45 protein-coding genes, 2 tRNA genes and 1 other RNA gene are annotated in these 48,538 nt (G+C 67.5%); 27 read left to right on the forward strand and 21 right to left on the reverse strand.

Annotated elements, in window-relative coordinates:
* Positions 1 to 604: 604 nt before the first annotated feature.
* The 13 genes from AAF604_18805 to AAF604_18865 all read right to left on the reverse strand — a co-directional run bounded on the left by AAF604_18805 (position 605) and on the right by AAF604_18865 (position 15,438).
* Positions 605 to 1,459, reverse strand: coding sequence for a hypothetical protein (locus AAF604_18805; GenBank protein MEM7051725.1), 855 nt, complete (start codon positions 1,457 to 1,459; stop codon positions 605 to 607).
* Between the two features lie 406 nt (positions 1,460 to 1,865).
* Entirely contained in the window at positions 1,866 to 2,723 is an 858-nt protein-coding gene (locus AAF604_18810) for a hypothetical protein (GenBank protein ID MEM7051726.1), read from the reverse strand.
* Between the two features lie 44 nt (positions 2,724 to 2,767).
* Positions 2,768 to 3,625 carry a hypothetical protein gene (locus AAF604_18815; GenBank protein MEM7051727.1) on the reverse strand — a complete coding sequence of 286 codons (858 nt, stop codon included), beginning with the start codon at positions 3,623 to 3,625 and terminating at the stop codon, positions 2,768 to 2,770.
* A 123-nt stretch (positions 3,626 to 3,748) separates the two neighbouring features.
* The gene (locus AAF604_18820; GenBank protein ID MEM7051728.1) at positions 3,749 to 4,552 is read right to left on the reverse strand and encodes a hypothetical protein; all 804 of its coding nucleotides are present in this window, start codon (positions 4,550 to 4,552) and stop codon (positions 3,749 to 3,751) included.
* A 90-nt stretch (positions 4,553 to 4,642) separates the two neighbouring features.
* Positions 4,643 to 5,488: a hypothetical protein gene (locus AAF604_18825; GenBank protein ID MEM7051729.1), complete on the reverse strand. Its 846-nt coding sequence runs from the start codon at positions 5,486 to 5,488 to the stop codon at positions 4,643 to 4,645.
* Positions 5,489 to 5,507: 19 nt separating this feature from the next.
* Positions 5,508 to 6,347, reverse strand: coding sequence for a hypothetical protein (locus AAF604_18830; protein MEM7051730.1), 840 nt, complete (start codon positions 6,345 to 6,347; stop codon positions 5,508 to 5,510).
* Between the two features lie 376 nt (positions 6,348 to 6,723).
* Positions 6,724 to 7,539: a hypothetical protein gene (locus AAF604_18835; GenBank protein MEM7051731.1), complete on the reverse strand. Its 816-nt coding sequence runs from the start codon at positions 7,537 to 7,539 to the stop codon at positions 6,724 to 6,726.
* A gap of 389 nt (positions 7,540 to 7,928) precedes the next feature.
* Positions 7,929 to 8,450, reverse strand: a complete 522-nt coding sequence (locus tag AAF604_18840; protein MEM7051732.1) for a TlpA disulfide reductase family protein — start codon at positions 8,448 to 8,450, stop codon at positions 7,929 to 7,931.
* The gene (locus AAF604_18845; protein MEM7051733.1) at positions 8,447 to 10,189 is read right to left on the reverse strand and encodes a 1-acyl-sn-glycerol-3-phosphate acyltransferase; all 1,743 of its coding nucleotides are present in this window, start codon (positions 10,187 to 10,189) and stop codon (positions 8,447 to 8,449) included. Before AAF604_18845 ends, AAF604_18840 begins: the two co-directional genes overlap by 4 nt.
* Positions 10,186 to 10,743 (reverse strand): ASPIC/UnbV domain-containing protein, encoded by a 558-nt coding sequence (locus tag AAF604_18850; GenBank protein ID MEM7051734.1) that lies wholly within the window; start codon positions 10,741 to 10,743, stop codon positions 10,186 to 10,188. Before AAF604_18850 ends, AAF604_18845 begins: the two co-directional genes overlap by 4 nt.
* A gap of 81 nt (positions 10,744 to 10,824) precedes the next feature.
* Positions 10,825 to 12,624, reverse strand: a complete 1,800-nt coding sequence (locus tag AAF604_18855; GenBank protein ID MEM7051735.1) for a VCBS repeat-containing protein — start codon at positions 12,622 to 12,624, stop codon at positions 10,825 to 10,827.
* A gap of 37 nt (positions 12,625 to 12,661) precedes the next feature.
* Entirely contained in the window at positions 12,662 to 14,188 is a 1,527-nt protein-coding gene (locus AAF604_18860; protein ID MEM7051736.1) for an NAD(P)/FAD-dependent oxidoreductase, read from the reverse strand.
* Positions 14,185 to 15,438, reverse strand: a complete 1,254-nt coding sequence (locus AAF604_18865) for a hydroxymethylglutaryl-CoA reductase (protein ID MEM7051737.1) — start codon at positions 15,436 to 15,438, stop codon at positions 14,185 to 14,187. The genes AAF604_18860 and AAF604_18865 overlap by 4 nt, the downstream gene beginning before the upstream one ends.
* 157 nt (positions 15,439 to 15,595) lie before the next feature.
* Here AAF604_18865 and AAF604_18870 point away from each other — a divergent pair.
* The 18 genes from AAF604_18870 to bamA all read left to right on the forward strand — a co-directional run bounded on the left by AAF604_18870 (position 15,596) and on the right by bamA (position 33,415).
* Positions 15,596 to 15,672: transfer RNA gene (locus tag AAF604_18870), tRNA-Val, on the forward strand.
* 24 nt (positions 15,673 to 15,696) lie between these two features.
* Positions 15,697 to 15,773: transfer RNA gene (locus AAF604_18875), tRNA-Val, on the forward strand.
* A gap of 47 nt (positions 15,774 to 15,820) precedes the next feature.
* Positions 15,821 to 16,015 carry a 50S ribosomal protein L35 gene (rpmI, locus tag AAF604_18880; GenBank protein MEM7051738.1) on the forward strand — a complete coding sequence of 65 codons (195 nt, stop codon included), beginning with the start codon at positions 15,821 to 15,823 and terminating at the stop codon, positions 16,013 to 16,015.
* 253 nt (positions 16,016 to 16,268) lie between these two features.
* Entirely contained in the window at positions 16,269 to 16,646 is a 378-nt protein-coding gene (rplT, locus tag AAF604_18885; protein ID MEM7051739.1) for a 50S ribosomal protein L20, read from the forward strand.
* Positions 16,647 to 16,650: 4 nt separating this feature from the next.
* Positions 16,651 to 17,685, forward strand: a complete 1,035-nt coding sequence (gene pheS, locus AAF604_18890) for a phenylalanine--tRNA ligase subunit alpha (GenBank protein MEM7051740.1) — start codon at positions 16,651 to 16,653, stop codon at positions 17,683 to 17,685.
* Complete coding sequence (gene pheT / locus AAF604_18895) at positions 17,685 to 19,760, forward strand: phenylalanine--tRNA ligase subunit beta (protein ID MEM7051741.1); 2,076 nt, start codon at positions 17,685 to 17,687, stop codon at positions 19,758 to 19,760. Before pheS ends, pheT begins: the two co-directional genes overlap by 1 nt.
* On the forward strand, positions 19,757 to 19,972 hold the full coding sequence (locus AAF604_18900) for a hypothetical protein (protein MEM7051742.1): 216 nt from the start codon (positions 19,757 to 19,759) through the stop codon (positions 19,970 to 19,972). Before pheT ends, AAF604_18900 begins: the two co-directional genes overlap by 4 nt.
* Before the next feature lie 106 nt (positions 19,973 to 20,078).
* Positions 20,079 to 20,405, forward strand: a complete 327-nt coding sequence (locus tag AAF604_18905; protein MEM7051743.1) for a cell division protein ZapA — start codon at positions 20,079 to 20,081, stop codon at positions 20,403 to 20,405.
* A gap of 19 nt (positions 20,406 to 20,424) precedes the next feature.
* Positions 20,425 to 20,608, forward strand: a non-coding RNA gene (gene ssrS, locus AAF604_18910) — 6S RNA.
* A gap of 53 nt (positions 20,609 to 20,661) precedes the next feature.
* Complete coding sequence (gene rny / locus AAF604_18915) at positions 20,662 to 22,230, forward strand: ribonuclease Y (protein ID MEM7051744.1); 1,569 nt, start codon at positions 20,662 to 20,664, stop codon at positions 22,228 to 22,230.
* Positions 22,230 to 23,015 (forward strand): TIGR00282 family metallophosphoesterase, encoded by a 786-nt coding sequence (locus AAF604_18920; GenBank protein MEM7051745.1) that lies wholly within the window; start codon positions 22,230 to 22,232, stop codon positions 23,013 to 23,015. The genes rny and AAF604_18920 overlap by 1 nt, the downstream gene beginning before the upstream one ends.
* Before the next feature lie 27 nt (positions 23,016 to 23,042).
* Positions 23,043 to 23,564: an acyloxyacyl hydrolase gene (locus AAF604_18925; GenBank protein ID MEM7051746.1), complete on the forward strand. Its 522-nt coding sequence runs from the start codon at positions 23,043 to 23,045 to the stop codon at positions 23,562 to 23,564.
* A 94-nt stretch (positions 23,565 to 23,658) separates the two neighbouring features.
* Positions 23,659 to 23,910, forward strand: coding sequence for a Trm112 family protein (locus AAF604_18930; protein MEM7051747.1), 252 nt, complete (start codon positions 23,659 to 23,661; stop codon positions 23,908 to 23,910).
* Between the two features lie 24 nt (positions 23,911 to 23,934).
* Entirely contained in the window at positions 23,935 to 25,128 is a 1,194-nt protein-coding gene (locus AAF604_18935) for an O-antigen ligase family protein (GenBank protein MEM7051748.1), read from the forward strand.
* Positions 25,125 to 25,856 carry a TlyA family RNA methyltransferase gene (locus AAF604_18940; protein ID MEM7051749.1) on the forward strand — a complete coding sequence of 244 codons (732 nt, stop codon included), beginning with the start codon at positions 25,125 to 25,127 and terminating at the stop codon, positions 25,854 to 25,856. Before AAF604_18935 ends, AAF604_18940 begins: the two co-directional genes overlap by 4 nt.
* Positions 25,853 to 26,737, forward strand: coding sequence for an NAD(+)/NADH kinase (locus tag AAF604_18945; GenBank protein ID MEM7051750.1), 885 nt, complete (start codon positions 25,853 to 25,855; stop codon positions 26,735 to 26,737). Before AAF604_18940 ends, AAF604_18945 begins: the two co-directional genes overlap by 4 nt.
* 13 nt (positions 26,738 to 26,750) lie before the next feature.
* Positions 26,751 to 30,599, forward strand: coding sequence for a translocation/assembly module TamB domain-containing protein (locus AAF604_18950; protein ID MEM7051751.1), 3,849 nt, complete (start codon positions 26,751 to 26,753; stop codon positions 30,597 to 30,599).
* A complete protein-coding gene (gene bamA, locus AAF604_18955; GenBank protein MEM7051752.1) occupies positions 30,599 to 33,415 on the forward strand; it encodes an outer membrane protein assembly factor BamA in 2,817 nt (938 codons plus the stop codon). Before AAF604_18950 ends, bamA begins: the two co-directional genes overlap by 1 nt.
* 127 nt (positions 33,416 to 33,542) lie before the next feature.
* Here the strand turns inward: bamA and AAF604_18960 are convergent, their stop codons facing one another.
* Genes AAF604_18960 through AAF604_18970 form a run of 3 tightly spaced genes read right to left on the reverse strand, consistent with a single transcriptional unit; the run spans position 33,543 to position 34,454 of the window.
* The gene (locus AAF604_18960; GenBank protein MEM7051753.1) at positions 33,543 to 33,827 is read right to left on the reverse strand and encodes a hypothetical protein; all 285 of its coding nucleotides are present in this window, start codon (positions 33,825 to 33,827) and stop codon (positions 33,543 to 33,545) included.
* 20 nt (positions 33,828 to 33,847) lie between these two features.
* Positions 33,848 to 34,132 carry a hypothetical protein gene (locus AAF604_18965; protein ID MEM7051754.1) on the reverse strand — a complete coding sequence of 95 codons (285 nt, stop codon included), beginning with the start codon at positions 34,130 to 34,132 and terminating at the stop codon, positions 33,848 to 33,850.
* Between the two features lie 37 nt (positions 34,133 to 34,169).
* Positions 34,170 to 34,454 (reverse strand): hypothetical protein, encoded by a 285-nt coding sequence (locus AAF604_18970; GenBank protein ID MEM7051755.1) that lies wholly within the window; start codon positions 34,452 to 34,454, stop codon positions 34,170 to 34,172.
* A gap of 141 nt (positions 34,455 to 34,595) precedes the next feature.
* On the opposite strand from AAF604_18970, the gene AAF604_18975 reads away from it, so the two are divergent.
* The 5 genes from AAF604_18975 to AAF604_18995 are packed head-to-tail and all read left to right on the forward strand — an operon-like array spanning position 34,596 to position 38,313.
* A complete protein-coding gene (locus AAF604_18975; GenBank protein MEM7051756.1) occupies positions 34,596 to 34,940 on the forward strand; it encodes a BamA/TamA family outer membrane protein in 345 nt (114 codons plus the stop codon).
* A gap of 43 nt (positions 34,941 to 34,983) precedes the next feature.
* Positions 34,984 to 35,574: an SAM-dependent methyltransferase gene (locus tag AAF604_18980; protein MEM7051757.1), complete on the forward strand. Its 591-nt coding sequence runs from the start codon at positions 34,984 to 34,986 to the stop codon at positions 35,572 to 35,574.
* Between the two features lie 25 nt (positions 35,575 to 35,599).
* A complete protein-coding gene (locus tag AAF604_18985) occupies positions 35,600 to 36,811 on the forward strand; it encodes a DUF371 domain-containing protein (GenBank protein MEM7051758.1) in 1,212 nt (403 codons plus the stop codon).
* Entirely contained in the window at positions 36,808 to 37,467 is a 660-nt protein-coding gene (locus tag AAF604_18990; protein MEM7051759.1) for a class I SAM-dependent methyltransferase, read from the forward strand. Before AAF604_18985 ends, AAF604_18990 begins: the two co-directional genes overlap by 4 nt.
* Before the next feature lie 12 nt (positions 37,468 to 37,479).
* Complete coding sequence (locus tag AAF604_18995) at positions 37,480 to 38,313, forward strand: isocitrate lyase/phosphoenolpyruvate mutase family protein (GenBank protein MEM7051760.1); 834 nt, start codon at positions 37,480 to 37,482, stop codon at positions 38,311 to 38,313.
* Positions 38,314 to 38,360: 47 nt separating this feature from the next.
* Here AAF604_18995 and AAF604_19000 read toward each other — a convergent pair whose 3' ends face one another.
* On the reverse strand, positions 38,361 to 39,329 hold the full coding sequence (locus tag AAF604_19000; GenBank protein MEM7051761.1) for a prolyl oligopeptidase family serine peptidase: 969 nt from the start codon (positions 39,327 to 39,329) through the stop codon (positions 38,361 to 38,363).
* Between the two features lie 214 nt (positions 39,330 to 39,543).
* On the opposite strand from AAF604_19000, the gene AAF604_19005 reads away from it, so the two are divergent.
* Both AAF604_19005 and AAF604_19010 read left to right on the forward strand, forming a co-directional pair.
* Positions 39,544 to 40,758: a bifunctional 3,4-dihydroxy-2-butanone-4-phosphate synthase/GTP cyclohydrolase II gene (locus AAF604_19005; GenBank protein ID MEM7051762.1), complete on the forward strand. Its 1,215-nt coding sequence runs from the start codon at positions 39,544 to 39,546 to the stop codon at positions 40,756 to 40,758.
* 19 nt (positions 40,759 to 40,777) lie between these two features.
* Positions 40,778 to 41,944, forward strand: a complete 1,167-nt coding sequence (locus tag AAF604_19010) for a glycosyltransferase (GenBank protein ID MEM7051763.1) — start codon at positions 40,778 to 40,780, stop codon at positions 41,942 to 41,944.
* Positions 41,945 to 41,954: 10 nt separating this feature from the next.
* On the opposite strand, the gene AAF604_19015 is transcribed toward AAF604_19010, so the two are convergent.
* From AAF604_19015 to AAF604_19025, 3 genes are read right to left on the reverse strand one after another with little or no spacing between them, the layout of a single operon-like run.
* Entirely contained in the window at positions 41,955 to 43,055 is a 1,101-nt protein-coding gene (locus AAF604_19015; protein ID MEM7051764.1) for a hypothetical protein, read from the reverse strand.
* Complete coding sequence (locus AAF604_19020) at positions 43,052 to 43,480, reverse strand: hypothetical protein (GenBank protein ID MEM7051765.1); 429 nt, start codon at positions 43,478 to 43,480, stop codon at positions 43,052 to 43,054. Before AAF604_19020 ends, AAF604_19015 begins: the two co-directional genes overlap by 4 nt.
* Entirely contained in the window at positions 43,480 to 44,181 is a 702-nt protein-coding gene (locus tag AAF604_19025) for a VTT domain-containing protein (GenBank protein ID MEM7051766.1), read from the reverse strand. Before AAF604_19025 ends, AAF604_19020 begins: the two co-directional genes overlap by 1 nt.
* A gap of 161 nt (positions 44,182 to 44,342) precedes the next feature.
* On the opposite strand from AAF604_19025, the gene AAF604_19030 reads away from it, so the two are divergent.
* Positions 44,343 to 44,996, forward strand: a complete 654-nt coding sequence (locus tag AAF604_19030) for a CDP-alcohol phosphatidyltransferase family protein (protein MEM7051767.1) — start codon at positions 44,343 to 44,345, stop codon at positions 44,994 to 44,996.
* Here AAF604_19030 and AAF604_19035 read toward each other — a convergent pair.
* Positions 44,980 to 47,289, reverse strand: coding sequence for a BTAD domain-containing putative transcriptional regulator (locus AAF604_19035; protein ID MEM7051768.1), 2,310 nt, complete (start codon positions 47,287 to 47,289; stop codon positions 44,980 to 44,982). The two genes, AAF604_19030 and AAF604_19035, sit on opposite strands and share 17 nt — an antisense overlap.
* A gap of 471 nt (positions 47,290 to 47,760) precedes the next feature.
* Here AAF604_19035 and AAF604_19040 point away from each other — a divergent pair.
* Positions 47,761 to 48,538, forward strand: a 778-nt coding sequence (locus tag AAF604_19040) for a hypothetical protein (protein ID MEM7051769.1), incomplete at its 3' end; no start/stop codon positions are given.

The following is a 48,538-nucleotide window of genomic DNA, read 5'->3' on the forward strand; positions in this document are numbered from 1 at the left end:
GCTCAGACATCTGCGCTCCGTGCTCGCTCGACGGGCCCCCGGCCGGCTCCTTGGGTGGCTTGAGCACTGCCTTGCCGGTGGTTTTCAGGTTGGGTCCGAGTTACGGGCCGCAATTCTTGAGAGAGGGAGTATTCTGGCGGGCCGCCGTCCTGGGTCCCGTCGGCTGCGCTCGGTGCTCGGAACTCGCGCGTCTGTTGGTGGCTCCGCTGGTCTTGGGTGATTTCCGGAAGTGGCTGGCTTCGGAAGTTTTTTGGGAGCTCAGACATCTGCGCTCCGTGCTCGCTCGACGGGCCCCCGGCCGGCTCCGTGGGTGGCTTGAGCACTGCCTTGCCGGTGGTTTTCAGGTTGGGTCCGAGTTACGGGCCGCAATTCTTGAGGGAGGGAGTTTGCTTGTCGGGCCGCCGTCCGAGGTCCCGTCGGCTGCGCTCGGTGCTCGGAGCTCGCGCGTCGGGCCCTCGGCCGGCTCCTTGGGTGGTTTCCGTGGCAGTCTCGACGGGGGATTGAAGCGTTGGAGATGTCTCTTGCACCCGAGAGACGAAAAAGGGGGAGCTCGAAAGCTCCCCCTTGCGTGTCTGGCGAGTAGCTCTCGCCTGCTTGGACTCCTCTAGAAAACGACGTTCTCGCACTCGTAGGAGATCTCGCAGAGAACCCCCGGCGGGCAGGGCTCGCAGCCCGGCGGGTAGAGGCAGTGCCGGTGACCGCACTCCGCATAGTCGCAGTGGCAGTCGGAGCCTTCGATGAAGTTTCCGTTGTCGTCGACGCTCCAGCCGGTGACGAAGCCGTCGGTGCCGTGGACCCAGGTGTCGGGCTGGCGATCAGCGTTGGTGTCGACCATCACCGCGGCCGGGGCCTGGATTCCGCCGCTGCCGGCCTTGGTGCTCCAGGCGGCGTTGGGTGCGGGGGCGAAGGCGAGGTCGCGGACGAGCTCGCGGGTGCCCTTTTCGCGGGCGTCGACGGGGGTGAAGATGAGGCGCACGCGGACGGCGATTTCGGCGAGGAAAAGACCGCCATCATCGTTGGTGCGGATGATCTCCATTTGGGTGATCGGCTGCTCGCCTTCGAGGACGGTGCGGACGCTGTAGGTTCCGCAGTCGGTCTTGATCAGGTCGAGACCCTCGAACTCCATGGCGATGACCTGGACGCGAGTGCTGGCATGACCGCTGCCGTTGAAGATGGCGTCATCGAGGCGCCGCACGATGGTGTCTGTGCTGCCGAGGGCGCGGACCGGATTGGTCGCCAGGGGCACGCCCTTGAAGCCGATGGAGCCACGGAAGGCTTCGCCGCCGCTGCAGAAGAAGCCGGCCGGGATCGGCTCGAGCAGGAAGTCGGCGCGGGTGGAGCCGTTGTTGGTGGTTTCCCACAGGTCCGGTCCGGCGGCGATGAAGTCGTTGGCGGCGAAAGCAGGGACTGCGATCAACAGGGCGGCGAGGGTCAGGGTCCAGCAGCACTTCTTCAGCATGAAACCTCCTGGAGTGATGAAACGACTCGAGGGATTCGACGGAAAACTGCAGCCGTTCTCGTCACCCGGCAGGGCGCGACATCTTCTCGTCGCCGTCAGCCCGGGGCGCGAAGGAAGCAGCCATCCAATTTTTGTGTACCGGAAGAGATAGTAATAAGTACTTATTATAATGTCAATATGCGCAACTAATCCCTTGTCCTTGTGGGTAACTGTGTTTTAGGCGTGGGTTGATTGAGGTCGAGTCGCGGAATTCGGCTGCCGTGGGCGAGCTCGCCACGGGTCGTCTTCGGTTGCCGGACCGCTGGACCGCCGGCAGTTTTCCTCGGGATAGGGACCACAGAAATGAAAAAGGGGGAGCTCGGAAGCTCCCCCTCTCGTCACGAGATTGATCGCGTGACGGTGTTGACTAGAAGAGGGTAGGGTCTTCGCAGTCGATCGGGATCGGACAGATTTCACCCGGCGGGCAAGGCTCGCAGCCCGGCGGATAAAGGCAGTGGCGGTGACCGCACTGGCTGTAGTCGCAGTGGCAGTCGGAGCCCTCGACGAGGTTGCCGTTGCCGTCGACGCTCCAGCCGGTGACGAAGCCATCGGTGCCATAGATCCAGGTGTCGGGCTGGCGGTCGGCGTCGGTGTCGACCATCACGGCGGACGGCGTTTCGACACCGCCGCTGCCGGCCTTGCTGCTCCAGCCGGCATTGGGGGCGGGGGCGAAGACGAGGTCGCGGACGAGCTCGCGGGTGCCCTTTTCACGTGCCTCGATGGGGGTGAAGATCAGCCGAACGCGGACGGCGATTTCGGCGAGGAAGAGGCCGCCGTCGTCGCTGGTACGGATGATCTCCATCTCGGTGATGGGCTGCTCACCTTCGAGAACGGTGCGCACGCTGTAGGTGCCGCAGTCGGTCTTGACCAGATCGAGGCCCTCGAACTCCATAGCGATGACCTGCACGCGAGTGCTGCCATGGCCGCTACCGTTGAGGACGGCGTCATCGAGGCGCTGCACGATGGTGTCGGTGCTGCCGAGAATTCGGTTGGGGTGCGTTGCCAGGGGCACGCCCTTGAAGCCGATGGCGCCGCGGAAGGCCTCGCCGCCGTTGCAGAAGAATCCTGCCGGGATGGGCTCGAGCAGGAAGTCGGCGCGGGTGGAGCCGTTGCTGGTAGTTTCCCACAGGTCCGGTCCAGCGGCGATGAAGTCGTTGGCGGCGAAAGTGGGGGCCGCCAGCAACAGCGCGGCGAGGGTCAGGGTCCAAAAGCACTTTTTGATCATAGAGATCTCCAGGATTCAAGTGTCGGTTGGAAGTACTTGCAGGCTTAGAGCATCGGTTCTAGTGCGCAGAAGCTTGGACAGTCGACGCCCGCTGTGCACCCTCTCCAGCACTCGGACGATGGCTGCAGGCAATGCTTGTGACCGCATTCCGAGTAGGTACAGTGGCAGTCGGAGCCTTCGACGAGGTTGCCGTTGTCGTCGGGGGACCAGCCGGTGACGAAGCCGTCGGTGCCATAAACCCAGGTGTCCGGCTGGCGGTCGGCATCGGTGTCGACCATCACCGCAGTCGGAGTCTCGACGCCGCCGTGGCCTGCCTTGGTGCTCCAGCCGGCGTTGGGAGCGGGGGCGAAGGCGAGCTCGCGCACGAGGGAGCGAGCGCCCTTTTCACGCGCTTCGATGGGGGTGAAGATGAGGCGCACGCGGACGGCGATTTCGGCGAGGAAAATGCCGCCATCGTCGCTGGTGCGGATGATCTCCATGTTGGTGATCGGCTGTTCACCCTCGAGCACGGTGCGGACGCTGTAGGTGCCGCAGTCGGTCTTGACCAGGTCGAGTCCCTCGAATTCCATGGCGATGACCTGCACCCGGGTGCTGCCGTGGCCGCTGTCGTTGAGGACGGCGTCATCGAGGCGCTGCACGATGGTGTCGGTGCTGCCGAGGATGTGGTTGGGGTGAGTCGCCAGGGGCACGCCCTTGAAGCCGATGGCGCCGCGGAAGGCTTCGCCCCCGTTGCAGAAGAAGCCAGCCGGAATCGGCTCGAGCAGGAAGTCGGCGCGGGTGGAGCCGTTGCTGGTGGTTTCCCACAGGTCCGGTCCAGCGGCGATGAAGTCGTTGGCGGCGAAAGTGGGGGCTGCCAGCAGCAGGGCGGCGAGGGTCAGGGTCCAGCAACACTTCTTCAACATGAAAGTCTCCTGGAGTGAAAGAAGAGCTCAAGGCCGCCGAGGGCGTCTCGGCGACAGAGCCCTGGACCTCGCCCTCAGCGAGGTCCAGGGGATGGTGGCGATAGGGCTGCGGATCGATCCGCTCTAGAGGGCGGGAGCGCCGAGACAGTGCCGGTGGCCGCACTCCAGGTAGTCGCAATGACAGTCGATGGTGTCGTAAGGAGCCTCGAAGCTGCCTTCGCCTTCGGTGCTCCAACCGGCGACGAAGTCGGGCGTACCTCCGATCCAGGTGTCAGGGTTGCGATCAGCGTCGGTGTCGACCATTACCGCGGCCGGTGCCTCGATCCCGCCTTCGCCTGCTTTGGTGCTCCAGGCAGCGTTGGGGGCGGGGGCAAAGGCGAGCTCACGGACCAGCTCGCGGGTGCCCTTCTCGCGGGCCTCGACGGGGGTGAAGATGAGACGCACGCGCACCGCGATCTCGGCCAAGAAGAGGCCGCCGTGATCATGGGTGCGCAGGATCTCCATCTCGGTGATCGGCTGCTCGCCCTCGAGGACGGTATGCACGCGATAGGTACCGCAGTCGGTCTTGACAAGGTCTAGGCCCTCGAACTCCATGGCGATCACCTGGACGCGGGTGCTGGCGTGGCCGCTACCGTTGAAGACGGCGTCATCGAGGCGCTGCACGATGGTGTCTGTGGTGCCGAGGGCACCGGCCGGCCGCGTCGTGATCGGCACGCCCTTGAACTCGATGGAGCCCCGGTAGGCTTCACCGCCGTTGCAGAAGTAGCCGGCCGGGATGGGCTCGAGCAGGAAGTCGGCACGGGTTGAGCCGTTGTCGGTGGTTTCCCACAGGTCCGGTCCGGCGGCGATGAAGTCGTTGGCGGCGAAAGTGGGTGCTGCGAGCAGCAGGGCGGCGAGGGTCAGGGTCCAACAGCACTTCTTGGTCATGGGGTGCCTCCAGGGTTGAGCGATAGGCATTGTGAGTCTGGGTCCGGGAGCCCGAAGGCTCCCCTCGGAGTACCGGATTCCCGCAGGCTGCTAGCGCAACTCACACTCGATGGTGATCGGGCAGAACTGGTTCGGCGGGCAGGGCTCGCAGCCCGGCGGATAGAGGCAGTGCTGGTGGCCGCACTGGGCGTAGTCGCAGTGACAGTCTGAGCTCGCATAGGCCGTGCCGTTGTCGCCGACTTTCCATCCCGTGACGAAGCCATCGGTGCCGTGGACCCAGGTGTCCGGCTGGCGATCGGCATCGGTGTCGACCATGACGGCCGCGGGCGCTTCGATGCCACCGCGGCCTGCCTTGGTGCTCCAGCCGGCGTTGGGGGCTGGGGCGAAGGCGAGGTCACGGACCAGCGTGCGGATGCCCTTTTCACGCGCCTCGACGGGGGTGAAGATCAGGCGCACGCGGACGCCGATTTCGGCGAAGAAAAGGCCGCCGTCGTCACTGTTGCGGATGATCTCCATGTTGGTGATCGGCTGCTCGCCCTCGAGGACGGTGCGCACGCTGTAGGTGCCACAGTCGGTCTTGACGAGATCGAGGCCCTCGAACTCCATGGCGATGACCTGGACGCGAGTGCTGGCGTGGCCGCTGCCGTTGAAGACGGCGTCATCGAGGCGCTGCACGATGGTGTCGGTGCTGCCGAGGGCGCCGGCCGGATGCGTTGCCAGGGGCACGCCCTTGAAGCCGATGGTGCCGCGGAAGGCTTCACCTCCGTTGCAGAAGAAACCAGTCGGGATGGGCTCGAGGATGAAGTCGGCACGGGTGGTGCCGTTACTGGTGGTCTGCCACAGGTCCGGTCCGGCGGCGATGAAGTCGTTGGCGGCGAAGGTCGGAATCGCCAAGAGGGTAGTCAGTGCGAGAATCGAGAGAATTTTCTTGTTCATGTTGCTCTCCTGAATCTGTCTAGAGCGCGCAGTCAACGGGGCAGAAGATCAGATCGTCTTCGGTGCAAGGGCACGGGTCTGGCGGCGAAAGGCAGTGGCGGTGGCCGCACTCGAGGTAGTCGCAGTGGCAGTCAGTGCGCTCGAGGGTGCTGACGCCGTCCGAGCTCCAGCCGGTGACAAAGCCGTCGGTGCCGTAGATCCAGGTGTCGGGCTGGCGGTCGGCGTCGGTGTCGACCATCACCGCGGAAGGCGTCTCGATACCGCCGGCGCCGGGCTTGCTGGCCCAGGCGGCGTTGGGGGCGGGGGCGAACTTGAGATCGCGCACCAAGGTGCGGGTGCCCTTCTCGCGGGTATTGACGGGAGTGAAGATGAGGCGCACGCGGACGGCGATCTCGGCGAGGAAAATGCCGCCGTTGTCGTCGGTCCGGAGGATCTCCATCTCGGTGATCGGTTGCTCGCCTTCGAGGACCGTGCGAACGCTGTAGCTACCGCAATCGGTCTTGATGAGGTCGCTGCCCTCGAACTCCATGGCGATGACCTGGACGCGGGTGCGGGCCAGGTTGCTGCCGTTGAAGACGGCGTCGTCGAGACGCTGGACGATGGTGTCGGTGGTGCCGAGAGCAACCGCCGGCTGAGTGGCGATCGGCACACCTCGGAAGGCGATGACGTCATTGAAGGCGGCGCCGCCGGCGCAGAAGAAGCCCGCGGGAATGGGCTCGAGGAGGAAATCGGCGCGGGTGGCACCGCCGTCGGCGGTCTCCCACAGGTCCGGGCCGGCGGGGATGATGTCGTTGATGGCGAAGAGCGGTGTGGTGAGAAGAGCGGCGAATGCGAGGGTGCAGCAAAACTTCTTGAACATGAGACCTCCTGGAGTGATCGAACGACTCGAGGGAAAACGAGAAAACCGAAGTCGTTCCGATCACCCGGCGGGGCGCGACATCGGCGCCCCACGCGCGAGGTCCGGCGGGGTGATAAGCGCATTCTTTCTGGTGCCGGGAAAGACCGTAATAAGTATTTATTATAATGTCAAGATGCGCAATTAACCTCCTATCTCTGTACAGATCTCTGTTTTAACTCTGGCGGTTGGCCGTATTTTTATTGATCTCTGTAATTTAGATAAAGCCCTTTTTTTCAGAGGTATACGGCAAGGGCTTGGAGTTACTCGCTGGAAGGAGGGGTTGGAGAGGGGGGCAGGGCCTCGACTCGGTCGAGGCCCTGGATGCTTCGAGACCAGCCTACTGGGCGACGGGCATCGCCTCGAAGGGGCCCGGAGCCGACAGGCAGTGACGGTGACCGCAGGAGGCGTAGTCGCAGTGGCAGTCGGAGCCTTCGGAGAAGTTTCCGTTGCCGTCGATGCTCCAGCCGGTGACGAAGTCCGGCGTGCCGCCGATCCAAGCGTCTGGGGTGCGGTCGGCATCGGTGTCGACCATCACCGCCGCGGGCGTTTCGATGCCGTCCGGTCCGACCTTGTTGGCCCAGCGAGCGTTCGGAGCCGGCGCGAAGGCGAGCTCGCGCACCAGCGTGCGGGTGCCCTTCTCGACCGCGTCGATGGGCGAGAAGATCAAGCGCACGCGCACCGCGATCTCGGCCAGGAAGCGACCGCCGTTGTCGTCGTCACGCAGAATCTCCATCTCGGTGATCGGCTGCTTGCCCTCGAGGACGGTGCGCACGTGGTAGGTGCCGCAGTCGGTCTTGACGATGTCGAGACCCTCGAACTCCATGGCGAGTACCTGGACGCGGGTGCGGGCGTGGCCGCTGCCGTTGAAGACCGCGTCGTCGAGGCGCTGCACGATGGTGTCGGTGGTGCCCAGGATGTCCGCCGGCCGGGTGGTCAGGGGAACGCCCTTGAAGGCGATCGAGCCGCGGAAAGCCTCGCCGCCGTTGCAGAAGAAGCCGGCCGGGATGGGCTCGAGCAGGAAGTCGGCACGGGTGGAGCCGTTGTCGGTGGTCTCCCACAGATCCGGTCCGGCGGTGATGACGTCGTTGGCGGCGAAGGCCGGCGAAACGAGGAGAGCGGCGACGACGAGAACCTGCACAAACTGCTTGACCATGGAACCTCCTTGGGGTTGGTCAACCGATGAATTGGGCGTTCGGGCCAATGGGGTCGGTTGTCCAGGGCGCGGCGGAGCTCGCGCGCGAGCCCGCCGGAGCGGGGCACATCGCCGGAGGAACATATTTTCGAGTAACCTGATGCAAATATAGTCATCTTTACGGAAAAGTCAATGTTTTTATTTAAACTTATGCGTATAGAATCCGCTGCCCAGGACTGCCGACACGTAGGTCGTTCTCGGGGTATCGCAGTCGTCGAAGCTCCTGAGCCCAACGGGCGAGGTGGCGGCAAAGGCGCCGAGGTCGCGGCCGCCCTGGATTGAGGCTCCCGGCTGAGGGGTGAGAGCGATCGACCCGTGCACTGGCGGGCCGCGCAGGCTCGAGGGCGCGCCTAGAGCTCGCCGGGTTCGACAGCCGGCAGGTCGAGCCGCGCTGCGATGTCGTGGCCAACGATCTGGCCACGCACGACGTCGCGAACGATGCCCTCGGAGTCGATCAGCAGGGTGTGGGGAATGGCGAGGCCGCCGAGGCGGGTGAAGGTTTCCTGGTCACCGATCAGAACCGGGTAATCGATGCTGCGCTCGGCGACGAAGGGTCGCACCACCTCGGCGCCGCCTTCATCGAGGGCCACGCTGATCAGGCGCAGGCGCGGATCGGCGTCGAGCTCGCGCAGCAGCGGGATCTCTTTGAGGCAGGGCTGACACCAGGTGGCCCAGAAGGTCAACACCGTCGGTTGGCCCACCAGCTCGGTGGAACCCAGCGGGGTGCCTTCGAGGCTGGGCAGCGAAAAAGCCGGCAGGGGGCGACCGACCTCCACTCCAGAGCCTGCGCCGCCGCAGGCCAGTTGCAGGGCGATGACGACCAGCAAGGCGGGGAGTCCGGCGGCGGATCGGCGATGGGACTTTCGCATCATGTCGTTTCCTTGTGATCCGTTGAGGCGAAGGCGGAGCCGTGGAAGATCCCGGGGCGACGCGCCAGAAGCGCGCCGAGGGTCTCGGCCATGGTGCTTCGGACGCGGGCGTCGAGGGCGCGGTAGACGGCCGGGTCGTCGGCCGCATCGGCGGCTCCGTACTGGCGCGGGTCGATCGGCGGGAGTACCTCGATATGCCATTTGCTGGGCAAGGGCACCAGCGAGAGGGTTGGAGTGATCGGGAGCGTCGGCCAATCGCTGAGGCGCTTCCACCAATCCCAATCGAGCTTCGCCAGGATGGGAAAGATCTCGGCGCTGCCAACCACCACGAAGGGGATGATCGGAGCTCCATGGCGCAGCGCCAGGCGGGCGTAGTCGGGCCGGAAGCGGGTCAATCGATGGCATTGTCGGTAGGGCAGGAAGGCGCCCCGGATGCCCTCCGGAAAAACCGCCAGGAGCTTGCCCTGGGAGAGCACCCAATCGCCGTTGCGTCGGCAGGCCGGGATGCCGCCGCAGCGACTGATGTAAGGCGCCAGATGGGGAAGTTTGACCAGCGCTGGATGGATCAGGAAGCGCGGGTAGCGGCCGAGATCTCGCGCCAGCCGATGCAGCATCATCACTCCGTCCCACGGCTGGTGGCCGCGGTGGTTGGCGACCAGCACCGCCGGTCCGTGGCGCGGCACGTGTTCGAGGCCACGCCACTCGATACGCCACCAACGGTCGTGGAGGAACCGAAACAGGGTGCGGCCGAGACGATCGATATAGGGACGGTCGAGACTGAAGGGGTCGAATTCGAGCTCGGCGACGGGTCTTTCGAGGCTGGCCGGGGGCAGCGGCTGTGGGCGATGGGAAGGGCTGGTCATGATGCGACGGCGAGCCGCGTCGCTGACCGTGAAGGGGTAGCGCAGCCCTTCGACGGCGTCGGGTTGGTCGCCGCGCCAGCGCAGCAGCCAGCGCAGCACAGTGGTGGGTATCGGGAGCCGGTGAACGCCTTCGCGGCGCAGGGCCCGATGCAGTGGGACCACCCCTGGCGGGGCGACGTGCCAGGTTCCGGGGGCCAGCTCGCCGCGGACGGCGGCGGCGATGGCGGCGGCCAGCTCCGCGCACGAAAGCCACTGGATCGGTGGGTCGTAGCCGGCTGGAGTCGCCGCCACCTTGCCGGCCAGGAGACGGCCGAAGACATCACGTCCCCCGGTCGCGGCGAGGGGCGTCGGTCGCAGCACCACCGGTGCCGTGGCGGTTGCGGTCGCGATCTCCGTCACCTGCGCCTCGAGCCGGCGCCAGCGCCGGGCGACCCGGTCCTCGGGCGGTCGACGGGGCAGCTCGTCCTCGCCGACGTGGCCCAGGTGACGGTGGCTGGGAGCATGGATGCGGGCGCTCGAGATCAGGATCAGGCTTCGCCTGTCGCAGCCGCGGTCGGAGTCGCCGACCCAGTCACCGAGAGCCGCCACCAGGCCTCGGTCCGAAGCCTGGAGTGCCTCACCCAGGGTGTGTCGGGTGCGGCGCTCGGCGAGTACGACGAGGGTTTCGACCTCTGCCGCCAGAGGCTTCTCCGGAAGGGGGTGCTCGAGTCCCGCGAGCGGCTCGACGGGAACTCCGTCGAGGGCCGCGGACAGGGCCCCGCCGACGGCCGCTGCGAGGCCCGCTTCGGTGGGCCAATGCCAGAGGTGAAGGCGGGTCGGTGGGTCCGGTAGGGGCGGACGGGGCGACTCGCCGGCGTCGAGGCCGGCCGGTGGCGTCACGGATTCCCCGTGCCGTCGGCTGCCACCAGGCTCGAGCCCTGGCCTTCGATGATCCGCAGCCGGTGACGGGCCGGCAGCTCGGTGAAGGTCTCGACCAGACCGCTCGGCCAATGCACCGTCAGGCGATCCGCCTGAGGCTCTTCACCGAGACCGAAGCTCAGGCGCCGATGATGCTGTGAGGCGTAGCTCGATCCGGCGACCACTAGCTGAGTCTGCGGTTCGCCGGCGATCTCCAGGGTGACCCGTGCCCCGATAGCGGAACGGTTGCTGGCGGTGCCCTCGAGCTCGACGCTCAACCAGTGGTGGCGCGCGCCGACATCGTTGCGCAGCAGGGAGGGGCGGGCCCTTTCGGGGTCGCCGCTGTCGCCGGGATTGTTGTTGATCGCCAGGTCGAGATCGCCGTCGTTGTCGAAATCGGCGATCGCCAGGCCGCGGGCGTCGAGCCCTTGATCGGCGCCCAGCGCCATGGCGACGTCGACATAGCGCGGAACGCCGTGCTCGTCCGGCCCTTCGTTGCGCAGCAGGTTGTTGGTCTCGTAACCATTCCACGACATCGCGCCGCGAAACTCATCACTGTAGAAGGTGCCCTTTTTGTACTCGTCGATGTGCGCGACCGCGCCCAAGATGTAGGGCAGTCAAAGATCGTCGTGGGTTTCCCCACTGATCCAGCCGTTGTTGGCGTAGAGGTCCTGGCGGCCGTCGTTGTCGAAGTCGAGGAAGGCCGATCCCCAGTACCAGCCGAAGGGGTTGGCGCCGGCGATCTCCGCCCGGTCCTCGAAGCGGCCGCCATCGTTGAGGAGCAGCGAGTTGCCCTTCACCATGGCGTCGCCGTAGTCCCGCCAGTCGGCGCCGGTATAACCGTAGATTTCGCGGTAGAGGTCGAAGTCGTCCCCCAAAGTCCCCTGGCGAAGACTGTTGAGCAGGTAGCGGTAGAGGGTCGTGGATTGGCCGTACCAGCGCTGCCCCGAGTGGACGTTCGAAACATAGAGGTCGAGATCGCCGTCGTTGTCCGCGTCGCCCCAGGAGCTACTCATGCCGAAGCCGAAGTCGATGGCGCCGCTCTCGGCGCTGACGTCGGCGAAGCGCACGTTGCCGGACTCGTCCGGGCCGTCGTTGCGCAGCAGAGCGTTGCGGCCGAAGTCGTTGGCGACATAGAGGTCGACATCGCCGTCTTCGTCGTAGTCCGCCCAGGCGGTGCCGAGGGTGAGGCCACCATCGCTCACGCCGGCGCTCGCGGTGACCTCCGTGAAGCGGAAGTCGCCGTCGTTGCGCAGTAGCGAGTTGCCCTGGCCGTTGCGGGTGTAGAAGAGCGTCGTCGGCAGGTCGACGCGAGGATCGAGATAGCGACCCAGGTAGAGATCGAGATCGCCGTCGCCATCGTAGTCGGCGGCGCTGGCGACGGTGACGAAGGTCGCGATCGCTGCCAGGTTGGCGCTCAGGTCGGTGAACTGGACGATGCCGGCGTCGTCCGGTCCGTCGTTGCGAAACAGCAGGTTCTGGTCCATGAACCGACCGAGGAAGAGGTCGTCGTCGCCATCTTCGTCGAGGTCGACGAAAAGGGCGACGTTGGTGCTGGCGGCCTCCACCGGAAGACCGCTGGCGGCGGTGATGTCGGTGAAGCGCAACTCGCCGTCCTCGCCAGGGCCGAGGTTGCGATAGAGGCGGGGCTCGATGCCGTCGCCGAAGTAGAGGTCCACCCAGCCATCGCCGTCGGCGTCGGCGGCGGAAACGCCGGCCGAGCCATAGGGCAGGATCTCGAAGGCCTTCGGAGCCCACTCGGCGGTGGCGAAGCGCGGATTGATGCGCCCCCGATGGTCGAGCCCTGCCGCCGCCGCGATATCGACGAAGCCATCGCCCCGGCCGAGGGTGGTGGTGCCTTCGAGAAGCTCCTGGCGAGTGATCTGCCAGCCGGCGGTGGGCTGCTCCGAGCGTTCGAGGTGAAGGCGCAGGGAGGCTTGGCTCTCGAAGCGGTGGCCGTCGGCCTGCTCGCCCCGAAGCCACAGGACGGCGGCCACAACGGCGCGATCTTCGCTGCTCTCGATCACCCGGCCGAGCTTTGCCTTGGCGACTTCGAGGCTGTTCACACCCTCGAGGAGGCGGGCCATCTGCGCCTCGACGGCGGCCTTGTCGGTCACCGCTCCGACCTCCTCGCGCTGCCAGCGAAAGACCTCGACGCCGTCCCGTTCGGAGGTTCGCTGCTGGCTCCAGCGGGCGCCTTCGGGGTTGTCGTAGTGGTCCGCGTAGCATCCCGCCACGCGTGCCGGATCCTGCTCCCGTAGGCCGGCACCGAGCTCCGTCAGCAGCTTGATCGCCGCCGTGCCGGTGGTCGCCAGGCGGTCCGCCTGGCTTTCGATGCGGTGGTTGGCGCCGGCGAGCAGGGCCAGCAGGAGAAGCGGTGGCAACAGCCACCACAGCAGTTTTCTTCGTCGGCTCATCAAGCTCTCCTTACGGCGCCTCGCGAACGGCGCCGCCTCACGTATTTCGAGGCGTCCGAAGGGGGTTGGATGTTTCTTGGGCGATGCGTTCGGCAACTCGCTGGGCGGAGACGATGACCGGCGTGATTCCGCCGCCGGGGCGCACCCAGTGGCCCACCCGGTAGAGGCCTGGGAGCGGTCCAGCCAGCCCCGGACGCGCCGCGCCGAGCTGGTCCGGTGCCATCTCCCAGCCGAGCATGGCGCCGGCGGTGTTGCGGGTGAAGCGCCAGGAGGTGTGGGCCGAGGCGGCGCTGCGCTCGACCACCTTCTCCTCGATGCCCGGAATCACCCGCGCCAGGTGGTCGAACATCTCGCCTTCGACCGCCGCCTTGTGCTGCGGCCAGCGGCCTCGCCGGTCGAGGCTTTCGTAGTCGATCTCCTGGACCTTCTGCAGAATCACGATCTGGCCTCCCGGCGGTGCCAGGGACGGGTCGTAGAGGGTGGGCGCGAAGATCTTGCAGATCAAGCCGTCGCGGCCCACCCGGTCCGGGTCCCAGTGGCGCCAGTAGTAGCCCTGGGCGCGCTCGAGAACGTCGTCCGGCACGTCGCGCAGGCCGATGTGGACCAGGAAGCAGGGGAAGCTCGGCCGGCGCTGCCCGGGGCGGTCGTCGAGGGAGGAGTCGCAAATCTCTGCCGGCAGCAGATCGCGACCGGTGTGGTGCAGGTCGGCGTTCGACACCACCACTTCCGTTGCCACCCGATAGTGGCCTTTGAGCTTGCCGCGGTCGGTGGCCAGGCGCACGCCGGAGACGCGGCCATCGCTGGCTTCGATGCCGTCGGCGGCGGTGCTCATCAGGATCTCCCCGCCGGCTTCTTCGAAGACCCGGGCGAGCTCGTCGGCGAAGTCCTGGGAGCTGCCCCGCGGGTAGTAGTTGCCGAGGAAGTAGGACAGGCGCAGCATCGAGTCGAAGACAAAGGAGGTCCGTGCCGGCGGCGAGCCCCAGTGAGGACAGTCGGCGGTCAACAACAGGCGCAGCTTGGGATCGTCGATGTGGCGGTCGAGAACGTCCGTCACGCTGAGCGGCGCAAGGTCGCCGAGGAGGCGTTCCGGGCGATTGCGGAAATACACCATCAGGCCGCGGGCATAGGCCTGCTCGGCCTGGGCGAAGAAGCCGTCGAGGGCCTTCTTCTGGTGCGGGAACTGGTCGTCGAGGCGCTGGCGGTAGGTGGCGAAATCGGCCGGCACTTCGAAGCGACTGCCGTCCGGGAAGTGGAAGGTGTCCACCGGATCCATTTGCACCCACTCGGTCTCGACGCCGAGGCCGGCGAGGAGCTTGCCGGTGAGGGTGGTCGGGTTGCCGAGCAGGGGATAGAAGTGCGACGCCGCGTCGAAGGTGTAGCCAGCGCGGCGGAAGGTGCTGCAATAGCCACCGACCATGTAGTGCTGCTCGACCAGCAGGACCGAGAGCCCTTGACGGACGAGCAGGTTGGCGCTGACCAGGCCGCCGATGCCGGCGCCGATCACCACCGCGTCGTAGTGGCGTCGCGGGCCGGTCTGGCGCAGGCCGCGAAACCGCCGCTTCACGAGTCCTGGTCCCGGCTCTCCGGCGGGCGATTGCGGCCGTAGGCTTCGTGGGCCTGGACGAACTCGCCGCTGGCGATCGCGCCGGCCATCGACAGATCGCCGGCGAGAACGGTGGCGGCGGTGATCTCGGCCAGCTTGCGGGCCCCGCCGGTGCCGGCACAGCCGAGCATCTCGAGGCACTCGCGCGCGGTGCCGCTGCCGGTGCCGCCACCGACGGTGCCGAGGGTGAGCGAAGCGAGCGTCGCGCTGGCCTCGAGATCGCCCTCCGGAGTGGCCTCGAGCTGGGTCAGCCCGAGGCAGGAGTTGGCGACATTGGCGACATCCTGGCCGCAGGCGATGAACAGCGCCGTGAGGCCGTTGGCGTAGTGTCCGCAGTAGCCCAGGGAGCCGCTCGTCAGGTGTCCGACGACGGTGTCGCGCCACAGCGAGGCCATCGCCTCGGCGGTGGTGCCGAGCACCGCCCGCACCACTCGGCGGGGCAGGCGGGCGCCGGCGACGACCTTCTTGCCCTTGCCGCCGCGCAGCAGCGATCCGGCGGGTCGTTTCTCGGCGCTGTAGCCGCTGAACACCAGATAGCGGTCGCCGCCGACGTGCTGCTGCAGATAACGGCAGGCGGCGTCGGTGGCGCGTACGATCATGTTCATGCCGTGGGCGTCGCCGGTCGAGTAGACGAAGTCGACGATCACCTGGCGGCCCGCCGGCAGGGCGGTGACGTCGAGCAGCTTGCCGTGTTGGGTGGTGGCTTCGGCGGCTCGGCGAATCGCCGGCAGATGTTGCTCCAGCCGGCCGGCGAAGTCGTGGGCTGCGGCGACATCCGCGAAGTGGAAGATCGGCGACACGCGGTTGCTGTCTCGGTAGATGCGAGCTTGTGCGCCGCCGGAGCGGGTGAGAGCGGTCATGCCGCGCTCGTAGGAACGCACCAGGGCGCCTTCGGTGGTCGCCAGCGGCACGTAGAAGATGCCGCGGGCGTGCTCCCCCTCGACCTGCAGCGGTCCGGCGATGCCGAGCGGTACCTGGGCGACTCCCACCGGATTCTCGATGTTGCCGCGCATCGCCTGCGAGTCGACCGAGAATCGACCGACGTGCTCGAGGCGGGCACCGGTCTGCTCTTCCACCCAGCGGCGGCGCTCGGCCATCTGGTCGCGGCCATATCCCTGGTCGGCGAAACGCGGGATGAGCTGACGCGAGCGCGGCGTGGAGCGCTTGGCGTGGGACTTCTCCGGGGCCTGGTCGGTGGGGTCGTCGGTCACCTTTCGATGATAGCAATCGCAGTGAGTATGTGAATCTCTGCCTCGCGTCGCTGCGGTGACGATCTCGGGCGCCTTTGGTTGACACTGTGGAAAGTCCTTTGCTAGCCTCGCCAACCTTCGACGGCACGGATAACTGTGTCCGTCGGGCGGTGAATCAAGGCCCGTAGCTCAGCTGGTTAGAGCGCTACGTTGACATCGTAGAGGTCAGCGGTTCGAGTCCGCTCGGGCCTACCATTCGCCGCACCGCCTGCGCGGGATAGGCGCTTAGCTCAGCTGGTTAGAGCGCTACCTTCACACGGTAGAGGTCAGCGGTTCGAGTCCGCTAGCGCCTACCAATCGGCGGACCAACGACCAGAGCCGTGAGCTCTCAGGAGTAACGATCGTGCCGAAGCAGAAGACCCACCGCGGCGCCGCCAAGCGCTTCAAGGTCACCGGAACCGGGAAGGTGCGTCGTCATCACTCGATGACCAGCCACATCCTGACCAAGAAGACCACCAAGCGGAAGCGCAATCTGCGCCAGTCGACGGAAGTTTCGCCGGGCTTCTCCAAGATCATCAAGGAAGTCCTGCACAACTAGCAGGCTGCTGAAAATCTGCGTCGGCAGCCTGCCTCCGGGCCCGAGGGCCCGGCGCTGGCGGAGCCAGCGCGATGGGAGAGGAGGCCCAAGAACCGCGCTTCTTGGGCCGGAGAGGGGCGCGTAGCCCGTCTCGGAACAAATCCTCGGCTGCTGCTGGAACGAACCTGTCCAGTGGGGCCGAAGCCGGACCTTCGCCGCTCGGAGGCTCCGGCCTGACCGCTTCCCTCCCCGGAAGCAGAAACGAGGTTCATCGATGTCACGTGTCAAGCGCGGGAATACCCGCAAGAATCGTCGTCAGAAGATCCTGAAGCAGGCCAAGGGCTACTACGGGGCCAAGAGCAACAACCACCGCGTCGCCAAGCAGGCGGTGGATCGCGCCCTCTCCTATGCCTACCGTGACCGGCGCCAGCGCAAGCGTCAGATGCGCAGCCTGTGGATCGTGCGCATCAACGCCGCCGCCCGCGAGCACGGCTTGAGCTACAGCCGTCTGATCGCCGGCCTCAAGGCCGCCGGCTCCGAGCTCGACCGCAAGGCTCTGGCGGAGATCGCGGTGCACGACAGCGCCGCATTCGCCCAGATCGCCGAGCTCGCCAAGCAGTCCCTCGAGGAACCGGCCGCCGCGGAGGCTTGATCGCATGTCCGCTCCCGGGGTCGACCTGGAGGAGCTGACGCGGCGCTTCGGCGAGGAGGCCAGCGGGGTTACCGATCGGCCCTCCTGGGAAAGCCTCCGACTGGCTTGGTTGGGGCGCAAGAACGGCATCGTGCGCGGCCTCCTCGGCCGTATGAAGGATGTCGAGCCCGCCGAGCGCCGCGACTTCGGGCAGTCCGTCAATCAGCTCAAGAGCCTGGTCGAGGCGCGCCTCGAGGCCCTCGATCAGGAGCTCACCGGTGCCGAAGCGGAGGTCGAACGCCGCCAGGCGGCGGTGGACGTCACCCTGCCCGGTCGGCGGGCCGCTCTGGGCAGCCTGCATCCGGTGACGCTGGTGGTGCGCGACATGGAGCGCATCTTCGCCGAGCTCGGCTTCAGCGTCGCCGAAGGCCCCGAAGCGGAAACCGATTACCACAACTTCGAGGCCCTGAACTTCCCCCACGACCACCCGGCGCGGGATACGCAGGACACTTTCTTCTTGAAGAACGGTCTGCTGCTGCGCACCCACACTTCGCCGGTGCAGATTCGCACCATGCTGGCCCGCAAGCCTCCGATCCGGGTGATCTGTCCGGGGCGCGTCTACCGCAACGACAACGACCTGCGGCACTCGCCGATGTTCCACCAGGTGGAGGGCCTGGTGGTCGCCGAGGGCATCACCATGGGCCATCTCAAGGGCACCCTCGAGGCCTTCATCCAGCGCCTGTTCTCGCCCGACACGGGGGTCCGCCTGCGGCCCAGCTACTTCCCCTTCACGGAGCCTTCGGCGGAGGTCGACATCACGTGTCCCTTCTGTCGCGGCAAGGGTTGTGAGGTCTGCTCCGGCTCCGGTTGGATGGAGATCCTGGGCTCCGGCATGGTGGATCCGCGGGTGCTCGAAGGCTGTGGCATCGATCCCCGCGTCTACAGCGGCTTCGCCTTCGGCATGGGCGTCGATCGGGTGGCGATGATCCGCTACGGCATTCCCAACATTCGGTTGCTCTTCGACAACGACGAGCGCCTTCTGCGGCAGGTGCAAGGCTGATGCTGTTCTCGCGCAACTGGCTGGCCGAGTACGTCGAGCTGCCGGAGTCGATCGACGACCTGGCGCGCGCCCTCACCGACGTCGGACTCGCCGTCGAGACCGTCGAGGAGTCCGGCGACGACCTGCTGCTCGATGTCGATGTCACCACCAACCGCCCGGACTGCATGAGTCACTACGGTCTGGCGCGGGAGGCGGCGGTGGCCCTCGGGCGCCCCCTCGCGGCGCTCGACCACCGGGTCGACGAGAGCGGCGTGCCGACCAGCGATCAGATCGCGGTGCACCTCGATGATCCGGAGGGCTGTCCGCGCTACGTCGCGCGGGTGGTGCGCGGAGTGTCCGTCGGGCCCAGTCCCGAGTGGCTCCGGCGCCGCCTCGAGGCGATCGGGGCGCGACCGATCAACAACATCGTCGACTTGACCAACTTCCTGCTGTGGGAGACCGGCCAGCCCCTTCACGCCTTCGACCTCGACAAGATCGGCGGCGGCGAGATCCGGGTGCGGCGGGCACGCCCCGGGGAGTCCCTGACCACCCTCGACGGCGAGGAGCGCGAGCTCGACGAGGAGATCCTGGTGATCGCCGACGGCGCCGAGGCGGTGGCCTTGGCGGGTGTGATGGGTGGCCTCGATTCGGAGGTCACCGGCGAGACCGTCAACGTGCTCATCGAAGGAGCTCATTTCCAGCCCCAGCGGGTGCGCAAGGCGGCCGGCGCCCTCGCCATGCACACCGATGCCTGCCATCGCTTCGAGCGCGGCGCCGATCCCGGAGCCTGCGGTTGGGTGGTCGATCGGGCGGCTCGCCTGATGGCCGAAGTCGCCGGCGGCGAGATCGCTCCGGGACGGGTCGATGCGCGAGTCGACGAGGCGTCGCCGCGCCGCGGCCGGCTCGAGATCGAGCGCCTCGATGCTTTCGCCGGGGTCGCCATTGCACCGTCGCAGACGGAAGGCTGGCTGCGCGGTCTGGGTTTCGACCTCGAGCCGACGTTGGAGCCGCGGGGTTGGTGGGTGACGGTGCCGAGCTGGCGGCTCTACGATTTCCCGGCCGGTCCCGGCGGTGAGGTCTACGAAGCCGACATTTTCGAAGAGGTACTGCGTCACTTCGGTCTCGACAACATCCCCTCGGCGTTGCCCGCCGTCGGCGGATCCGACGCTCCCGCCTCGCCGGCTCAGCGGCGGCGCGAGCGGCTGCGCGACCGGATGTGGGCGGAAGGCTACGCCGAAGCGGTCAATTTCGCCTTCTTGTCGGCCGAGGCCGATGCCGCCTGTCCCGCCCTCAGCCAGGTTCTGGGATTGCCGTCGGAGCCCCTCGAGCTCGCCAACCCGCTGTCCGATCGCTATCGCTGGATGCGCCGCTCGCTGGTGCCGGGACTGGCCGAGAACGGTGCCTTCAACCTGCGGCGCGGTGCGCCTTCGGTGCGCCTCTTCGAGGTCGGGACGGTCTTCCACCGTGCCGGTGCCGATGCCGAGCTGCCGGCCCTCGAGACGGAAACTCTGGCGTTGCTCGCCGGCGGTTCCCTGGGAGAGCCCTGGGACGGAGCGCGCGAGATCGACTTCTTCGCCCTCAAGGGGGTGGTCGAGCGCCTCGCCGAGACCGCCGGGGTGGCGCTGGGCTACCGACCCGCGAAGCTGCCCGGCTTGGTCGAGGGAACCACCGCCGAAGTTCTCCTCGGAGAGCGGCCGGTGGGCTATCTGGGCCAGCTCGACGCCGACGGTGACGTGGCGCTGCTGGTCGCCGAGATCGACCTCGCCGCCTTCGCCGAGGCGAGCGCTGCCGGGCCGGTGAAGCTGCCGTCTCGTTTCCCCAACGTCGATGCCGACTTCACCCTCACCCATGCCCTCGACACGCCGTGGGCGGAGATCGCTGCGGTGATCGAGGCCAACCGTCCGGAGGACCTGCTGTTCTTCGGCCTGAAGGACCGTTACGTCGGTCGCGGAGTGCCGTCGGGGGCGGTCAACACCACCTGTCATTTCGTCTACGGATCGCGGGCGGGCTCCTTGACCCAGGAAGAGGTCAATCAGCGTCAGCAGGCTCTGATGGCCCACCTGACGGAGCGTTTCGCCTGGAAGGGGGAGGCATGAGCGGAGAAGACCGCTGGTTGGGAGTGCTCGAAGAGAAGGTGCGCGATGCGGCGACCCTGATCCGTCGTCTGCGCGAGGAAAATCAGCGGATGGCGGAACGCCTCGAAGAGCTCGAGCAGCAGGGCGCCGACCGTTGGCAGGAAGAGCGTTCCGAGATCCGCACGCGCGTCGAAGCGCTCGCCAACGGTCTCGAAGAGCTTCTCGAGGAGTAGCGTCGGAAAAGCCCCGGAAGCCCTCCCTGGAGGCCTCGTCGGGTGTGCTATAGTTGCCCTCAAGTCCCTGTAAGTAAGCCATTTGTGGCGCGGGACCGGAATGATCATGGACGCCGAGAAGACGCAGCCTTCGACGACTGAGTTGGAGATTTTCGGCGCGATTTATAGCGTTCGAGGCCGGGACGACCGGGAGCATCTGGAGAAGCTTGCGGCGCATGTGGATCGCACCATGCGCGAAATCTCCGAGCAGGTCCGAACCGTTGATCGCGGCAAGATCGCTATTTTGGCGGCCTTGAATATCGCGGACGAGCTCTTTCGAAGTCGGCGGGACGAGGAAGGGGTACGGGTCGAGATCAAAGAAAAGGTGATGGCCCTTGCGGGGGAGTTGGCCGCAGTGCTCGAAACAGATGGCCGCGAGGGTCGCCCTGGATGAAAAGATTGGAATGGATGTGCATCCCCTGTGCAGTTGGTGATGGGTCAAGCAATCGTAGAACCAACACCAATACTTCGGGAGTCTTCACCTGCGGGCTTGTGCAAGCCCTGCGTCTGTAGGGAGCTAATGGCTCGCAGCGCGGACACCCACCTGGCGCGTTTCAGGTTCTAAACGCGGCAGCCCCACGGCTTCGCGGGGGATGCCTTCCGCCTTCATCGCCGATCGACTCGCCCCCCGTGGAGGAATAGGGGGCACCATGGAGAACATCGACTGGACTGCGAATTTGCTGCTGTTGGCAGCATTCGCCGTGGCCTTCGGAGTCTGGTGGAGGTTTCAGCGCCGGGCCGGCCAGCGCCTGTTGGCCGATGGCCAGCGGCAGGTCGAGAAGCTCCTCGCCGATGCCGAGCGCCAGGGCGAATCGAAGCTGCGCGAGGCCGACCTGGTCGCGAAGGAGAAGCTGCTCCAGGCGCGCAGCGAGTTCGAGAAGGCGGCTCGCAAGGATCGCATCGAGCTCGAGAAGCTCGAGCGCAAGCTCAATCAACAGCAGGATGACCTCGACCAGCGGGCCCGCGACGTCGGTCGCCGGGAGAAGGACACCAAGTCCCAGGAGCGCTCCGTCGAGACCCGCGAGCGCAAGGTCGAAGAGCAGGAGCAAGAGCTTGCCGGCCTGCTCGAGGAAGAGCGCCACAAGCTCGAGCAGATCGCCGGCTTGACCGCCCAGCAGGGCAAGGAAGAGCTGCTGCGCCTAATGGAGGACCAGGCGCGCATCGATGCTGCCCATCTGGTCAAGCGGATCGAGGACGAAGCGCGCGAGAAGGCCCATCGCGAAGCGCAGCGCATCATCGGCATGGCGGTCCAACGCTCGGCTTCGGACTATGTGTCGGAAACCACCGTCTCGGTGGTGGTCCTGCCCTCGGACGAGATGAAGGGGCGCATCATCGGCCGCGAAGGGCGCAATATCCGCGCCCTCGAGATGGCCACCGGCGTCGACCTGATCGTCGACGACACGCCGGAAGCGGTGATCCTCTCGGGGTTCGATCCCTATCGCCGCGAGATCGCCCGAGTGGCGCTCGAACGGCTGATCACCGACGGCCGCATCCATCCGGCTCGCATCGAAGAGGTGGTCGAGCGGGTGAAGGCGGAGTTCGAAGAGCTGGTGCGCCAGGAAGGTGAGGCGGCGGTGCTCGAGCTCAACCTCGCCAACGTCCACCCGGAGCTGGTCAAGCTGCTCGGCCGCCTGCGCTACCGCACCTCCTACGGGCAGAACGTCCTGAAGCACAGCAAAGAGGTCTCCTTCCTCGCCGGCACCATGGCGGCGGAGCTCAAGGCCAACGTTCACGTCGCCAAGCGGGCCGGCCTGATGCACGACATCGGCAAGGCCATCGACCGCGAGATGGATGGCTCCCATCTCGAGATCGGCATCGATCTGCTGCGCAAGTACGGCGAGAGCGAAGCCGTGATCCACGCCATGGCCTGCCATCACGGGGATTACGAGCCGGAGACCGTCGAAGCGGTGCTGGTGACCGCGTCCGACGCCCTGTCGGCGGCGCGGCCCGGAGCGCGGCGGGAGATCCTCGAGACCTACGTCAAGCGGCTGGAGAAGCTCGAGGAGATCGCCGGTGGTTTCAAGGGGGTGCAGAAGACCTATGCCATCCAGGCCGGTCGCGAGATTCGCATCATCGTGGACTGCGAGAAGATCGCCGACGAGAACGCCATCTGGTTGTCCAAGGACATCGCCCGCAAGATCGAAGCGGAGCTCACCTATCCGGGCCAGATCAAGGTCACGGTGATCCGCGAAACCCGCGCCATCGAGTACGCCAGGTAATGAAGCTTCTCTTCGTCGGTGACGTCATGGGCAAGCCCGGACGACGGGTGTTGGCCGAGCAACTGCCGCGCCTGATCGACCGCCATCGGATCGATTACTCGATCGTCAACATCGAGAATGCGGCCGGCGGGTTCGGGGTGACGGAGAGCGTCTTCGCCGAGTTCGAGCGTCTGCCGATCGACTGCTATTCGACCGGCAACCACGTTTGGGACAAGCGCGAGGTGCGCGGCATCCTCGAGCGCGAGCCCCGGCTGCTGCGACCGGCCAACTACCCGGACACCAATCCCGGTCGCGGGCTCTACGTCGGGCGGAGCGCGGCCGGGGTGCCGGTCGCGACCCTCAACCTCGAAGGCCAGGCGCTGATGGGCACCTTGGATTCGCCCTTCACCGCCGCCGATCGGCTGCTCGCCGAGCTCGATCCCGAGGTCAAGGTGATTCTGGTCGACTTCCATGCCGAGGCGACCAGCGAAAAGCAGGCCATGGGTTTCTTTCTCGACGGCCGGGTGAGCGCCGTCTTCGGCACCCACACTCACGTTCCGACGGGCGACGAGCGGGTGTTGCCGCAAGGTACCGCCTTCATCACCGACGTCGGCATGACGGGACCCTACGAGTCGGTCATCGGGATGCGCCACGACAAGGTGGTGGAGCGCTTCCTGAGAAAGACCCACGTGCCGTTCGAAGTCGCCAAGCGGGACGTCCGCCTGGCCGGCGCCGTGGTCGACGTCGACGAGACCACCGGCCGGGCGCGGACCGTCGAGCGATTGCTCATACCGCGCGATTCCTGAACCGTTTCAGAGGAGACGAGGGGCTTGGTGAAGCAATCCACCCGGTGGGTCTTGTTGTGTGCGGCGACGCTGTTGCTGACCGCCGTTTCGGCCTCGGCGCAGGTCTTCGAGCCGAGTGAGCTGGTGGTCAGCGCCGGAGTCTTCAATGTGCTCAACGACGAGCGCGATAACGAGGTCGGCGTCGAGCTGCGTCTGGGCACCTTCGAGCTGCCCCTGGGGCGGCACCGCATTCCCCTCGGCGTCCAGTTCGGGGCGATGGCGACGGAAGAGAGCGCCTACTACATCTATGGCAGCTTTCGCTACGACTGGTGGTTGTCGCAGCGCTGGCGCCTGACGCCGTTTCTCGGTGGCGGCATCTACTCCGCCGGCGATGGCAAAGACCTCGGTGGGCCGGTGGAGTTTCGCTCCGGTCTCGAGCTCTCCGTCGGCTTGACCGAGCGCTCCCGTCTGGGCCTTTCCTTCTACCACCTGTCGAATGGCGTTCTCTACGACTCGAATCCCGGCGCCGAGTCCCTGGTGGTGGTGTTCAGCCGGCGGCTGGGAGGCTGAGCCGGAAGGCTCCGCCGAAGTCGAAAAAGGAGCCCTCGGATCGCCTTTGGAGGCGCTCCCGCTGTGCTACGATCCGGCCCTGGAGGTTGCCGAAATGCCTGTCGATCCTGAGCTTCTCGAGATTCTCGTCTGTCCCAAGTCCAAGGGCCAGCTGGAAGTGGTCGCCTTGCCCGAAGAGGTTCGCACGGAGCTGGTCGAGAAGTACCGCTCCCATTTTCGGGACGAGGAGCCGGAGGTGGAAGAAGGGCTCTTCGCCGAGGCTTCGAGCCTGGTCTACCCGATCGTCTCGGATATCCCGATCATGCTGATCGACGAAGCGCTCCCGGCCTCGGTCATCGGTCGGTAGTCGATCCTTCCCGAGGCGATCGCCATGGTGCGCATGGCCTCTCCACCCGACCCCTCTGCTGCTGAAGCGCGTCGGCCCTGGGCTTTTTGGCTCTATGCCGGTCATCTGCTGAGCCTGCCCGCCCTGGCGGCGTCGAATATCCTCGGCGGCCTCGCCCTGCTGGCCTCGCCGCGCTATTGGCGGCGCGCCGGCGGAACTCCTGCGCGCCGCCGGCTGCTGTGCCTGCTGGCGCTCTACTCGCTGCTGCTGGTGGCGGCGGTGGCCTTCTCCTATGAGCCCGGTCAGAGCCTGACCGCCCTCTCCGAGCTCTTCACCTTGACCACCCTGGTGCTGGGGCTGGCGCTGATCGCCGACATTCCGTTGGCGCGGCGGCTGGTGGATGCGCTGATCCTGCTCGGCTTGATCGTCGCTCTGCTCGGCCTCGCTCAGCTCACCATCGGGTTCGGTGATCTCGAGCAGCGCATTCGCGGGCCGTTTTCCCACTGGATGACCTTTTCGCACTTCTTGCTGGTGTGCGATCTGCTCCTTCTCGGTCGCCTCGCCGCCGGCACGCCACCGCGAAAGCGCTGGCTGCGCTGGGGCCGGTGGGTGGCCCTCGCCATCCTCAACATCGCCCTCTTGGTCAGCCTGACGCGCAGTGCCTGGCTCGGTCTCGCCGTCGCCGTGACCTTGTTGGTGGTGCTCAAGCGGCCGCGGTGGCTTTTGGCCTACGTTCCTGCGGCGGTGCTGATCGTTCTGCTGCTGCCGGTGCCGGTTCTCCACCGGGTGGCGTCGATCGGGGATCTCACCGATCCCTCGAACTACGACCGCCTGTGCATGGCCGAGGCCGGCCTGCGAATGATCGCCCAGCGTCCGCTCTTCGGGCTCGGGCCGGAGCAGGTCGAAGAGCGCTACGCCATCTACCGCTCGCCGTCGGCGCCCCGCTACTGGGTGCCTCACCTGCACAATAGCTTCCTGCAGCTCGCCGCCGAGCGTGGCCTGCCGGCGCTGGCGGTCTATCTGGCGTTGATGGTGACCGCGCTGGCGGCCGCGTGGCGCGGCTTCCGCAGCCGCGGTGGTTTCGCCACCGGCGATGGCGATCTCCATCTCGCCACCTTGCTCGCCCTGGTGGCCTTCAACGTCGCGGGCCTGTTCGAGAACAACTGGGCGGACACCGAGGTGCAGCGCCTGGTGCTCTTCGTGCTGGCGCTGCCCTTCGTCGGCGAGGCCGAACGGTGACCCGCCTCGATCGCCTGCTGACGGAGCGCGGCCTGTTCGCCAGCCGCGAGCGGGCCCAGCGGGCGATCAAGGCCGGCGGTGTCCTGGTGGAGGGACGGTCGGTGGCGCGTCCGGCGACGCAGGTGTCGGCGGATGCCCGCGTCGAGGTGGTGGGAGAGGCGGAACCCTTCGTCTCGCGCGGCGGCCGCAAGCTCGCCGCGGCGCTCGATCGATTCGCCCTCGATCCCGCGGGCTGGACCTGTCTCGACGTCGGCGCCTCCACCGGTGGTTTCACCGACTGTCTTCTGCAACGCGGGGCGCGGCGGATCTATGCCGTCGACGTCGGCCGCGATCAGCTCGCCGAAGCGCTGCGGCGGGATCCACGGGTGGTGGCCCTCGAGGGCGTCAATGCTCGCCAGCTCGAAGCGGGGTTCCTGCCCGAGCCCTGTCGCCTGGTGACCGCCGACCTGTCCTTCATCTCGCTGCGCCTGGTGGTGCCCGCCATGCTCTCCCTGCTGGAGCCGGCAGGATTCTTGCTCCTCTTGGTCAAGCCGCAGTTCGAAGTCGGCCGCGGCGGATTGGGCAAAGGGGGTATTCTGCGCGACGAAGAGGTGCGAGAGCGCACCGTCGAGAACACCGTTCGAAGTCTCGAAGAGCTCGGCCTCGAACGTCTGGGACTGATCGACTCGGCGTTGCCCGGTGCCGGCGGCAACCGCGAGAGTTTCGTTTGGCTGCGAGGACCCGAATGAACGACGACAGGCAATTTCAGCGCGTCGGCCTGGTGGCCAAGGGGACCAGCGAGGAGGCCGGTGAGGCCGCCCGGGAGGTCGCCGAATGGCTCGAACGGCGGGGCCTCGAGGCGGTGCTGTCGCCGCGCCAGGTCGCCCCCGGCGGAACCCCGCCCTTCGGTGGCGATCGCAATTTCGACCTGGTCGTCGTCCTGGGCGGCGACGGCACGCTGCTCGCCACCGCCCGGGCCCTGCCGCGGATTCCTATCCTGGGTGGGAATCTTGGGACCCTCGGCTTCCTCACCGAGGTCAGTCGCAGCGAGCTCTACCCCAGCCTGGTGGAGGTCCTCGAAGGGCGCTTCGAGATCGAGGAGCGGGCTTTGCTCGATGCCGAGCACGTCACGCCCGATGGCCGGCGCAGCGGCTTCCGAATTCTCAACGATGCGGTGATCACCAAGGGAGCTCTGGCGCGCATCATCGAGCTGACGGTGCGGGTGGACGGCCACCTGGTGGCGCGCTTTCGCTCCGACGGCGTGATCATCTCGAGTCCCACCGGCTCCACCGCCTACAACCTCTCGGCCGGTGGCCCGATCGTCGTCCCTCAGCTACCGGTGGTGGTGGTGACGCCGATCTGTCCTCACACTCTGACCCTCAGGCCGGTGGTGATTCCCGCCTCGTCGCGGGTCGAGGTGACCCTCGAGACCTCCCGCGAGGAGGTCTTCCTGACCCTCGATGGCCAGGAGGGCGAAGAGCTCGCCGGTGGCGACGTCGTTGCCGTCGAGCTCTCCCGCGAGGTCGTCCACCTGGTCAAGGTGAGCGGCCGGACTTTCTACGACAGCCTGCGGGGGAAGCTGCGCTGGGGCGGAGGCGTGGCGGGAGTGGAGCCCCCGACCAAGACATGAGACGGATGCGGCCATGACCGGGCGCTCCCGGCGCCGGCGCCTACTGCGGTGGTTGATCTGGACGGTGGTGCTGGTCGTCGGCCTGGCGACCATCCTCCTGTTGGCCATCAACAGCTCGCCGATCGAGCGTCGGCTGATCGCCCTCGCCGAGGAACGGGCGAGCGCCGCCCTCGATCGCCCGCTGACCATCGGTGGTCTCGAGGTCGGCCTGCTACCGCTGACCGTCGAAGGGCGCGACATCGTGCTCGCCGGACCGACGGCGGCCGCGACGCCGGTGGCGCAGATTCCCCGAGCTCGGGTCCACGTTGGCCTCGGCCGGCTCCGGCAGTCCGTTCTCGAGCTAGCGCGGGTCGAGGTTTTCGAGCCCGCGCTGCTGATCGAAAGCAGCAGTGAAGGCCTCAATCTGCCGGACTTCGGTGGTGGTGAGGACGGTGGCGGTGGGTTGGAGGTCGAGATCGGCACCCTGTCGGTGCAGAACGGTCGCATGCGCTTCGCCGAGCTCGAGCTGCCGCTCGACCTGTCGGCCGACGGCCTGTCGCTGCGGGCGATCGGCGAGGGGCCGGCGAATCTGAGATTCCACGCCGTGGCGGATCGTTTCGTCAGCCAATTGCCGGGGGCCGAGTCCTGGCCCAGCGCCCTGCGCCTTCGCGGGCTGGTGACCGCCGACGGCGTGACCGTCGACGAGCTCGCGCTGGACGGTGAGGATCTCCGGGTGACGGCTTCCGGCGACCTGCTTTGGAGCGGCGAGGTGCCCTGGGAAGCGGACTTCGCGCTCGATCTTGCGGGCGACGCCGGCTGGGCTCGGCGCGTCGGCTACCTGGAGGACGAGATCGCCGGGCCTTGGCGGGCCGATGGCACCCTGAAGGCCGATCCGGCGGGCTGGAACGTGCGGGCCGAGGTCGCCTCGCCGCGCTTGACCGCCGCCGGCCTGAGCTTCGAAGAGCTCGCTCTGAGCCTCGCCGGAGACGATCGTGGCTTCCGCTTCGCGCCGCTACGGCTGCGTCACGGTGAAGGAGTCGTAACCGGCGAAGCGGCCATCGCCTTGGCCGAGGTCGAGGAGCTGACCGCCGATCTCGACTACTCCGATCTCGCCATCGCCGAGCTGCTCGCACCCCACGGCATCGCCGGCTTCGAGGACAGCGGTCGACTGCAGGGCGAGCTGTCCTTCCGGGCGCCGCTGTCGGATGTGCTGGCCGGTCGCGGAGCGACGGACTTTCGCTGGTCCGGTCCCGAGCGCTTGCCGGCGGCGGGCGCAGGTCGGGTGACCCTGGCGACGGGCTCGATCACCGTCGAGGCCCTCGAGGCGACCTACGGCACCTCGGCTCTGACCGCGGTTGGCGACTACGAGTTGGCGACCGCAAACGGCGCCTTTGAAATTTTCGGGACGACCGAAGATGCCGGCGAGTGGGCGCCCTGGGCGCCGAACCTGCCGTGGAGCTGGAGCGGTGGACGGGGAACCGTCGAGGCGCGCCTCGAGCTCACCGCCGGGGAGGCGAGCGGTGCTGCAAACCTCGATTTCACCCGCCTGCAACTGGCGGAGCGGAGGGTGGATCGGCTGCGCGGCGAGCTGCGTTTGGTCGACAGCGCCACCGCCGAGGTCGATCTCGTCGCCCAGGCCGAGGGAGGTGAGCTGGCGCTGCGTGGCCGAGTCCCCTTCTCCGGCCCGGGGCTCGACCTCGCCGGCCGGGCCGAGGGCTGGCCCTTGAACGGAACAGCTTCGCTGATCGCGGGGGCGCCGGAGCTCGGCGGCCAGCTCGACGCCAGCGTCGAGATCGCGGGCGAGGTGGCGGCGCCGCGGATCGTCGCGCGCGGCGAGGTGGCCGCCTTGTCGGTCGCCGAGTCGCCCTTCGGAGCCACCCGATTCGAGGTCCGCGGTGGTCCCGAAAGCTGGACCGTCGAGCGGGCGGAGATCTCTCCGGCGGCCGGACCGGTGACGGCGCGGGGTAGCTGGCGCGCCGCCGATGGCGCCCTCGAGGGGAAGCTCGAAGGTGCCTCCCTGAGTCTCGAAGAGTGGCCCTTCTCGCTGCTGACGGCGGGCGGCGATCTCGCCGGCGAGGTGGCGATCGTGGCGCGCGTCGCTGGCACCAGCTCGGCGCCGCAGGTCGACCTCGAAATTAGCTCCCAGGAGGTGATGCTGGGCGCCGAGGCCTTGCCGCCAGCGACGCTACTCTCGAGCTGGCGCGATGGTGTCGTCGAGACCTCCGGATCGCTGCTCGGCCTGGCCGAGATCCGCGGCGGTGGCGCCGCCTCGGCGGAGGCGCTGGACCTGCGCTGGGACCTCTCGTCCGAGCGCTTGCTCGACTGCCTGCGGCTGGCGGCCGGACCGGGAGTCGAGGGCCTGGACGGCACCTTCGCCGGCGAGGCCAGTCTGCGCGGTCCCCTCGACGACCTCGCCGGTGAGATCGTTCTCGATCGCTTCTCGGCCGCCTTTCAGGGACGCGAGATCAACGCCGTCGAGCCGATTCGGGCGCGCTGGAGTGGTGACCAGCTGCGCCTCGAGTCGTTCTTTGTCGAAGAGCGGGAGGGCAGCGGTGAGCTCTTCGCCGCCGGCGTCGTCGACCTCGCCGAAGCCAGCCTGGCGCTCAACGTTCAGAGTAGTCTGTCGGCCGGCTGGCTGCGCCTCGCCCTGCCCACCCTCAAGGCCGACGGCACCTTCAGCCTGCTCGCCACCGTTCGCGGGCCGCTGGCCTCGCCGGCGATCAACGGCCTCGGCGAGCTGCAGCAGGGCCGGCTGGTGATGGCCGGCTTCCCCCATTCCTTCGATGCCGTGGATCTGCGCTTGCTGTTCGATCCCGGAGTGGTGATTCTCGATCGGCTGACCTCCGAGTTCGCCGGTGGCACGGCGCGCGCAGCCGGAGAGCTCGACCTCGCCGAGCTGCTTGCCGGCAACCTCGACTATCGCCTCCAGACTCGCATGGAGGACGTCACGCTGCGTTACCCGGAGGGCTTCGTGGTGCGCGGTGACGCCGCCCTGGTGACCACTCCCGTGGCCGGCGGTGGAACGCAGGTGGCGGGGACCGTCGACCTGCAGCGGGCGTTCTATCTCCAGGACGTGCCGGTCAGCCTGCCCAAGCTGCTGCGCGGCATGCTGCAGCGCGATCGCGTCGAGGTGACGGAGGCCGACGCGGTGCTCGGTTCCCTCGAGCTGGCGATCAACATTCGCGGCCCGGAGGCGCTGCGCATCCGCAACAACCTGGCGGACCTGCGCGGCGACATCGACCTCGCCCTGCGCGGTACCGCCGCCGTGCCGGTGATCATCGGTCTGGTCGACCTGGAGCCCGGCGGAACCCTGACCCAGGGCGAGGTCGAGTACGGGGTCGAGCGTGGTCGGGTGACCTTCAACTCGCGCTACGAGATCGATCCGGTGATCGACCTGCTGGCGCAGACCGAGGTCGCCGGCCACGAGGTTCGGCTGGCGATTTCCGGAACCCTCGACAAGCTCACCACCGAGCTGACCTCGGAGCCGGCTCTGTCGCAGGTCGAGATCCTCTCCCTGCTGGCGACCGGCCGGCGCCCCGAGGGCGAGCCCTTCGGCGCCGGCGCCGCTTCGTCCGATGGCGTCGAGACCTTTCTCTATGGTCAGGCGGCGAACCTCCTCGGCGAACGCGTCAACAGCCTCTTCGGCTTCGACCGCTTCCGGGTCAATCCGGTGGCCAGCGCCGAGGGCGACTCGGCCCTTTCCTTCACCGTCGGCAAGCAGATCTCGCGCGATCTCTTCCTCACCTACACCAGCGATCCGTCGACCGATCTCGACTATCGATTGCAGGTCGAATGGCAGGTGAGCGATGCCCTGACCGTGGTTCTGAGCCAGGACGGCGACGACACCTACGCCGTCGACCTGCGTCTGGAGCACCGCTTCTGATGCTCTGGCGGGCGCTTTTCGGGTGCGTCCTGGTGGTCATCTCGGCGACCGCCGGTTGGGCTCAGGATCCCGTGCTGCGGGCGATCGAGATTCGCAGCGACGGCGATCTCGGCGATCTCGAGGAGGTGCGAGAGCTGTTCACCGTCGCCGTCGGCGAGGCGCTCACCGAGTCCGCCGTGCGGCGCAGCCTGGTCAACCTCCAGGTCAGCGGCTTGGCCTCGGAAGTCGCCCTCTATCAGCGGCCGCAAGGGGATGGCGGTGTGGTGCTGGTGGCGGTGCTGTGGGCCAACCTCCAGGTGGAGGCGGTAGAGGTGGTCGGTGAGATTGGCGCCCTGCGCCGGGAAGAGCTTCTCGCCGCCCTACCGCAGCGCGCCGGCGAGCCCCTCGTCGAGTCGCGCCTGGTGCGCGGCGTCTACCGGCTGCAGGACCTCTTTCTCGCCGCCGGCTATCGCAGCAATCGGGTGGTGCTGGCGCCCGAGATCGACGACCAGCGCAAGGTGGCGCGCATCGTCTACCGGGTCGAGGCCGGCCCCCGGACACTGATCGAGTCGGTGCGTTTCCTGGGCGAGCTGGGCAGCTTCGGGGACGACGACCTGCTCGCCGAGCTGCGCCAGCGACCGGGCTCCCCCTTGCTCGAGGATCGCCTGCCGGAGGATGCCGATCGACTCGAAGGCTGGCTGTTCGAGCAGGGCTACCGGCAGGCCTTGGTGCGCCGTCCGACGGTCACCACCGAGGGCGAGGGAGCCGTGGTCAGCTATCAGATGCGGGTCGGGCCTTTGGTGCGAGTCGAGGTGGTCGGGGTCGAGAGCCGTGAGCTCGAGCGCAAGGGCCTGTTGCCCTTCGCCGAGGGCGAGGGTTACGACGAAGCCCTGCTGTTGCTCACCGAGGATCGGCTACGCACCCACTTCCAGCGCCGCGGCCACTATCGAGTGCAGGTGACGACCGAGGAAGAAGAGGTCGACGGTGAGTGGCGGATTCGCTTCACCATCGATCCGGGACCGGTGCTCGAGCTCACGGAGGTTGGCTTCCGAGGCAACGAGTCCTTCTCGGACGAGCGCCTGGCGCGGTTGATCAAGACCTCGCCGAAGGGCTTCCTCGCCCTCGGCTCGGGGCGCCTGGTGGAGACCGATCTGGCGGCGGACCTCGCCAATCTGCGCTCCTTCTACGCCCTCGAAGGCTTCACCCGGGTGCGCATCGCCAACCCCGGCGTGACCAACAAGGACGATCGCCTGACGCTGGTCATTCCGATCGACGAGGGGCCGCGCCAGGAAGTGGGCTCGATCGACTTCGAGGGCTTTCCGCTGGAGATTCTCGCGGCGGTGCGAGACGAGCTCGAGGTTTACCCCGGAGGGCCCTTCCATCCGCAGCGCCTGCGCCGCTCCCTGAGTCTGCTGCGAGAGGCCTTCGAGCGCCTCGGCCACGAGCGCCTGCAGCTCTCGGCGGAAGAGGTCTGGAACGATGATCAGACCCGTGTCGATCTCACCTTGCAGGTCATCCCGGGGCCGCGCACGGTGGTCGATCGGGTGCTGGTGCGAGGCAATCGGCGCAGCTCCTCGGCGGCCATCTTGCGGGTCGCCGCCCTTTCTGCCGACGATCCGGCGAGCTTGAGCAACCTGCGCGAAGCGGAGCGCCGGCTGCTGCGCCTCGGGGTCTTCCGCCGGGTGCGCGTCGAACGCATGCCGGCGGCCCTCGGCAGCGAGGCCCGTGACGTCGTGATCCGAGTCGAGGAAGGCAAAGCGCGCCGCATCGCCTACGGTGCTGGCTACGACTCGGAAGCCGGCCTCGGCGGCCTCTTCAGCTTCGTCCACAGCAACCTCACGGGGCGCTTCGACAGCTTCTCCATCAATGCCCGGGTGCAGCAGGAAAGCCAACAGTTCAGCCTGTTTCTCGATCGCCCGCGAGGCCAGCGCCTGCCGCTCACCTTTTCCGCCTTCTGGATCGAAGAAGCCCTCGACCTGCGCAGTGGCCCGGCGGAAGACTTCGAGCTCACCCGCCGCGGCGCCCGGGTGGAGACCTTTCACGACTTCGCCTGGGGCAGGGCGGCCCTTTCGGCCGGCTACCGGCGGGTCGAAAATCAGGTGCCGGCGGATCTGCGCCCGGCGGACGAGCCCTTTGCCCGCGAGGATCAAACCCTGCGCCTCTCCAGCCTGGTTGCCAGCCTGCAGATCGATCGCCGCGATGATCCTCTCAACCCCTCCAGCGGCTGGAGCTCGATCCTGCGGCTGGAGCGAGCCCTGCCCGTCGAAGCCATCGATACGGAGGCGGATTTCCTCGAGGTCTTTCTGCAGCAGACCTACTACCAGCCCTTGGGGAAGGCCGGAGTGCTCGCCGGCAGCGTGCGCCTCGGCGGCATCGAGCCCTACTCGGACCTCGACATCGTCGATCCCGTGATCCCGCCGGAGCTCGGCCTGCCGAGCTCCGAGATCTTCATCGCCGAGCGTTTCTTCGCCGGCGGATCGTCGACCCATCGCGCCTTCCGCCGGGATCGTCTCGGCATTGCCGACGAAACCCTGTTCCCGGGCGACGACGCTTCCGGCGATCTGATCGCGGCCGGCGGCAATGGTCTCTTGCTGGTCAACCTCGACTACCGCTTCCCGATCGCCGGTCCACTGCAGGGGGCGATCTTCTTCGACACCGGCAACGTGTGGGCCGATTGGCGCGACATCGAGAGCTCCGACCTGCGCTCTGGCGCCGGCGTCGGGCTGCGCTACCTGTCCCCGATCGGGCCCCTGCGCATCGAGGTCGGATGGCCCTTCGACAAGCTCCCCGGCGACAGCGACGTGGCGGTGGGCTTCGGTCTCGGGACGTCTTTCTGAGGTGATCCGGGGAGGGCCCCGGAAGCAGGACTCGCCCGAGATCGCGGGCGAGTCCTGGTAGAGCTTTCTCCGGGACAACGGCGAACTGGTGTCAGGGCCGCTGGAAGAGAAGCTCGGGCTTAGTGGCTCACTCGTCGCCGCAGGTGAAGCTGCACGACGAGCCGATGCCGAGAAATCCCGAGCGGTGCTCGAATTCGTCGATATTGTTGACGCCGCACTGCTCCACGGCGGTGTTCATGCAGTTACGAAAGCTGACCGCGTCGGCGATCGATTCGACCGGCGCTGCCGGTCCGACCGGTGCGGCGGAGGAGAAACGGACTTCGCGATCACCCCCGCGATGGCCTTCGGCGAAGGTGGGCGCACAGACGGCGAGGAGCAGGATGATTACGGCGAGGCAACGCATAACGGTCATCAATCGGTCCTTTCTCTTGGTCACTCACTACCGCAGGTGAAGCTGCAGCGCGAGCCGATTCCCAGGAAGCCGCTGCGATGGTCGAACTCGACCACACCGTCATCTCCGCAGGTGTTTTCGGCGCTTCGCCGGCATTGGTTGAAGCTGATCTGGTCGGCCATCGATCCCGGACCTTCGGGACCGATCGGGCTGGCGATGACGAAGTCGAATTCGCGATCGCCGGTGCGGTCGTCGGCGGCGAAAGTCGGAAGGGCGAAGGCGATGGTCATTGTGACTATGGCGAGAAGGGCAAGGTATCGCATCAACTTGGTGACTCCTTGGTAATGGCGCATTCGGTCGTGGCTATTCTTCGGAGCAGGTGAAGCTGCACGAGGAGCCGATGCCGAAGAATCCGCCGCGCCAATCGATCGACTCGACTTCACCGTAGCCGCAGCCGACGTGGGCGGCAGCGAGACAGTTCCGGTAGCTGACCTCGGCGATCGCGACCTCGATCACCTCACCGCTGGCGGGTTCGCTGGAGGTTGCCGGTCTCTGCGGAGGACGGTCCACCGCATCCCTTGCGCCGGCGGCGTAGAGGGGGACACTCGTCAGAGCGAGGAGACTTACCAGGGCAATGAGTTTCTTCATGAGTGCTCCTTGTTTTGAGAGCCCGCGACAATTCGCGAGTTTGGAGATGATACATAAGAAAAGTTAAATTTATATCTTCAAGTAACGCGATGCATAAAAATAATCTGAATGTCAATTGTCTCTATTGGCTGGTAAAGTGCTTTGCCTGAGGGTTTTCCAGGGGACGACGCCTCCGGCGATCTGATCGCAGCCGGCGGCAACGGTCTCTTGCTGGTCAACCTCGACGACCGCTTCCCGATCGCCGGTCCACTGCAGGGGGCGATCTTCTTCGACATCAGCAACGTGTGGGCCGATTGGCGCGACATCGAGAGCTCCGACCTGCGCGCCGGCGTCGGGCTGCGCTACCTGTCCCCGATCGGGCCCCTGCGGATCGAGGTCGGATGGCCCTTCGACAAGCTCCCTGGGCGACAGCGACGTGGCGGTGGGATTCGGTCTCGGGACGTCTTTCTGAGGCGTGATCCGTTGCGAGAGTGCATGCTAAGGTGATTTCCGACCGACCTTTCCAGCCCATTCCTCGAAGCGAGCCCTGATGCGAACCTACGTCTCCCGCGGGGGGCAGAAGCTGGAGCACGCCCTCGAGCAGTTCGAACTCTCGGTGGCGGACATGCTGTGCGCCGACTTCGGCTGTAGCAAGGGCGGCTTCACCGACTGTCTGCTGCAGCACGGCGCCCGACGAGTGATCGCCGTCGACACCGGCTATGGATTTCTCGACTATGGGCTGCGCATGGATTCGCGGGTGGAGGTGCGCGAGCGCACCAATGTCCTGCACGCCGAACCACCGGCAGAGGCCGTCGATCGGGTGGTGATGGACCTCGGCTGGACCCGTCAGCGGGACTCGATCGCGGTGGCTCGGCGATGGCTGGCGCCGGGCGGACGGGTGGTTTCGCTGGTCAAGCCGCAGTACGAGGTGACGCCGGAGCAGAAGCGTTTGCTGCGCAAGGGAGTGCTGCCGGTGGAGGTCGCCGAAGAGGTGGCGGAGCGGGTCCAGGGAGAAGTGCGCGCCAGCGGCGTTGAGGTCCTCGCCTTCACGCGCTCGCCGATTCAGGGGCGGGGGTCGCAGAAGGCCAACGGCAACGTCGAGTTTCTCGCCCTCTACGCCTTTCCGGGGGCCGCGCCGTGAGCCCGGTCGCCGGCCGGAGCCGGCGGTGAAGCGCAGCGTCGCCTTCCGCTGCTGGGGGCATCGCAACCTCCGCGCCAGCCATCACAAGACCCTCGAGCTCACCCGCGAAGCGGAGATCACGTCGCGCGCCACCTGCGTCGTCGGCGTGAGGGCGGATTTCGATCCTCGCCAGGTCGCCGGGCTGCGCGGTTCGGTGCGGGTGAGGCTGCGCCACGGCGAGCGGGTCGAGGAGCTGGAAGCGACGGTGCCGGCCTTCGTAGGGGTCCGGCCGACCCTCGTCCTGCGGCGCGGTGATCGCCGTTTCGGCAACACCTTCGCCTACGGAGCGACGGCTTCGGCGAAGGACCTCGATCGCACCTTCGTCAACGCCCTGAGGGATTCCGAGGCGGAGCTGCGAGTGGAGATCAGCGAGCTCACCGAGGCCGCCGGGGCGCTGACCTTGGTGGCCCTGCCGGTGCCGCGTCTCGAGGCTCTGGATGCCGAGGTGAGACTCCGACTCGCAGCGGTCGATGCGATCGCGGCGGAGCGTCTCGGGGATCTCGAGCCTCTGGCCGCAGGCCTCGGCATTACCGAGCTGTTGGCTCTCGAGGCGGCCCCTCTGCTCGCTCGGCTGCGCTCCGGGGAGCGCCTTGCGCTGGTCTCACCGGTCTTCGATCTCGGCGCCCAGGGCGTCCTCTGGAACCTGGTCGACCGGGCCGCGGCCGAGGGCATTCCGGTGGCGGCGGTTGCAGGGGTTCCGCCGTGGACGGCTTGTCTTGCGGCCGGCGGCCTGACAGGGCAAGGGCACTGTCTCGATCGCACCGTGATCAAGAATCGATCACGTCTCGGTCGCCGCCTACGGGCTTTGCAGGGCACGGCCGGAGCCACCGTGCTGACGGACGTCCGGCTGGCTCCGAAGGAGCTGGCGACGGAGGTGCTGTCGCTCCTCGGGGAGCGACGTCTGAGCATCTTGGCGGCGATGGGCACCGCCGACGAGCGGTCCTGGGTGGGCACGGCCGCGGAGCTGGCGACGGCCGGGCTGGAGGTCCCGGCGCCGCTGGTCGTCGCGGTCGCTCCAGGGGAGACGGGAGACCTCCCGACAGGACTGCTTCGGGCGCTGCTCGATGAGGGGGTGCGGGGCCGGACCTTGGCCCGGGCGCTGGCCGCGGACACCGGTTGGTCCCGGAGCCAGGCCTATCAGGCGGTGCTCGACTTGCAGCATGAGGACCCTCTGCGGGAGCCGGAGAGCGGCGAATGAGGGTCGTTGTCGGCAAGAAGGTCCATGGAATGGACCGCGCAGCGCTCGTCGAGCGGGCCACCGCCTATCGCGAGATGGCGGTCGACTTCGGGACCGGCGACGGGCGCTTCGTGCTCGATCGCGCCCGCCGCGAGCCGGAGGTTCTCTGCCTCGGCCTCGATGCCGTGCAGGCGGCGATGCGGCGTTCGTCGCGGCGGGCCGCCAGCAAGGTGGCCCGGGGCGGTGCGCCGAATGCGCTCTTCGTGGTTGCTGCGGTCGAAGAGCTGCCGGGCGATCTCGAGGGTCTGGCGAGCCGCCTGACGGTCAACTTCCCCTGGGGCTCGTTGTTGCGCGCTGTCGCCCTGCCGGACGTCGAGGTACTCCAGCGGATCGCCGCCGTCGGTCGTTCCGGAGCGCGCTTGACGGCCTTGATCAACTATGCCGTGTTCGAGGACGACGCCTATCGCGTTCGCCTGGGGTTGCCGCCGATGGAGCACTTGGTGGAGGGCGAAGCCCTGCCGGAGGGCTGGCGCCAGGCCGGTCTGGAAGTGCGCCGGCGCACCCTGCTGGCCCGGGACGTACCCCACCGGACTTCCTGGGGCCAACGCTTGGTGGTCGGCTCCGGGCGCGGCACACTCCACCTTGAGGCCGTGAAGGCCGATTTGGAGAAGCACTGAAAGGAACCCGCCATGGCGACCCAGGCAGAGAAAGCGATTCGTTTCCGCGCGCTGCATCAGCGCAACCGGGCCTTCGTGATGCCCAATCCTTGGGATGCGGGATCGGCGCGGCTGCTCGCCGGCCTCGGGTTCGAGGCCCTGGCGACCACCAGCTCCGGGTTCGCCAATACCCTGGGCCGGCGCGATGGGGAGGTCTCGCTGGCCGAGTGTGTCGACCATTGCCGTGAGCTCTGCGCCGCCACCGACCTGCCGGTGAGTGTCGACCTCGAAAACGGCTTCGGTGATTCTCCTGCGGCGGTGGCGGAGGCGATCGCCCGGGTCGCCGAGGTGGGGGTGGTCGGCGGCTCGATCGAGGACTGGAGCGGCGGCTCGGCCGGGCGCATCTACTCCCAAACCGAGGCCGTCGAGCGGGTGCAGGCGGCGGTCGAGGCGGTCCGGTCGCTGCCTTTTCCTTTCACCCTGACGGCGCGGGCCGAGAACTTGCTCCACGGGCGTCAGTATCTCGACGACACCATCCGTCGCTTGCAGGCCTTCGAGGCGGCTGGAGCCGACGTGCTCTATGCGCCCGGCCTGCGGACCCTCGACGAGGTGAAAGCAGTGACCGGGTCTCTCGAGGGACCGGTCAACGTGCTGGCGCCGATGGTCGCCGGGGCCACCGTCGCCGATCTGGCGGCGGCGGGGGCGAGGCGCTTGAGCGTCGGCGGAGCCCTGGCGCGGGCGGCTCAGACGGCGCTCCTCGCCGCCGGTCGCGAGCTGGTCTCGGCCGGTGGCTTCGGCTGGTGCGCCGCCTTGGCCGACGGCGATGAGCTCGACGATCTGTTGGCGGGCGGACCTGATGCCGACTGAGCTGACGCAGCCCGGTCGGGCGCGGACGCGACGCCGTTCGGCGCCGTTCAGTTCGCGAGGTGGCGGTCGAACCAACCGATCACCTGCCCGAGAGCCTCGTCGCGATGACCGCTCAGGCCGTGGTCGCCACCCTCGTAGACCACCAGTCGGTAGGGAATGTCGAGGCCCTCGAGCTTGAGCGCCAGGGAGAGGATGTCGTCGGTGGCGACCCGCGCGTCCTCGGCACCGTGGACGATCAGCAGGGGGACGTCGCGAGGCAGCTTATCGGGCCAGTAGAGTACCGAGCGGGCGGCCATGGCGGCCTTGGGATCGTCGTGGTAGCCGGGAACGAACTCGGACCAGTACTCGCCCATCTCCGGCGCTTCGACAATGATCCGCGGGTAGTTGACGGCCGGCCCTCCGACGGCGGCCGCCTGGATGCGACGGCTCTTGGTCAGGGTGCGGAAAGTGGTGGCTCCGCCGCGGCTCCAGCCGAACATGCCGAGGCGCGAAGCGTCGACGTCGGAGCGGGCATCGAGCAGGTCGATCAGGCTGAGGACGTCCTGGAGGTCCCGTCCCATGTACTCTTCTTGACCTTCGCCGCCGCCGTTGCCGCGGTACTGGCTGGCCACCACCAGGTAGCCGGCGCGGGCGATGCGGGCGAGCTCACCGAGCTGAATCGAGGCCGTCGGCTGAGTCAACGAGCCATAGTCGCGGCTACCGCCGCGGTTGTAGATCACCGCCGGATGAGGCCCCGGCGAGCGGGGTTTGAGGAGAAAGCCCTTCACCCTCAGGCCATCGCTCCAGTAGGTCAGTCCGAAGAGGTCGATGTCCGAGAGGGCGGCGTAGCGCGCCGCGTCGAGCGGTGGGGCAGGACGTTTCTCGACCTGCTCGATGTAGTCGGCGAGGTCGGAGAAGCCGGCGATGGGCTGGAGCGAGATCACTTCGCCGTTGTCCTGGGCGAGCCCGCTGGCCGCGAGCAGCAGGGCGAAGGTGCCCGCGATGGTGGTGAGAATCGAGAGTCGAAGGTCGAGCATGACGGGCTCCCCTGGCAGCGTCGGTGTTGTCGATCGGCCGGTGACGGGCCTCGTCGAGAGCTACGCAGACAGCAACCAAATCCCGCCATCGCTGGAGCAGTGCCCAGGCGGCAGCTCTCGCCGGCGGTCTGTTAGACTTTGAAAGCCCTCTGGTGGGCTCTCTCATCCTCTTTCCTGCGAGGGATCTCCACCCCGAACTCCGGAGTTACAAAGCATGAGCAAGGCGTCCCCATTCGCTTCCATCGAGGCGGCCCTCGAGCAGTTTCGCCAGGGTCGCTTCGTGATCATCGTCGACGACGAGGACCGCGAGAACGAAGGCGATCTGGCGATCGCCGCCGATTGCGTCACTCCCGAAGCGATCAACTTCATGGCGACCCACGGCCGTGGACTGATCTGCCTGGCGCTCACCGAGGAGCGCTGCGACGAGCTCGATTTGCCGCTGATGGTGCAGGACAACACCACCCCCTTCGGAACCGCTTTCACGGTGTCCATCGAGGCACGCGGCAAGGTCTCGACGGGCATCTCGGCGGCCGACCGGTCGGCGACCATCCGTACCGCCATCGATCCCGCGACGCGGCCCCAGGACCTGCTGCGGCCGGGTCACGTCTTCCCCTTGCGGGCGCGTCGCGGTGGGGTGCTCAAGCGCTCTGGCCAGACCGAGGCTTCGGTCGACCTGGCGGTGCTCGCCGGGCGCGATGCCTCGGGCGTGATCTGCGAGATCATGAACGAGGACGGCACCATGGCGCGGGTGCCCGACCTGAAGAAATTCGCCGACAAGCACGGCCTGCTCATGATCACCGTCTCGGACCTGATCGAGTACCGCTTGCGCACCGAGACGCTGGTGCGACAGGTGGCGGCTCCGGACTTGCCGACGGCTTACGGCCAGTTCCGTATCTACGGCTACGAGTCGGAGGTCACCGGCGAGGAGCACATCGCCCTGGTGATGGGCGACGTCACGACCGATGAGTCGGTGCTGGTGCGGGTTCACAGTCAGTGCCTGACCGGCGACATCTTCGGCTCCGAGCGCTGCGACTGCGGCCTGCAGCTCCTCGCCGCCCTCGAGCGCATTCGCGAAGAGCAACGCGGCGTCGTGCTCTATCTGCTGCAGGAGGGTCGCGGTATCGGCCTGTTCAACAAGCTGCGCGCCTATGAGCTCCAGGACCAGGGCCACGACACCGTCGAAGCCAATGAGAAGCTCGGCTTCCGACCGGACTTGAGGGGTTACGGCATCGGTGCCCAGGTGCTGCGCGATCTCGGCGTGCGGCGGATGCGCCTGATGACCAACAATCCTCGCAAGTACGTCGGCCTCTCCGGCTACGGCCTCGAGATCGAGGATCGTGTACCCCTCGAGATTCCGCCGACGGACACTAGTCGCGACTATCTGCGCACCAAGCGCGAAAAGCTCGGCCACCTCCTCAAGCTGGTCTGAGGGGCGCGGTCGGACCCCCTTGAAGATTCTGCTGGTAGCCGGGCGCTATCCCTGGCCGGCGCGCCGTGGAGATCAGCTGCGCGCCGAACAGCTACTGCGGCTGTTGGGCGAAGAGCACGAAGTGCAGCTGCTGGCCCCCCAGCCCAGCGGGCCGGCGGTGGCGCCGCCTTCGGGAGTGCAGGTCGAGCTCTACCGGCGCCGACGCCGCTCCCAGGTGCGCGGTTTGCTGCGTGCTCTGAGGTCGGGGATGCCGCTGCAGGCCGGGCTGTTCTTTCAGGCCGATCTCGGTCGCCGGCTGCGCCGCTGGGCGCCGCGGGTGGATCTCGTCGTCCTGCTGCTGGCCCGTCAGGTGCTGCACCTCCCGGATCTCGGGGACCGTCCGATGGTGAGCGATCTGATCGACAGTCTGTCGCTCAACTTCGAGCACCGGGCACGGGTCGACCATCCTTGGATGCGGCCGCTGTTGCGTTGGGAAGCCCAGCGCCTGCTGCGCGCCGAGGGCCGGTTGGTGGAACGGGCTGGCAATGCCTGGCTGGTATGCGAGCGGGACCGCCGGGCGCTGGCCCAACGCCTGTCCGGCGATAGTGGCGAGCTCGCGGTCGTGCCGATTCTGGTTCCCCCGGCTCCAGTGACGCCGGCCACCGGGGCCGATCAAGAGACCTTGGTCTTCACCGGCAATCTCGGTTACTTCGTCAATGCCGACGCCATCCAGTGGTTCGTGGAGTCGGTCTGGCGAGGCTGGGCCGAGAAGCGTCCGCGGGCGCGCTTGGTGGTTGCCGGCTCGCGGCCGCCGCGGGCCCTGCGGCGGTTGCTGCGCGCCACTCGCGGCGCCGAGCTGGTGGAGTCGCCGCCGGATCTGCAACCGATTCTGGCGCAGGCGCGAGTCGCCATCGCGCCGATGCGCTGTGGCTCCGGAGTGCCGATCAAGGTTCTCGAGGCCTGGCGAGCCGGAGTGCCGGTGATCGCCTCCTCTTGGGCCGCCGCCGGCACCCGCGGCCAAGGCGGGCGCGAGCTGTTGGTCGCCGACTCGGTGGCCGAATGGCATGACGCCCTCGATGAGCTGATGCAAGGGCCGGCCCTCGCTGCGCAGCTCGTGGCGGCCGGTCGAGCTTGTCTCGAGCGCGAGTACTCGCCCGAGGCGGTGCGCGCCGCACTGCAGCGCTCCCTCGCGGCGGCCTCTTCCTGAAGAAGAACGCTTACGGCGCCGGTTGCCGAGCCGACCAGGCGGAGGTGTCGCCGGATTCGAAGCCATCGGCGAAGAGAAGCTGGTCCGCGGCTTGGCCCCAGTGGCCGGTCGGCAACAGGGTTGGGCCGAGCCAAGCGCAGCGATAGGGGGCGTCCGAGTCGACGAAGGCGCGAGCGCGGTACCAGAGCACCGGGTCTTCGCCGGCGAGCGCCCTGCCCACCACATCTCCGAAGCCCTCCTCGGCACAACTCCCGGCAGGGGCTGGGTCCCCGTAGGTGGTTACCAACAGCTCTCCGGGGGGAAAGGGCAGGTCCGCGGCCCCCGGCACCAGGCGGTAGCCACGGCCGCTCTTGGGGTCGCGGATCTGCCAGCCGGCATCGCCATCGAGTTGTCGCGAGCGCCGTCCGGCGGTGCGATAGGGGAGGCCGTCGGGGCCCGAAACCTCGTCCCGGCGCAGGCCGCCGAGATCGAAGTCGAAGCGCCAGGTGACCTCGTGATGATGCGGCGTGCGGGCGCAGGACCGGCCCTCGCTGAGGGCTCCGACGAGGGCCTCGATGCGACCGTCCCGGTGGAGCACCCAGCGCAGCGTGTAGCGAGACCAGCCGGCCCCGACCTCGGAGGTCAGCTGCAGCCGGTCGGCGCCGGCCTCGAGTGCGACACCGGACTGACAGGCCCAGGGTTCGCCCCAGGGGCAATTGCCAGCGAAGCTTTGGGGACGGGCTCGATCGCAGGTCGTCACCACCGGCCGGGCGGTCTCGAACCAACCCTGGGAGCGCTCGCCGTCGATGCCGAAGGCGAGCTCCTGGCGGCTCCAGGTGGTAAAGCAGCGACCGGAGCACAGCGGGCTCTCCGGATCTTCGAGGTGACGGACGGCGAGATCGGGAGTTTGGGCGCGGGCGAGCACCGGGCGACCGCGAAAGAAGACCTGCTGCAGCTCGAGGCCGGATCCGGTGGCGCCGCCGCCGTCTTTCGGACGCTGAATACAAAGCTGCCAAACGGGATCGGCCTCCGGCCAGGCGACGTAGCGCGCCGGTGGGTGGCACTCCGGCAGGGGTTGGGCGCCGGCGGCGGGGACGAGCAGGAAGGACGCCAGGAGGAGGAGAGGTCTCATGGCTCTAGAACCCGTCGGGTGTCGAGGTCGACGATCCAGCGCTCGCTGGGGGCACCCGCTCGATCCTCGAATCGGAAGATCTCGAGACAGCGATGGAGGGCTGGACAGGGCCTGTCCTGGAACCGGAATCCGCCTCCCAGGTGGTCCGTTGGGGTCAGGTCGGCATGGCCGCGAACGGTGGCGATGGCCTGCCGAATTTCGCTCCCCCGAGGGCTCGGAGGCTGGGGCGCCGGGCGCTGGGAGAGGACTTCACCACGCAGGGCGCGCCGTTGTTCGATCCAGCGACCGGCGGCGTCGCGCTGCAGCTCGACGCGAGTGGGGAGGCGCTCGGGACCGACCTTGATGGTGTCCTGCCACTGCCAGCGAGGGCCGGCCGGCGGCGAACAGGCGAGCAGCGCGAGGAGCCCGGCGGCCAGGTACCGCATCAGCCCTCGTCCGTCGGTTCGGAGTCCGCGAGATCGGCGAGGACCTCGCCGCCGAAGTGGTGGGCGAGGGCCGGCACCAGTAGCCAAAGGGCCGCCAGCAGAAGCAGTGCCGTCGCGATGCCGAGAGGATTCGGGCGACCGGCGGCGAGGTCCGGCAACTGGGCCGCCGCGTGGCAGTAGACCAGCGCTCCGGGCAGAATGCCGACGACGGTGGCGAGCAGGTAGTGGCGGAACCGAATCGCCGTCAGTCCGCACAGGTAGTTGAGCAGGTTGAAGGGCAGGATCGGGAGGAGTCGAAAGAGCAGCACGGCCCAACCGCCATGGCGAGCCAGGGCTCGATCGACGGTTCGCCAACGGCTGTCGGCGAGGCGTTGGGCGACGGCAGCGCGTCCGAGGCGGCGGGCCACGGCGAAGGCTGCCACGGCGCCCAGGCTACCGCCGAGCAGCGAGAGCAGCAGGCCGCTTTGAAAGCCGAAGGCGGTCACCGCCAAGGTCATCAGCAGCAGAGCCGGTACGGCGAGCACCGTGGCCAGTGCGAAGATCAGCACGAAGGCGGCCTCGCCCCAAGGTCCGGAGCGCTCGAGCAGGCCGGTCAGCCGTTGCCAGGCGCCCGGGTCGATGGCGTAGAGGGTGCCGGCGGCGATCAGCAGGGCGCCGGTGGCCAGCAGGGCACCCTTCGGAGTGCGCTCGGCGACTTCCATGGCGGCAGTTTACCGAGGTCCAGCGGCAGGTAGCTCATCTCCCGGCGTGCTGGCTGCGTACAAGATGACAGGGCGCCGGGAATCCCCTCCGAAGGTTGTGGTAGAAGGCAGGAGAAGGGGCGGCGGAGCACTGGCCGCCGGACATCGGGAGTGATCGCAGCATGGCCGAGCTGATGAGGAGCGAGTCCGTTGGTGCCACCAAGGCGCAGGAGGATCTCTGGGAAGAGCGCCTCTACCTCGCGGTGCGACGCCTGCGCGATCTTCTCCTGGCGCCGCTGGTGACCCCTTTGGCGGCCCTCGGCGTGCCGCCGACCCTGCTGAGCTGTGCCGGCGTCGCCCTGGCCGCGAGCCTGATCTGGTCCCTCGAACGGGCTCCCGCGCTGGCCTTGGGCGGCTTTGTGGCGGCTCTCCTCTGTGACGCCCTCGACGGTGCCCTGGCGCGACGCCAGGGGTGCGAAAGCGCCCTCGGCAAGCTGTGGGATCAGCTCTGCGATTCGGCCACCTGGGCGGCGGTGTTGGTGGCCGTTCTGGTGGCCGGGTTGGCGCCGCCGGTGGGGATCGCCCTGGCGATCTATCTCGGCGTTCTGCTGCTCTTTCTCGGAGTCGTGGAGAGCACCGCCCGGCGACCCGGGGCTTGGTGGGTCAATCCGCGGGCGGGATTTTTCGCCCACCTGCCGAAAATCTTCGTCTACGGGGCGATCCTGGTCTATCTGCTCAGCGAGCGCTCATGGATTCCGCTGGCGGTGGTGGTCAGCAACGGCTTCGCCCTGGCAGGCGTCGTCGGCCTGCTGGTGGCGCTCAAGCGTCGCGGCTGACGGCCTTCGTGCTGAGCCTCTCCTCCATCGCCTGGAGGGCGTCGCCGAGCTTGCGGGTGGAGTCGTCCGGGCGCGCCACCCGGGCCATTGCCTGGCGGCCTCGCCGGCAGTAGAAGAGGGCGGTCTCGGGGTCCTGCAGATGCTCCGCCTTGTCCGCCGAGAGGTGGAGGTAGGGCAAGGCCTGATGCCATTCGCCGGCCAGCGAGTAGTGGTGTGCCAGGGCTTCCGCCGCCTCCCGCTCGCGGCCATGAAAGATCTCCCGGAAGGCATTGCCCACCTGGTGGTGCATCTGCTGGCGCCGCAGGGGGTTGAGGCTCTCGTAGACGGCTTCGCGGATGCGGTAGCTGGCGAACTCGAAGGTGCCTCGGCGCGCCCCTCGCGCCCACAGCACGACGTCGCGGTCGCGGGGGTCGTCGGTCCAGTAGCGCGGGAACTGGCGAATGAACCAGCGCTCGAGCATCAGCTCGATGCCGATCTCGACCACTCCGATGTGCTCCTCGGCGGCGCGTCGCAGCAGGCCGACATCGAACTTCTGGCCGATCACGGCGGCGAGCACCAGGAGCTGCCGGGCCGACGTCGGCAGGCGGCTGACCCGCTGCACGATCAGACCATCGAGGGACTCCGGATGGGGCAGATGGTCGAGGGGTGGGTTGTCGCTCAGGCTCCAACGGTTCTCGGGCCCTGGGATCAGGACCCCTTCGTCGCATAGCAGGTTGATCAGCTCGACGAGATGCAGTGGAACGCCGTGGCCGTGATGCTCGAGATAATCGGAAAGCTCGTCGCTGCGCTCGCTACCGATCAGCACCCGGGAGATCTCCTGGATCTTGGAAGCCGAGAAGGATTCCAGCGGAATCAGGTCGAAGCGTTTCGGTGACAGGCGCTGGAGGAGCAGCTCCAGGGGATGATGCGGGTCGAGGCCCTGGTGGGCGGTGCCGAGAAACCACACCGGCAGCCCGCGCAGCTTGTCGAGGAGATGCTCGAGGAGCTGGAAGGTCGACGGGTCGGCCCACTGCAGATCGTCCAAGAAGACGATCATCGGATGCCGCGCCGTCGGCGGGCCGCAAAAGGCCTCGAACAGGCGCATCGTCAGGTCCGGCAGGGAGCGCAGCCGTGGTGGGGCGCTCTCCAGGGGGGCGCGCCAGGCCGGCTCGGCGACCGGCGGCAGGGCACCGGCGATTTCGGCGGCGAGCTCCGGCAGGCGGCTCCGCGGGTCCTTCGATTCGTGCGGTGGATCGTCCGAGAGGGCGGCGTGGAGAGCCTCCGTGAACGGCTGGAAGCTCACTACCGGGCCGTTCTTGTAGCTTCGTCCCTGCAGCACCGAGGTGTGACGCTGGGAGGCGAGCTGGTGAATCACCGACTTCGCCAGCCGGGTCTTGCCGAGACCGGCGGCGCCGGTGATCAGGGTGAAGCGGACGCCGCTGCGCAGGCTTTCCTCGAAGCCTTCGCGCAGCTTGCTGGTGGCGTGCTGACGACCGACCAGGGGCACGAAGGGGCCGAGGGGCTCGGCAGCGCTGCCGCCCTTGGTGGCCGGCATGTCCTGCTGCAGGATCTGCTCGTAGAGGATGCGGGTCTCGGGCATCGGCTCGACCCCGAGCTCGCGCTCGAGCAGGCTCGACAGGTCTTCGAACTGGGCCAGGGCGCGGCTGCGGCGGCCGGAGATGGCGTAGAGCTGCATCAGCTCACGGTGGGACTCTTCGGACAGCGGGTCCATCTCGACCAGGCGCCGGGCGTGGCGCACCGCGTCGCGGTACTCGCCCTGATTGCGCAGCGTTTCGACCAGCAGCTTGTGGGTCTGGATGGCGGCGTCGCGCAGGCGCTCCTGCTCGGCGACCAGCCAGTCCTCGAAGGCTTCGCTGCCCTTGACGAAGAAGCCGGTCAGGAAATCGCCCCGGTAGAGCTGGCTAGCGCGCGCCAGCTCGCGGGCGCGGAGCTGGTCGTCGTCTTCGACGGCGGCTCTCTCCAGGGTCTTGTCGAAGGCCTGGACGTCGAGCCAATACTCGATCTCGGGATTGAGCTGCACCGCCTGATGGGCGCTGCGAATGGCGTCCTTTTCGGAGGAGCCGAGGTTGCTGCGCAGATTGTAGAGAGCCTGGCGGAGATTGCGCCGCGCGGTGGCTTGCTCGTGGTCCGGCCAGAGCAGGCCGGCGAGCTGGTCACGGCTCAGCGGCCGATCGGCATGGCTCGCCAGGTAGGCGAGCAGGGCGCGAACCTTCTGCGATTCGAAGCGCTCCACCGGGCGCCCATCGCGGAACACCTGAAACCCGCCTAGCAATCGGATCTCTAATGTGCTCATCGGACGAGCTCCGGCGAGGGCTGCATGACGGTTTCGGAATGGCCGAAGTCAGCGCAGACGGTCCAGATTTCCGCGGGAGGGTGCGGAGAGGTCGGGAAACGTGTGGCAAAGGCTCAGTCTTCGATCATAACGGATCGCGAGCCCGGACCGAGGGATTCGTCCTTTTTCTTGCGCGAATTCGGGGAAGTTGAATTCATTCAGATTCTTCAGATTGCCCCCTGACATTTTCCTGACGGGCCTGGGAGATCCTCTGACCGTCGGGATAGCTGGTTTTTCCTATGTTCAGAAATTTAAAAACAAGGTCCCTGCTCGCGAGCCATCACGTCACTGCGGAGTGTCCAGGCCCCCTGACGCTCCCCTGACGCGCCGGTGGTACACCTGTACTCACGAGCGGTACATGACATTCGAATCAGAGCGCGTGACCTCATTTGTCAGCGAATCCGAGGCGGAGATTGGAGACTGGAGACTGAGATGAAAACACTGTGTAAGTCAGGTTTGATTTTTGCCGTCGCGACCTTCTTGGCGACGGGCGCCGTCGCGCAGATTGGCCCAGGGCCGTTTGCGGCGTTTCCTTCGGCGGATCCGACGGACAGTCGGTTCCTGGGCTTCGGTTGCCCGGGCATCGAGACTTTGGAGCAGGGCGTCAGCATCGCTTTGACGGTGCCTTCGACGTCGAGCGAGTTCACCCTGAGCTTCTTCGACGGTGAGACCGGCGGCGCGGATGTCGACGGATTGGAGCACTGGGATGTCGGCGACCGTCAGCTCGAGTTCTTGCTCTACGCCGATCCCCTGCTGACGGGGACCACGGACGCGGCCAGCTTGGTCGGCCGTTGGACCGGCAACGATCCCAACCCGCTGGCCGATCCGGGTGGTCTGTGGACCACTTCGGAGGCGCAGATGCCGGACAACGATTGGTGGGGTGCCACCATTCAGACGTCGGCGAGCGCCCAGTCCCCGAGCGGCTTCTTCCATTACAACCTGGTGATTCAGCTCGATGGCGACTGCATCACCGGCGAGGTTCTGGAGAGCAACATCAAGGTTGCGTCGTCGAACCCGATGACCTTCCTGGTGCCGAGCTTCGGCCTGGTGGCGGCGCTGCGCGAGGTGGTCAACGACGCCGCCTTCGTCTACCCGACGGTCAATTTCGCGGATCTCTCCAATCCGCGCGTGTTCGTCGATGCCCCGACCAGCTACGACGGCACCTTCACCTTCTTCTTCTCGGTGGCCGAGGGCTCGACCGAGCTTCGCC

It is taken from the genome of Acidobacteriota bacterium (assembly GCA_039028635.1).
GTDB lineage: Bacteria > Acidobacteriota > Thermoanaerobaculia > Multivoradales > JBCCEF01 > JBCCEF01.

Bases quoted from the DNA above. Each gene is read 5' to 3' on its own strand.
- AAF604_19020 (MEM7051765.1), bottom strand. From the start codon at position 43,480: ATGCGGTACCTGGCCGCCGGGCTCCTCGCGCTGCTCGCCTGTTCGCCG.
- AAF604_18980 (MEM7051757.1), top strand. From the start codon at position 34,984: ATGCGAACCTACGTCTCCCGCGGGGGGCAGAAGCTGGAGCACGCCCTC.
- AAF604_18990 (MEM7051759.1), top strand. From the start codon at position 36,808: ATGAGGGTCGTTGTCGGCAAGAAGGTCCATGGAATGGACCGCGCAGCG.
- pheS (MEM7051740.1), top strand. From the start codon at position 16,651: ATGTCCGCTCCCGGGGTCGACCTGGAGGAGCTGACGCGGCGCTTCGGC.
- AAF604_19015 (MEM7051764.1), bottom strand. From the start codon at position 43,055: ATGAGACCTCTCCTCCTCCTGGCGTCCTTCCTGCTCGTCCCCGCCGCC.
- AAF604_18840 (MEM7051732.1), bottom strand. From the start codon at position 8,450: ATGATGCGAAAGTCCCATCGCCGATCCGCCGCCGGACTCCCCGCCTTG.
- AAF604_18905 (MEM7051743.1), top strand. From the start codon at position 20,079: ATGGACGCCGAGAAGACGCAGCCTTCGACGACTGAGTTGGAGATTTTC.
- AAF604_18970 (MEM7051755.1), bottom strand. From the start codon at position 34,454: ATGAAGAAACTCATTGCCCTGGTAAGTCTCCTCGCTCTGACGAGTGTC.
- AAF604_18835 (MEM7051731.1), bottom strand. From the start codon at position 7,539: ATGGTCAAGCAGTTTGTGCAGGTTCTCGTCGTCGCCGCTCTCCTCGTT.
- AAF604_19035 (MEM7051768.1), bottom strand. From the start codon at position 47,289: ATGAGCACATTAGAGATCCGATTGCTAGGCGGGTTTCAGGTGTTCCGC.
- AAF604_19000 (MEM7051761.1), bottom strand. From the start codon at position 39,329: ATGCTCGACCTTCGACTCTCGATTCTCACCACCATCGCGGGCACCTTC.
- AAF604_19030 (MEM7051767.1), top strand. From the start codon at position 44,343: ATGGCCGAGCTGATGAGGAGCGAGTCCGTTGGTGCCACCAAGGCGCAG.
- AAF604_18935 (MEM7051748.1), top strand. From the start codon at position 23,935: ATGGTGCGCATGGCCTCTCCACCCGACCCCTCTGCTGCTGAAGCGCGT.
- rplT (MEM7051739.1), top strand. From the start codon at position 16,269: ATGTCACGTGTCAAGCGCGGGAATACCCGCAAGAATCGTCGTCAGAAG.
- AAF604_18805 (MEM7051725.1), bottom strand. From the start codon at position 1,459: ATGCTGAAGAAGTGCTGCTGGACCCTGACCCTCGCCGCCCTGTTGATC.
- AAF604_18920 (MEM7051745.1), top strand. From the start codon at position 22,230: ATGAAGCTTCTCTTCGTCGGTGACGTCATGGGCAAGCCCGGACGACGG.
- AAF604_18825 (MEM7051729.1), bottom strand. From the start codon at position 5,488: ATGAACAAGAAAATTCTCTCGATTCTCGCACTGACTACCCTCTTGGCG.
- AAF604_18830 (MEM7051730.1), bottom strand. From the start codon at position 6,347: ATGTTCAAGAAGTTTTGCTGCACCCTCGCATTCGCCGCTCTTCTCACC.
- AAF604_19005 (MEM7051762.1), top strand. From the start codon at position 39,544: ATGAGCAAGGCGTCCCCATTCGCTTCCATCGAGGCGGCCCTCGAGCAG.
- AAF604_18855 (MEM7051735.1), bottom strand. From the start codon at position 12,624: ATGAGCCGACGAAGAAAACTGCTGTGGTGGCTGTTGCCACCGCTTCTC.
- pheT (MEM7051741.1), top strand. From the start codon at position 17,685: ATGCTGTTCTCGCGCAACTGGCTGGCCGAGTACGTCGAGCTGCCGGAG.
- rny (MEM7051744.1), top strand. From the start codon at position 20,662: ATGGAGAACATCGACTGGACTGCGAATTTGCTGCTGTTGGCAGCATTC.
- AAF604_18945 (MEM7051750.1), top strand. From the start codon at position 25,853: ATGAACGACGACAGGCAATTTCAGCGCGTCGGCCTGGTGGCCAAGGGG.
- AAF604_18995 (MEM7051760.1), top strand. From the start codon at position 37,480: ATGGCGACCCAGGCAGAGAAAGCGATTCGTTTCCGCGCGCTGCATCAG.
- AAF604_18900 (MEM7051742.1), top strand. From the start codon at position 19,757: ATGAGCGGAGAAGACCGCTGGTTGGGAGTGCTCGAAGAGAAGGTGCGC.
- AAF604_18810 (MEM7051726.1), bottom strand. From the start codon at position 2,723: ATGATCAAAAAGTGCTTTTGGACCCTGACCCTCGCCGCGCTGTTGCTG.
- AAF604_18820 (MEM7051728.1), bottom strand. From the start codon at position 4,552: ATGACCAAGAAGTGCTGTTGGACCCTGACCCTCGCCGCCCTGCTGCTC.
- AAF604_18960 (MEM7051753.1), bottom strand. From the start codon at position 33,827: ATGACCGTTATGCGTTGCCTCGCCGTAATCATCCTGCTCCTCGCCGTC.
- AAF604_18850 (MEM7051734.1), bottom strand. From the start codon at position 10,743: ATGTCGTGGAATGGTTACGAGACCAACAACCTGCTGCGCAACGAAGGG.
- bamA (MEM7051752.1), top strand. From the start codon at position 30,599: ATGCTCTGGCGGGCGCTTTTCGGGTGCGTCCTGGTGGTCATCTCGGCG.
- AAF604_18950 (MEM7051751.1), top strand. From the start codon at position 26,751: ATGACCGGGCGCTCCCGGCGCCGGCGCCTACTGCGGTGGTTGATCTGG.
- AAF604_19025 (MEM7051766.1), bottom strand. From the start codon at position 44,181: ATGGAAGTCGCCGAGCGCACTCCGAAGGGTGCCCTGCTGGCCACCGGC.
- AAF604_18815 (MEM7051727.1), bottom strand. From the start codon at position 3,625: ATGTTGAAGAAGTGTTGCTGGACCCTGACCCTCGCCGCCCTGCTGCTG.
- AAF604_18930 (MEM7051747.1), top strand. From the start codon at position 23,659: ATGCCTGTCGATCCTGAGCTTCTCGAGATTCTCGTCTGTCCCAAGTCC.